This is a genomic window from Hephaestia caeni (assembly GCF_003550065.1).
GTDB classification, from domain to species: Bacteria; Pseudomonadota; Alphaproteobacteria; order Sphingomonadales; family Sphingomonadaceae; genus Sphingomonas; species Sphingomonas caeni_A.
Genome location: NZ_QXDC01000002.1, coordinates 831,533 through 887,181, shown reverse-complemented (window position 1 = coordinate 887,181; position 55,649 = coordinate 831,533). Strand labels below are relative to the sequence as shown.

59 protein-coding genes (1 of these 59 cut by a window edge) are annotated in these 55,649 nt (G+C 62.3%); 35 read left to right on the top strand and 24 right to left on the bottom strand.

Annotated elements, in window-relative coordinates:
- The 5 genes from DFR49_RS04130 to DFR49_RS04110 form a co-directional block, all read right to left on the bottom strand.
- Positions 1-168: the 5' end (the start) of a KpsE/RkpR family capsule polysaccharide export protein gene (locus DFR49_RS04130; RefSeq protein WP_245968225.1), read on the bottom strand. Its footprint begins 1,041 nt before the window's first position; only the first 168 of its 1,209 coding nucleotides appear in the window; the start codon lies at positions 166-168; its stop codon lies beyond the left edge, outside the window.
- Positions 169-229: 61 nt separating this feature from the next.
- Positions 230-1,045 (bottom strand): ABC transporter permease, encoded by an 816-nt coding sequence (locus DFR49_RS04125; protein WP_119034526.1) that lies wholly within the window; start codon positions 1,043-1,045, stop codon positions 230-232.
- Positions 1,039-2,310, bottom strand: coding sequence for a glycosyltransferase family 4 protein (locus DFR49_RS04120; protein ID WP_119034525.1), 1,272 nt, complete (start codon positions 2,308-2,310; stop codon positions 1,039-1,041). Before DFR49_RS04120 ends, DFR49_RS04125 begins: the two co-directional genes overlap by 7 nt.
- Positions 2,307-3,548 (bottom strand): capsule biosynthesis protein, encoded by a 1,242-nt coding sequence (locus tag DFR49_RS04115; protein ID WP_119034524.1) that lies wholly within the window; start codon positions 3,546-3,548, stop codon positions 2,307-2,309. The genes DFR49_RS04120 and DFR49_RS04115 overlap by 4 nt, the downstream gene beginning before the upstream one ends.
- Positions 3,542-5,311 carry a capsular polysaccharide export protein, LipB/KpsS family gene (locus tag DFR49_RS04110; protein WP_119034523.1) on the bottom strand — a complete coding sequence of 590 codons (1,770 nt, stop codon included), beginning with the start codon at positions 5,309-5,311 and terminating at the stop codon, positions 3,542-3,544. The genes DFR49_RS04115 and DFR49_RS04110 overlap by 7 nt, the downstream gene beginning before the upstream one ends.
- Between DFR49_RS04110 and DFR49_RS04105 the strand changes: the two genes are divergently transcribed.
- Positions 5,310-6,119, top strand: coding sequence for a SapC family protein (locus DFR49_RS04105; RefSeq protein WP_119034522.1), 810 nt, complete (start codon positions 5,310-5,312; stop codon positions 6,117-6,119). The genes DFR49_RS04110 and DFR49_RS04105 overlap by 2 nt on opposite strands.
- Positions 6,116-6,700: an OmpH/Skp family outer membrane protein gene (locus tag DFR49_RS04100; protein WP_245968224.1), complete on the top strand. Its 585-nt coding sequence runs from the start codon at positions 6,116-6,118 to the stop codon at positions 6,698-6,700. Before DFR49_RS04105 ends, DFR49_RS04100 begins: the two co-directional genes overlap by 4 nt.
- A 569-nt stretch (positions 6,701-7,269) precedes the next feature.
- On the opposite strand, the gene DFR49_RS04090 is transcribed toward DFR49_RS04100, so the two are convergent.
- Genes DFR49_RS04090 through DFR49_RS04075 form a run of 4 tightly spaced genes read right to left on the bottom strand, consistent with a single transcriptional unit; the run spans position 7,270 to position 10,980 of the window.
- Positions 7,270-8,298 (bottom strand): class I SAM-dependent methyltransferase, encoded by a 1,029-nt coding sequence (locus tag DFR49_RS04090; RefSeq protein ID WP_119034520.1) that lies wholly within the window; start codon positions 8,296-8,298, stop codon positions 7,270-7,272.
- Between the two features lie 10 nt (positions 8,299-8,308).
- Positions 8,309-9,163 carry a 3-deoxy-8-phosphooctulonate synthase gene (kdsA, locus tag DFR49_RS04085; protein ID WP_119034519.1) on the bottom strand — a complete coding sequence of 285 codons (855 nt, stop codon included), beginning with the start codon at positions 9,161-9,163 and terminating at the stop codon, positions 8,309-8,311.
- Between the two features lie 22 nt (positions 9,164-9,185).
- Positions 9,186-9,974 carry a 3-deoxy-manno-octulosonate cytidylyltransferase gene (locus DFR49_RS04080; RefSeq protein ID WP_119034518.1) on the bottom strand — a complete coding sequence of 263 codons (789 nt, stop codon included), beginning with the start codon at positions 9,972-9,974 and terminating at the stop codon, positions 9,186-9,188.
- Position 9,975: 1 nt separating this feature from the next.
- Positions 9,976-10,980 (bottom strand): KpsF/GutQ family sugar-phosphate isomerase, encoded by a 1,005-nt coding sequence (locus DFR49_RS04075; RefSeq protein WP_119034517.1) that lies wholly within the window; start codon positions 10,978-10,980, stop codon positions 9,976-9,978.
- Positions 10,981-11,460: 480 nt separating this feature from the next.
- Here DFR49_RS04075 and DFR49_RS04070 point away from each other — a divergent pair, with 480 nt between their 5' ends.
- Entirely contained in the window at positions 11,461-12,021 is a 561-nt protein-coding gene (locus DFR49_RS04070; protein ID WP_119034516.1) for a lytic transglycosylase domain-containing protein, read from the top strand.
- 5 nt (positions 12,022-12,026) lie between these two features.
- On the opposite strand, the gene DFR49_RS04065 is transcribed toward DFR49_RS04070, so the two are convergent.
- Positions 12,027-12,527, bottom strand: coding sequence for a helix-turn-helix domain-containing protein (locus DFR49_RS04065; RefSeq protein ID WP_281271752.1), 501 nt, complete (start codon positions 12,525-12,527; stop codon positions 12,027-12,029).
- 196 nt (positions 12,528-12,723) lie between these two features.
- Entirely contained in the window at positions 12,724-13,122 is a 399-nt protein-coding gene (locus DFR49_RS04060) for a hypothetical protein (RefSeq protein WP_147373632.1), read from the bottom strand.
- A gap of 344 nt (positions 13,123-13,466) precedes the next feature.
- Here DFR49_RS04060 and DFR49_RS04055 point away from each other — a divergent pair, with 344 nt between their 5' ends.
- From DFR49_RS04055 to DFR49_RS03960, 20 genes are all read left to right on the top strand, one after another.
- Positions 13,467-13,787, top strand: coding sequence for a TrbC/VirB2 family protein (locus tag DFR49_RS04055; RefSeq protein ID WP_119034513.1), 321 nt, complete (start codon positions 13,467-13,469; stop codon positions 13,785-13,787).
- A 61-nt stretch (positions 13,788-13,848) separates the two neighbouring features.
- Positions 13,849-14,139 carry a type IV conjugative transfer system protein TraL gene (traL, locus tag DFR49_RS04050; protein WP_119034512.1) on the top strand — a complete coding sequence of 97 codons (291 nt, stop codon included), beginning with the start codon at positions 13,849-13,851 and terminating at the stop codon, positions 14,137-14,139.
- Between the two features lies 1 nt (position 14,140).
- Positions 14,141-14,707, top strand: coding sequence for a type IV conjugative transfer system protein TraE (locus tag DFR49_RS04045; RefSeq protein ID WP_119034511.1), 567 nt, complete (start codon positions 14,141-14,143; stop codon positions 14,705-14,707).
- Entirely contained in the window at positions 14,707-15,510 is an 804-nt protein-coding gene (locus DFR49_RS04040; RefSeq protein WP_119034510.1) for a type-F conjugative transfer system secretin TraK, read from the top strand. Before DFR49_RS04045 ends, DFR49_RS04040 begins: the two co-directional genes overlap by 1 nt.
- Entirely contained in the window at positions 15,507-16,805 is a 1,299-nt protein-coding gene (locus DFR49_RS04035; RefSeq protein WP_119034509.1) for a TraB/VirB10 family protein, read from the top strand. The genes DFR49_RS04040 and DFR49_RS04035 overlap by 4 nt, the downstream gene beginning before the upstream one ends.
- Positions 16,792-17,664, top strand: a complete 873-nt coding sequence (locus DFR49_RS04030; RefSeq protein ID WP_119034508.1) for a DsbC family protein — start codon at positions 16,792-16,794, stop codon at positions 17,662-17,664. The genes DFR49_RS04035 and DFR49_RS04030 overlap by 14 nt, the downstream gene beginning before the upstream one ends.
- Positions 17,664-18,437, top strand: coding sequence for a TraV family lipoprotein (locus DFR49_RS04025; RefSeq protein ID WP_119034507.1), 774 nt, complete (start codon positions 17,664-17,666; stop codon positions 18,435-18,437). The genes DFR49_RS04030 and DFR49_RS04025 overlap by 1 nt, the downstream gene beginning before the upstream one ends.
- Positions 18,437-21,013: a type IV secretion system protein TraC gene (gene traC / locus DFR49_RS04020; RefSeq protein WP_119034506.1), complete on the top strand. Its 2,577-nt coding sequence runs from the start codon at positions 18,437-18,439 to the stop codon at positions 21,011-21,013. The genes DFR49_RS04025 and traC overlap by 1 nt, the downstream gene beginning before the upstream one ends.
- A gap of 2 nt (positions 21,014-21,015) precedes the next feature.
- Positions 21,016-21,363, top strand: coding sequence for a hypothetical protein (locus DFR49_RS04015; protein WP_119034505.1), 348 nt, complete (start codon positions 21,016-21,018; stop codon positions 21,361-21,363).
- The gene (locus DFR49_RS04010; protein WP_119034504.1) at positions 21,360-21,944 is read left to right on the top strand and encodes a type-F conjugative transfer system protein TrbI; all 585 of its coding nucleotides are present in this window, start codon (positions 21,360-21,362) and stop codon (positions 21,942-21,944) included. Before DFR49_RS04015 ends, DFR49_RS04010 begins: the two co-directional genes overlap by 4 nt.
- Positions 21,928-22,449, top strand: a complete 522-nt coding sequence (locus DFR49_RS04005; RefSeq protein ID WP_119034503.1) for a S26 family signal peptidase — start codon at positions 21,928-21,930, stop codon at positions 22,447-22,449. The genes DFR49_RS04010 and DFR49_RS04005 overlap by 17 nt, the downstream gene beginning before the upstream one ends.
- Positions 22,407-23,093, top strand: coding sequence for a type-F conjugative transfer system protein TraW (traW, locus tag DFR49_RS04000; RefSeq protein WP_425454907.1), 687 nt, complete (start codon positions 22,407-22,409; stop codon positions 23,091-23,093). The genes DFR49_RS04005 and traW overlap by 43 nt, the downstream gene beginning before the upstream one ends.
- A gap of 53 nt (positions 23,094-23,146) precedes the next feature.
- A complete protein-coding gene (locus tag DFR49_RS03995; protein ID WP_425454906.1) occupies positions 23,147-23,368 on the top strand; it encodes a hypothetical protein in 222 nt (73 codons plus the stop codon).
- Positions 23,365-24,384 carry a conjugal transfer pilus assembly protein TraU gene (gene traU, locus DFR49_RS03990; protein ID WP_119034502.1) on the top strand — a complete coding sequence of 340 codons (1,020 nt, stop codon included), beginning with the start codon at positions 23,365-23,367 and terminating at the stop codon, positions 24,382-24,384. Before DFR49_RS03995 ends, traU begins: the two co-directional genes overlap by 4 nt.
- Before the next feature lie 595 nt (positions 24,385-24,979).
- Complete coding sequence (gene ltrA / locus DFR49_RS03985; protein ID WP_119034501.1) at positions 24,980-26,602, top strand: group II intron reverse transcriptase/maturase; 1,623 nt, start codon at positions 24,980-24,982, stop codon at positions 26,600-26,602.
- 10 nt (positions 26,603-26,612) lie between these two features.
- Positions 26,613-27,359, top strand: coding sequence for a type-F conjugative transfer system pilin assembly protein TrbC (gene trbC, locus DFR49_RS03980; protein WP_119034500.1), 747 nt, complete (start codon positions 26,613-26,615; stop codon positions 27,357-27,359).
- Complete coding sequence (locus DFR49_RS03975) at positions 27,356-29,230, top strand: conjugal transfer protein TraN (RefSeq protein ID WP_119034499.1); 1,875 nt, start codon at positions 27,356-27,358, stop codon at positions 29,228-29,230. The genes trbC and DFR49_RS03975 overlap by 4 nt, the downstream gene beginning before the upstream one ends.
- A complete protein-coding gene (locus DFR49_RS03970) occupies positions 29,202-30,119 on the top strand; it encodes a conjugal transfer protein TraF (protein WP_245968223.1) in 918 nt (305 codons plus the stop codon). The genes DFR49_RS03975 and DFR49_RS03970 overlap by 29 nt, the downstream gene beginning before the upstream one ends.
- A 110-nt stretch (positions 30,120-30,229) precedes the next feature.
- Positions 30,230-31,573, top strand: coding sequence for a conjugal transfer protein TraH (locus DFR49_RS03965; RefSeq protein ID WP_425454924.1), 1,344 nt, complete (start codon positions 30,230-30,232; stop codon positions 31,571-31,573).
- A 14-nt stretch (positions 31,574-31,587) separates the two neighbouring features.
- Complete coding sequence (locus DFR49_RS03960; protein WP_119034497.1) at positions 31,588-34,392, top strand: conjugal transfer protein TraG N-terminal domain-containing protein; 2,805 nt, start codon at positions 31,588-31,590, stop codon at positions 34,390-34,392.
- Between the two features lie 9 nt (positions 34,393-34,401).
- Here DFR49_RS03960 and DFR49_RS03955 read toward each other — a convergent pair whose 3' ends face one another.
- The gene (locus DFR49_RS03955) at positions 34,402-34,614 is read right to left on the bottom strand and encodes a hypothetical protein (RefSeq protein ID WP_119034496.1); all 213 of its coding nucleotides are present in this window, start codon (positions 34,612-34,614) and stop codon (positions 34,402-34,404) included.
- A 337-nt stretch (positions 34,615-34,951) separates the two neighbouring features.
- Between DFR49_RS03955 and DFR49_RS03945 the strand changes: the two genes are divergently transcribed.
- Positions 34,952-35,152 (top strand): hypothetical protein, encoded by a 201-nt coding sequence (locus DFR49_RS03945; protein WP_119034495.1) that lies wholly within the window; start codon positions 34,952-34,954, stop codon positions 35,150-35,152.
- A gap of 11 nt (positions 35,153-35,163) precedes the next feature.
- Positions 35,164-35,664 (top strand): DUF2726 domain-containing protein, encoded by a 501-nt coding sequence (locus DFR49_RS03940; protein ID WP_119035254.1) that lies wholly within the window; start codon positions 35,164-35,166, stop codon positions 35,662-35,664.
- 85 nt (positions 35,665-35,749) lie between these two features.
- On the opposite strand, the gene DFR49_RS21620 is transcribed toward DFR49_RS03940, so the two are convergent.
- Positions 35,750-36,283 carry a hypothetical protein gene (locus tag DFR49_RS21620; protein ID WP_147373631.1) on the bottom strand — a complete coding sequence of 178 codons (534 nt, stop codon included), beginning with the start codon at positions 36,281-36,283 and terminating at the stop codon, positions 35,750-35,752.
- A 150-nt stretch (positions 36,284-36,433) separates the two neighbouring features.
- On the opposite strand from DFR49_RS21620, the gene DFR49_RS03930 reads away from it, so the two are divergent.
- A complete protein-coding gene (locus DFR49_RS03930; RefSeq protein ID WP_245968222.1) occupies positions 36,434-36,625 on the top strand; it encodes a helix-turn-helix transcriptional regulator in 192 nt (63 codons plus the stop codon).
- Between the two features lie 181 nt (positions 36,626-36,806).
- On the opposite strand, the gene DFR49_RS03925 is transcribed toward DFR49_RS03930, so the two are convergent.
- Together DFR49_RS03925 and DFR49_RS03920 are read right to left on the bottom strand one after the other, a co-directional pair.
- On the bottom strand, positions 36,807-38,006 hold the full coding sequence (locus DFR49_RS03925; protein WP_119034492.1) for a tyrosine-type recombinase/integrase: 1,200 nt from the start codon (positions 38,004-38,006) through the stop codon (positions 36,807-36,809).
- Positions 38,007-38,090: 84 nt separating this feature from the next.
- A complete protein-coding gene (locus tag DFR49_RS03920) occupies positions 38,091-38,624 on the bottom strand; it encodes a hypothetical protein (RefSeq protein WP_147373630.1) in 534 nt (177 codons plus the stop codon).
- Positions 38,625-38,724: 100 nt separating this feature from the next.
- On the opposite strand from DFR49_RS03920, the gene DFR49_RS22505 reads away from it, so the two are divergent.
- A complete protein-coding gene (locus tag DFR49_RS22505) occupies positions 38,725-39,534 on the top strand; it encodes an OB-fold nucleic acid binding domain-containing protein (protein WP_425454905.1) in 810 nt (269 codons plus the stop codon).
- A gap of 205 nt (positions 39,535-39,739) precedes the next feature.
- Here the strand turns inward: DFR49_RS22505 and DFR49_RS03910 are convergent, their stop codons facing one another.
- The 3 genes from DFR49_RS03910 to DFR49_RS03900 all read right to left on the bottom strand — a co-directional run bounded on the left by DFR49_RS03910 (position 39,740) and on the right by DFR49_RS03900 (position 41,577).
- A complete protein-coding gene (locus DFR49_RS03910) occupies positions 39,740-40,681 on the bottom strand; it encodes a hypothetical protein (RefSeq protein WP_119034490.1) in 942 nt (313 codons plus the stop codon).
- On the bottom strand, positions 40,682-40,984 hold the full coding sequence (locus DFR49_RS03905) for an HU family DNA-binding protein (protein ID WP_119034489.1): 303 nt from the start codon (positions 40,982-40,984) through the stop codon (positions 40,682-40,684). It lies immediately after the preceding gene.
- 362 nt (positions 40,985-41,346) lie between these two features.
- Complete coding sequence (locus DFR49_RS03900; protein WP_211325836.1) at positions 41,347-41,577, bottom strand: helix-turn-helix domain-containing protein; 231 nt, start codon at positions 41,575-41,577, stop codon at positions 41,347-41,349.
- A gap of 422 nt (positions 41,578-41,999) precedes the next feature.
- Here DFR49_RS03900 and DFR49_RS03895 point away from each other — a divergent pair, with 422 nt between their 5' ends.
- The 6 genes from DFR49_RS03895 (at position 42,000) to DFR49_RS03870 (ending at position 50,691) form a co-directional block, all read left to right on the top strand.
- Positions 42,000-42,383, top strand: a complete 384-nt coding sequence (locus DFR49_RS03895) for a response regulator (protein ID WP_119034487.1) — start codon at positions 42,000-42,002, stop codon at positions 42,381-42,383.
- A gap of 202 nt (positions 42,384-42,585) precedes the next feature.
- Complete coding sequence (locus DFR49_RS03890; protein ID WP_119034486.1) at positions 42,586-43,173, top strand: RNA polymerase sigma factor; 588 nt, start codon at positions 42,586-42,588, stop codon at positions 43,171-43,173.
- Positions 43,170-44,222 (top strand): FecR family protein, encoded by a 1,053-nt coding sequence (locus DFR49_RS03885; RefSeq protein WP_119034485.1) that lies wholly within the window; start codon positions 43,170-43,172, stop codon positions 44,220-44,222. Before DFR49_RS03890 ends, DFR49_RS03885 begins: the two co-directional genes overlap by 4 nt.
- 157 nt (positions 44,223-44,379) lie before the next feature.
- Entirely contained in the window at positions 44,380-47,676 is a 3,297-nt protein-coding gene (locus tag DFR49_RS03880; protein WP_170150908.1) for a TonB-dependent receptor, read from the top strand.
- Positions 47,677-47,708: 32 nt separating this feature from the next.
- Positions 47,709-49,289 carry an alkaline phosphatase D family protein gene (locus DFR49_RS03875; RefSeq protein WP_119034483.1) on the top strand — a complete coding sequence of 527 codons (1,581 nt, stop codon included), beginning with the start codon at positions 47,709-47,711 and terminating at the stop codon, positions 49,287-49,289.
- Positions 49,290-49,530: 241 nt separating this feature from the next.
- Entirely contained in the window at positions 49,531-50,691 is a 1,161-nt protein-coding gene (locus tag DFR49_RS03870; protein WP_119034482.1) for a metallophosphoesterase, read from the top strand.
- A gap of 1 nt (position 50,692) precedes the next feature.
- Here the strand turns inward: DFR49_RS03870 and DFR49_RS03865 are convergent, their stop codons facing one another.
- From DFR49_RS03865 to DFR49_RS03855, 3 genes are all read right to left on the bottom strand, one after another.
- Entirely contained in the window at positions 50,693-51,052 is a 360-nt protein-coding gene (locus tag DFR49_RS03865) for a VOC family protein (protein ID WP_119034481.1), read from the bottom strand.
- Positions 51,039-51,602, bottom strand: coding sequence for a 3'-5' exonuclease (locus DFR49_RS03860; protein WP_211325797.1), 564 nt, complete (start codon positions 51,600-51,602; stop codon positions 51,039-51,041). The genes DFR49_RS03865 and DFR49_RS03860 overlap by 14 nt, the downstream gene beginning before the upstream one ends.
- Positions 51,603-51,700: 98 nt before the next feature.
- A complete protein-coding gene (locus tag DFR49_RS03855; RefSeq protein ID WP_119034480.1) occupies positions 51,701-52,078 on the bottom strand; it encodes a PRC-barrel domain-containing protein in 378 nt (125 codons plus the stop codon).
- Positions 52,079-52,442: 364 nt separating this feature from the next.
- Here DFR49_RS03855 and DFR49_RS03850 point away from each other — a divergent pair, with 364 nt between their 5' ends.
- Together DFR49_RS03850 and DFR49_RS03845 are read left to right on the top strand one after the other, a co-directional pair.
- Positions 52,443-52,778, top strand: a complete 336-nt coding sequence (locus DFR49_RS03850; protein WP_119034479.1) for a hypothetical protein — start codon at positions 52,443-52,445, stop codon at positions 52,776-52,778.
- 12 nt (positions 52,779-52,790) lie between these two features.
- Entirely contained in the window at positions 52,791-53,015 is a 225-nt protein-coding gene (locus DFR49_RS03845) for a hypothetical protein (protein ID WP_119034478.1), read from the top strand.
- Between the two features lie 217 nt (positions 53,016-53,232).
- Here DFR49_RS03845 and DFR49_RS03840 read toward each other — a convergent pair whose 3' ends face one another.
- The 3 genes from DFR49_RS03840 to DFR49_RS03830 all read right to left on the bottom strand — a co-directional run bounded on the left by DFR49_RS03840 (position 53,233) and on the right by DFR49_RS03830 (position 55,466).
- A complete protein-coding gene (locus tag DFR49_RS03840; RefSeq protein WP_119034477.1) occupies positions 53,233-54,168 on the bottom strand; it encodes a nucleotidyl transferase AbiEii/AbiGii toxin family protein in 936 nt (311 codons plus the stop codon).
- Between the two features lie 15 nt (positions 54,169-54,183).
- Complete coding sequence (locus DFR49_RS22175) at positions 54,184-54,762, bottom strand: hypothetical protein (RefSeq protein ID WP_119035253.1); 579 nt, start codon at positions 54,760-54,762, stop codon at positions 54,184-54,186.
- Between the two features lie 89 nt (positions 54,763-54,851).
- Positions 54,852-55,466: a hypothetical protein gene (locus DFR49_RS03830; RefSeq protein ID WP_119034476.1), complete on the bottom strand. Its 615-nt coding sequence runs from the start codon at positions 55,464-55,466 to the stop codon at positions 54,852-54,854.
- Positions 55,467-55,649 lie beyond the last annotated feature (183 nt).

Here is a 55,649-nt window from a genome sequence, read left to right as displayed (position 1 = left end):
AACCACGACCCACACGAACGGATGGAGAAGACTCCTCCAGCCCCGTCGGCGCGGCGGTTCGTCGGAGGCGAGTTCGTCATCGTCGACCTCGGCTTGAGGTTGTGCCCATGCTTCCTCGCGTCGAAATGGCGAGAGGAAAGGTGGGTGAAGACGAGCCTCGGATGCCACGGCTTGCTCCTTGTCGTCCGGGGGCTGCGTAAGCGGGGGTGTAGGGTGAGCTGTCATCGTCTCAGTTCAGATGGACGTGCCGGCGAAGAACGCGCAGCAGGAGGAGGCCGAGCACGGTCAGGGCCATGCACCAGCCGATGATGTAGAGCGGATTGAAATAGGGGCTGTCGTAGCTTTTGAAGACGCCGCTATGGACCATCTCGAAGATCTGGTTGATGGGCGACCAACTAAGATATGTCCGGTACGGCTGTGGGATCCATTCAAGCAGGAAGAAGGTGCCCGACAGGGGCATCATGATATAGGTCGCGGGATGAACGAACTTGCTGAAGGCCTTGCTGAAGTGGACGCCGGTGGCGATGCCCATCGACAGCGCGAACGCGAACCAGGTGAGCAGGACGATTGCCGCCATCAACCGCAATGGGCGGGCGGGCAGATCGGCTAGCCCAGCGGCCACGGCCAGGCCATACAAGAGAGCCAGCGCTGCAGAGGTCGCAACCAGCTCAAGCAAGGCACGAGAGAATAGCAGATCGAAGATCGTCACCATTCGGTGAAAGAGCAGCGGTCTGTTCGCTCCGAGCGCGGATTCGGACCGGTTGATGATGGCGCGGAATATGATGAAGACCATGTAGCCGGTGAGTACGAAGGGAATGATCCGGATGCCGGAACCGTGATGCCCTCCGTCATTGCCCGCGTGAATGAGCGCAACGGCCGAGGCGAGCAGCAGCGGTTCGAGCAGCATCCACAAGGACCCGATATTGTCCCGGCCGTATCGGGTGTGGAGCTCGCGTATGATCAACGCGCCGATCACATGGCGCTCGGCATCCAGACCATCTAGCGTACGGGAGCGGAAGTGGCGCGCGGGCCCGGCGTTCAGCATTGGGCGACCTCCTCCGCCAACTCCAGCACGGCTTCCACATGATGCTCCCAGGTAGTTGGTGACCAACCTGACAACCGCGAGATCTGGGCCGCCCGGCGTGGGCTGATATCGCTGGTGTAGGCGAGAATGGCTTCGCGCCACGCAGCACCATCGAGAGGGTCGAGATAGTCTGGAACATCGCCACCGGCCTCGCGATGCGCCGGCAGGTCGCTGGCGATAACCGGCACCTGAGCGGCAAGTGCTTCGGCGACGGGCAAACCGAAGCCTTCGGCGAACGATGGCATGAGGAGCGCGCGTGCGCCGGAAATCAGGTTCCGCAGTTCCCCATCGGGAATACGATCTAGTTCACGGACCGCCCCGCGCAGCATTTCGCAACGGTCGAGCATGTCGATGACGTTCTCGTTTTCCCAGCCTCGTCGTCCGACGATGAGCAGCAAGGGAGATCGTTCGCGACCAAGTCGTTCTACGATTGAACGCCAGACGTTGAGCAGCAAAAGGTGGTTCTTGCGCGGCTCTATCGTGCCGAGGCACAGGAAATACGGGCGTCCTGCTTGCTGGACAGCACTGGGATTTTGGCGTTGCTCGACTCCGAGAGGTGCAACGCGCATGGGCCTCCCGTTCAGAACGGATCCGCAGGTCTGCGACAACGCATTTAGCGTCGCCTGAGAGTTCAGGAGCACGCCATGTGCCTGCATTTCGATGGTGCGGATGCGCTCGCGGTGTCGGACCGCACCGCCAGGACGCGCGAACTCCGGGTGTGTGATCGGAATCAGGTCGTGGACGAGACAAATCAGCTTCGCCCGTTCACGGGTGACCTTGGCCGCCATTCGCTCGGGCCGGTCAAGATGATTGGGCGATGGCTGGATAAGTATACGCGGCCGAGACGCGGGCGGAATGGCGTGGGGCCGTAGGCGCCAGAACCAGCGCGTTGCCTGCCGATGGCGCTCGGTGCGGCTTTCATATACGCCGATGGTCTCCCAGCGGTTGCTGGTATGATCGAGGAATGCACGGACTTCGGCATGGCGCAGTCGGCCATAGAGTCCACTTGGATGGACCGCGGCGAAATTTAGTCGTTCGGGCGCGCGGGCAAGAAGTCCGCGCGCATAGGCCATCTCGACACGATCGACACCGGTCGGGGTTGGATGGAGCAAACGCGCCAACAATCGCGAAATGTCGAGCACGAGTTCGGGCTGCACTCGCGCGGTTCTGAGCAAGTGGGGGTGCGATCCGCCGCCTGCCGGCAGGGTTTGGTCGAACAGCTTCATGCGGCTTCCATCGTGCAGACGGGAAGGCACACAGTCGTTACACCTTCGCCATGAAGGCGCTTGAACGCTTCAGGCAAGAGTAACTCGCGTGCTGCGGAGCTACTGAAACCACCATGGAGGAGACAGCGGGCGACAAGCACGCGGCGGAACGCATCATAGAGGTCGCCGTCGGGCATGGATGGAGCGATCCAGAAATCCTCGAGTGACCCCTGGTGGGTGATGCCAGCGAGATCGTAGATAGCCGTGCCCAGGACAATGACGGGAATGCCCGAGGCAAGCGCCAACGTTCCGGTCGTGCTGTTGACGGTCACGATACCCGCGGCCGCACCGACGATTGTGTAAAGATCTCCATGTTCGATGAAAAAGACGCGCTCAGCGATGTCATGCTCGCGGGCCATTGCCGCCACGATGCGGCGCCAGGCGTGGAGGCCATTATCGAGCGGGTGCTCCTTGATGAGCAGCACGACCTCCTCCGGCGCATGGGCGGCAAAGGATCTCAAAATCGACTGCAGAGCGTCCTGCATGCCTGTGAACGGCGAGTGGATGCGGATCTGGTGGTCGGAATCGAGCTGAAGCGGCAGCAGGAAATAGCGCCTCTGACCGAGGCGGCGGAGGGCGACGGCAGAGCGAAGCCGGGCGACGGGTCGTGTGACCACTCGTGCCGCCCATCCGCAGAACTCAGCGACGATCGGATAGGGCCGGTGTGATCGATAGCCGCGATAGCGCAGCGTCAGAAGTAGGCTGGCGAGGAAGTATCCGAGCGCTTCGGATGCGCGTTGGCGGAAGCTGGGCCGCACTCGCGCGTGGTCAGGGACAGATGGCAGCGCCCGCGCGAGGCTCCTATAGACCTCGGCCGAGCGCGGCAGGCTAGAGTGGCCATTCACGCCGTTCCGTTCGAGCGTGACCCAATCCGGACGAATATAGCCTTCCTCGAAGACATGGACCACGATGCCAACGGCGGCGGCGCAGGCTCTGGCTTCGAGATGGTGCTGCCGACAATCACCAAAGAGGACGATGTCGGTCACCCGTTCGCGGGCGATGACATCTTGAATGTATGTGGGCCATGTCTCGATCGTGCCGGTGAAGTTGTAGGCTCTGCCCTTCCAGTCGAACCAGTCCCCTCCATTAAGGTTGACGCGATGGCAGCGGTGGCCCGCCGCGAACAATTCGCCCGCAAGCTGCGAGAAGAAGGGACCAGGCGGCCCCTGCAGAAAAAGAAAGGAGCGTTCGGTTAGCATGCGTTCACCAATGCCTGCCGCGCGAGGCGGAGATGGCCCTGGAGCATGCGCAGTTTCTGGAGAATGCCGGGTCGGGGCATACAGCCGGTGGAAAGCCGCTGCGCTAGTATTTCGGGCGGGCAGGGCAGACGGGTGACTGGGTCGAGATACCGTGGGTAGAGAATCAGCGTCGCGGCAACGAGTTGCTCAAGCGTGAGTTTGCGCCTTCGTCGCTCGATTGGAGAGGCAAGATCGCGGGTCAGCCCCCAGCCGGCGTAGAAGGGGTGGCCGTGGGTAAATACCTCGCGGCCCCGCAGCAGGGCCTCAAAGCCGGTCTGCGATGACAGCACATGAACGGCATCAACCTGTGCGAGCAATGCATCGATCGGGGCGTGCGGCAGGATCTGGTCGACATAACGCAGGGCTTCAAAGGAAGGGACATGGCCAAGTCGTAGTCCTGCAACCACGTCGGGATGGGGCTTGAAGATGATGAAGGCGTCCGGTTCGACCTCACGTACACGACGCAGCAGGTCGAGCGGGCCTGTTACGGCAGCGCAGCCGAGGCTCACGCTTCGATCGTCGGCGACCTGCCCGGCGACGAGAACCTTCCTGACGCTTGAGGGTAGGTCGGGACCGGTTGAACTCCCGGCCGCATATTTGGTGATACCATGCATGCCGATGAATTCGATGAGCTTCGCGGCGCGAGCGCAGATTTCCGGTCCAAGCTCGTCGTTGGCGAGGAGATGTTCGAGATCGCTGGTCGTACGCGGATCATAGTAGATGCCGGTACGATCGACGACGATGGAGAAGGGAAGGGTGAGCCGAGCTCCGAGCCCGGCTGATCGGATGAACCCGTCTTCGATCTGTATGAGCCGGCCTCCGGATGCGCGTACTTGCTGGCGAACGGCCCATTTCACGCGCGAAGGCCAGATAGCGATGGCCTGTTCTGCCGAGGGACTGACCTTCGATGGCCTTCTTGCAAATTTCGGCACTCTACCAGCCCAGAGGAATTTACCCAGCACCTCGCGCTTCCAAGCGGTTACGCCACAGACGAAAGCAATTTCGCGGTTCCGGTCGATGATGCGACGCCATTCGCCGAGGATTTCGATCCATTTTAAGAGCGTGATGGGCTGTGCAGTCCAAGGGTCAAAATAGTCGAACGACGCTAAGCGAAGGTGGAGCGCATCCAGCAGTGTTTCTCGTGCATATGGCTGCCGATCGTCTGGACGAAGGACCGCGCGACCTGCTGCGGCTGCGAGTAGGGCTATCTCATCGTCGGTGTGCGCGAGGATCGGAGCACCTGCCTCGATCTGCGGCCACGGATCGAGTCTTGTCGGCGTCGCGCCATGCGAGCGTTGGTCACCGATGCAAGCGGATTGCCAGAAGCTGCCTCCTACTCTGGCCTCTGCAATCTTTATCGCGACAGCACCAATGTCGTCGGAGTGCGGCGCCGGCAGGGTAGTGCGTCCACGCTCGCGCAACCGTGGACGCGCGAGCGGTCGTGCACCGGGAAACGGAGGCATTCGCAGGAGCGCAACCCGGCCCACGGCCGGTCGTTCGCCCGACTGCGTCCGGAAATTCACGATGCTCCGATCGTCCAGGATTGCTCGGCCCCCCAGCATGAAGCGCGCCATGGCGCGCGGTGGTGAGACTATGGCGCATGTCGGCGCCCGATTTGCCTGCGGAAAGCCACAGTCACCCACATGCAAGCGTGTCGCTAGGAACGGCGTCGGAAAGCGGTGAACCTGCGCCGCCGCCGTGGAGCGAATCGAGAGAAAAATCATGCCCGAGACCGAAACGAGCTCCCCGCCGGCCCAGCCATTGTTCTACAAGTCTCTGCGGCCACTTGATGCCAGCGCGCATTCGGCTCTGCGCCTCAAGGAAGGCGATTTTTCTTTCACCGCGGAATCGCCCTCGATCCCGATCGTAGTGAGCGAGTTCGCTGAGGCTTCGCGTCATTTTCCAGTCGTTTTCGCCGCGAACGATGCGACGCCGCTGGCCGTTCTCGGGATCGATTTGCGCAATGTTTTCGTCGAGAATGGCCGTTGGGCGAAAGACGTCTACATTCCCGCCTATGCACGCCGGTACCCATTCGGCTTCCTGCGAATCGACGACAGTTCGCGCTTCATTCTCGGTATTGATTTTGGGTGTGAGAGCCTGACGGAAACGGAAGGCGAACCCCTGTTCGAGAAGGGCATGCCCGCTGCGATCACCCAGCGGGCACTCGGCTTTTGCGAAGCCTTCCGCAACGAAGCGGAGGCGACCCACGCGTTCGTTCGGGCGCTTGAAGGCCGCGATCTTCTAGTCGAACGGCGTGCGGACGTTGTTCTCGCCAATGGCCGCAATCTCGCACTGGACGGATTCAAAGTGGTCGATGCCGAACGTTTCGCCATACTTGATGCTCCGACGCTGTCGGAGTGGCATGGTCGTGGCTGGCTCGGGCTTGTCACCTTGCATCTCGCCTCGCTCGACAGGTTCCGAGAACTCTTGGCTCGTCGGTCGGCAACATCCGACGACACACCTCCGCTGACCATCGAGGACAAGCCTCAGGCTCAAGCAGAAGAGCTTCAATCGAACGAAAAGGACTCATGATGTCACGAATCCCGATGATGCTGGCGGCTTTGACTGTTGCCACAATGCCCGTTCCCTCGGTGGCGCAGTCGACCGGGGCGCAGCAAGGACTCGGCGGGCCCGTGATCCCGGGCGTGTGCTTGCTATCGCGCGAGGCGCTGTTTGCGAACGCGGCTGTTGCCAAGGTCGCGACCGCTCGTCTGAGCGAGCTGACTCGAACGGCGCAAGCGGAAATCGATGCGCAGCGCACCCCGCTGGAGGCCGAAGCGAAAGCGCTGCAGGACCTGCCGACCAACGAAGCAAACAATCGCCGACGCACTGCACTCGAAACGAGCTGGACTGCCCTCCAACGTAAGGCTGCGCACAACAGCCGCGAGATGGACGCAACACGGACCAAGGTGATGCAGCGGATTTCCGCTGAAGCGGAGCCGCTGATTTCGCAGGCCTACACCAGCAAGAAATGCGGCCTTCTGCTGGATCGCAGTACGGCGCTGGGCGGCAATTTCACGAACGACTTGACGGCAGAGGTTGCAAGGGGTCTCGATGCGAAGATCCAGACTATCTCCTTCGAGCGCGAGCGACTGCCCGAACAGCAGCCATAAGATATTCTCATCCTCGTGCGTCGGCGAGGCGGCTCCGACCGTGGTTGAGCTTACGGAAAGGCAACGCAGTGTCGGGAAGGAAGTCCAGAGCCTCCTATATCACGGCGGCGCAAGGGCGTGCACGGTTGCGTGGTTGGTGGGGTATGACCTGCGGGCTTACGATGTTCGCGATAGGCTTGGCTCTGGAAACCTACTATCTAGGCGCTCTTCTTGATTGGCATAGCCAGTTATCGCACCCCGACGAGGCTCGCGTCGCCCTAAGAGGGCCGATTAAAGAATGGTGGGTATTACTGGTGTTCCCTAGCATCCTCCCGTTCATGGCGGCGGGCGGAATAATGCTGAACACGGTCATCTGGTTGATCCCTCCCCTGCGCCGAGTTTCGGAAAAGCCAGGAAAAATAGATGTCAGCCTTAGCTTCGGGTCGATGCAGAAGGGTCTCTTTCAAGGGCTTATTTGGACCTGGTGGACGATCCCCTTGGGAGTAGTCGTCGCTTGGCTTATGCCCTAATCGCCTCTGTAGGAACGATAGTTTGGCGCGCGGCGATCAAAGGGACCCTCGGCTGCCAAGTTAAAGTGCTTTCTGGATGATGATCCCGAACGAGGTGCTGACGAACCCGTCGATTGCGAGCTTGAGGTGAAGCGGGTCACCGAGCTGCACCGCTGCATTTTCTCCCGCATCGTGATGCCAGGGCGGCAGATCGATGAACCAGTCCATCGGTTGCGACCCCATGTCGAAATCGAGCTCCTCAACCTTGTGTCCTTGGCTTCGCAGCCGTGTCGAGATCGCTTCGAGGTGGCGTTGCTGGAACAGGACCGTGATCCAGTTGTCCACGGTCGGTCCATCATTCTCGACGTTGAACTCGAGCGTATGAACCGCAAGGCCGCCTGGTCGGAGCGTAGCGAGCGATGCTTCGATGAAGGCCAAACCCTTGCCGATGCTCCCGAGATGCTCGAGCGCGCAGATTGACCAGCAGAAGTCGAACCCGGTAAGGCTGGCAGGGATCGCGTTCATGTCCACATCGCGGTGCGTGACCATACGCGCAAATGTTGCCTCGTCGACAAGATCGGGGTGGTGTCCGCGGCGTTGCGACAGATGCTGACCGGTTTCAAGCCAGCCGCTTGCTTGTGCTTCTCTTACGGAGACGTCCGTGGCGGTTACATGGATCCCAAGCGAGGCCAGATAGCTCGGAAGCGGCTCCGCGCCGCAGCCAAAGCCCAATCCCTTTCTCCCCTGGCTAAGATGGCCGTGCTCGTAGAGCGCCTGCAGAACGTAGCTGAACTCCCAAAGCTTGCGGTGGTAGATGATCGCGGTCTTCAATTCGCCTGCCCAGTGCCCGCACCAGTCGCTCTCGATATCGGCCTGCACGCAGGCCTTCGAGCCCAAGCCGACAGGCGCTGCCTGCGTCTCCGGGCGCGCCGGCAGCGCACTCGCCATCCGCCGCGCGAGATCATAGCCAAACGCCTTCATGTTGAGTTCGAGAATGCGGACATGCTTCACGATGTCGTTGAGCGCATTGAGATTGGGCGCGCCGTCCTCGCGGACCAGTGCGAGCAGCCGGCGTAAAATGCGGGCCTCGATCTTGGACCGCAACGACACGCCTTTCCTCTCAGTCGGCCGCAGGATAGCGGACGAGGCTATCCTTGATCCGCGCGTCAAGTACGATCAGCTCCGCGACCAGCGCATCCAGCCGATCGAGCGGCCATGAATTGGGGCCATCCGACAGGGCTCTGTCCGGGTCGGGGTGCGTTTCCAGGAACAGGCCCGCGACGCCTGCGGCGACAGCTCCACGACAAAGCAACGGAATGTGACGACGTTCGCCGCCCGACTGTGCCCCAAGGCCACCCGGCAATTGCACGCTATGGGTGGCGTCGAAGACAACGGGCGCCCCGGCTTCGGCCATGATTGCAAGGCTGCGCAGGTCCGTGACCAGGTTGTTGTAGCCGAAGCTCACACCCCGCTCGCAAAGCATGAAGCGATCCGGATCATGGCCGGCTTCCACCGCGGCGCTGCGTGCCTTGTCGAGCACATGCGCCATGTCCCAGGGTGCCATGAACTGCCCCTTCTTGAGATTGACGAACCTTCCGGAGGAAGCGACCGCCATGATGAGATCGCTTTGGCGAGCCAGTAGCGCTGGCGTCTGCAGGACGTCGACCACCTCGGCGACGGCCCGAACCTGGCTAGCCTCATGCACATCGGTCAGAACCGCAAGGCCAGTTTCGCGGGTCACACGTGCGAGGATTTCCAGACCCTTGTCGATACCCGGACCGCGATAGGATGAAGCGGACGTTCGGTTCGCCTTGTCGAACGATCCCTTGAAGATAACCAGCATGTTATGGGCGCGGGCGATGTGTACGAGACGGTCCGCGATATGCAGCGCCAATTCGGCCGATTCCAGAACGCACGGACCTGCGATCAGGAACAATGGTTTGTCCTGGCCAATGGGCATTTCGCGCAAGATCATGCGTAGAGGACTTTCCTCGCTGTCACGCGATCCCTCGCAGGCCGAGAGCATGCTCGACATACGGAATGTCCCATGGGTTGTTGATCTCCCACAGACCGCCGGCCGGTTCTTCAATCTCCACCATCCGCACGCGGATACCCTCGTCGAGAAACCGCAGCTGTTCCAGGCCCTCGGCCTGTTCGAGAGGGGTTGGGTCTACCGCTGCGTAGTGCTCCAGGGCGCGGCGCCGGTAGGCATAGAGACCGAGATGTAGGAAGATCGGGCATTCTGCGCCGCCCCCGCCATGCGGAAGAATACGCTTCGAGAAGTAAAGTGCGTCGCCGGCACCGTCAGCGACAACTGTTGTCGCGCCGACCCGCCCCGCAGCTTCATCTGCACGCAACCGAGCAACGGTCTCTGGCGCGCAGCGCACCATCGGTGTCGCTACCATCACTGCTGGATCAGCCGCCATCTCAGCAATTAGTCTTGCGACAGCATAGGGCGGCGTGAGCGGTGCATCGCCCTGCAAGTTGACGATGATCTCGGCGTCGAGCGCTACTTCTCTAACCGCGGCAGCGCAACGCTCGGTCCCGTTGAGGCACATTTCTGAAATTATGGCTGTTTGTACGCCGGCTGCGCTGGCTATCTCGGCAATCCGCGGATCGTCTGTTGCGACTAAGACCCCGCATTGTGCTCCAACCGCTCGCGCCACATCGACGGTTCGAGAAATCAGAGGCCTTTCAATAGCCGTCGCTCCTTTGATCCGTGCGAGCGGTTTGCCTGGGAAACGCGTGGATTCGAACCGCGCTGGTATGATGATTGCCGCCTGCATTCTAGCCTATGCCAAGTCGGAGCAAGTCGTGGATATGAACCAGGCCAACGACGCGGCGCTCGGTCTCCGCATCCATCACGAGAAGCGAGGTGATGCGGGAGTTGGAGAGCATCTCAAGCGCATCGCGCGCGAGCATGCCCTCGAGCAGCACACGCGGATTGCGGGTCATGACTTCGCTGGCCAATGCCTTTCCAAGAGCATCGGCATGACGTCGGATATCGCCATCGGTGATCACACCTTCCAGATTCCCATCGTCATCGACAACGGCGGCGACACCGAACCCCTTGTCGCTGATCGTCCCGATAACTTTGCTCATGGGATCACGCGGTGTGACGATCGGCATTTCAACGCCGCGGTGCATAAATGCCTCGATGGCAACAAGATCGAGACCAAGTCGGCCACCTGGGTGAAAGCGTAGGAGCTCTTCCGCCGTTGTTCCCTTGAGCTTCATAAGGGTGATGGCTAGGGCATCGCCGATTGCCAGCATCATCGAAGTGGAGGTTGTCGGAGCGCTTCCGTAAGGACAAGCTTCGGGTCGGTCTGGGAGAAGGAGACAGACCTCGGCCGCATCCGCAAGCCGGGACGGCAATGACGATGTGATCGCGATAATCGGAATGTCGAACCATCCGGCATATTGGATGATCGTGCCTAGCTCACGAGTGCTTCCGGAATTCGACAGGATGAGCAACGCATCGCCCTTTCTCAGCACGCCGAGGTCGCCATGGACGGCTTCGCCCGCATGAAGGAACAGGGATGGTGTGCCGGTAGCCGATAGGGTCGAGGCGATCTTGCGCGCGATGTGCCCGGACTTGCCAAGCCCGCACACGCATATGCTGCCCTTGATCTGCTGCAGTGTGGCGATCGCGTAGCCGAAAGATGGGCTGAGCTCGTTTCCCAGCGCCCACAGCGCTTCGGCTTCGGCCGCGATGACGGCCCGGCCCATCGCCACCACTCTGTCAGGGCCCGCTGAATAGGCGAGACTCGGAAAAGTCGTGGAGTCGGACATTTATGCTGGTCCCTCGGGGCAGGCCTGGATCGTCCCTCCCGCCTATCGGGTTGACCATCGACTTGTAGCTGTGGCTTTCCGCAGTGTTGTCGAGGCGGCGGGGACCGATGCCCAGTGCCGGCGGAGCGATTGACAAGGCCAAAATTCAGCCACCTCATTGCATCCATGTCAGGTTAGATATGGGATTTCGTCATGGGTCGGATCGGAATAATTGGCATTTTGCTGGCCACGGCAGCTGCAAGTGCAGGAGAAGCGAACGCACGCACGGCAGTCGTAATAGGGCTAACGGGTACCAGCATCCCGCCTGAGGCCGAGCGCGACCCGGGCACTGACACACCGGCCACTTTCAAGGTCCATGATCTTTCGCGACGGTGGGTCGAACATCGAATGCAGAACGAGCTTCTTGAGACTACCCAGCAAGCGCCCGCAAGCCTGCCGTCTGTGCCTCTCGGACCTCCTGCCGTCGTTATACCTGGATGGATGCAGCCAGGCCCCAGCGTAGGGACTTGGAATGCGTCAGCGGCATGCGGATCGGCGACCTACCGGCCTTCCGGGCTACTCGGCTATGCAGGAGAAGCGCGGCGCCGCTCAATCTATGATCAGGTTCACGCCGTCGCTTGCGCCCATGGCCTGGCGACGGATCTCTTTGACGCCCTGATCATTCAGGAGAGCCGTTACCAGCCAAATGCGATCTCGTCGAAACAGGCCTACGGCTATGCTCAGCTGATGCCCGATACGGCCCGCGGGCTCGGTGTTGATCGTTTCGATCCATTCGACAATCTGCGCGGCGGCGCCCGCTATCTGAGGGCGCAGCTCGACCGCTTCGGCGTGGTCGACCTAGCGTTGTCCGCCTACAATGCAGGGCCGGGACGGGTGCGTGACCGGGTTCCGGAGATCGCGGAGACGCGCGACTATGTGGCAAGAGTGCTGCGCAACTGGCAGTGGTTGCGGGGCCTGAGGCCAAGCATTCCTGGTGAACCGCATCTGATGACTCTCGACGCGCCGCCGCCGGGACGCACCGCCGCCATGCTTTCGTTCTGATCGCGTCAGTCCTGCAAGTCAGCAAGGGAAGCGCGACGCGCAGCGGTCTCGCTCATCCCTTTGATAATGCGCTGGATAACGGATCGGCGAAGGACACCAGCCCATTCCAACCGGACCTCTGTGCCGTCGACCCCTTCGACTTCCTCAAGCGAAGTCAGGAGGTGCATCGGCAACTCCCTGAACATTGCGGAGAGCATCGTAATGAGTGTTGCGTAGCGCTCGGAATAGAGCAGATCGGGTTCCCGGATGATTTCCACGCAAATGACGGCCAAGAGTATGTCGATGTCGAGGGCGTCGAGAATTTGCCGAAGTTCATCAAAGCTGATGGGCGTACGGCGCTTCGGATCGCCGTGGAGTAATTTACCGAGCCGCGATTTGTTGATGCCAGTACGCATGGAGAGGCTTCGAATGCTAACTGCATTCTCACGCCTCGCACGCGCAATGAAGGGGATATAGTCCCATTTCTGCCCGCCAGGCGAAGTTCCGCTCACATGAGCTGGCTCCATCCACTCGCCGCCATTTTCGTGCCAAGCCATAAATTGAGCCCCCAAGGATCAACTCGGGACATGTCAGTCAATCACAGGACGAGGGACGAAGCAAGCGAACGGAATCGTTTCCTTCTGATTCTTTGATCAACGCTTCTGCGATTGGGAACACGCCAACGGCACCTCACCAGCCTGATCCGGGGAGTAGGCAGCAACGTCAGCCCGTTGGATTCGCAACCTTTCGGAGCACTTCTGATGCGCGATCGGCCGCAATTGAATCGAGAAGAACAAGCGACAGCGTGTCTTCAACGAGCAATCTCTGTCCCACTTTTTCAGACAACTGCTTCTTGATCGCGATCAGACCAACCGCGTCTTCTCTCGGAAGGCTCAAATAGATCTGAACATCGCCTTTGCTAGGAATTAGCCGCAAATGATCGCGCAAAATTGCGGGATCGTGATCTTCAAGGATCGGCGCGCTGTGAACACGGTCGATGACGAGCTGGGCCAGTGACTGGAAGCGTCCGGTAGCATTTGAATGCACGCGGATCGCTTCAGTGGCGAGCTGGAACAGCGGCGCCGATATGGAGAGGGCATAGCCGCGCGATCGTCCGGTCATCGTCTCGATCCAGTCTACCAATAGCTCCACCGGCTTTACAACTCACCATAACACGAATCGGATTAATGACAGGAAAACCCTGATTCGCCGCGTCCCTAACTTCGGACACCGTGTCCCGGAATTGAAAGCGACTGTCCTTGATTCCGGGACAGAGTGGACGGGAAAGTCGGACGTCCTGTCCCCGGAATAAGGACAGCAAAGCACCTTCACCATAATATTTTTCGCTTCGCACCGGTTATCGGCCCAGGATCGTCGGTCTCCGGTTGTTGTCTCAAGTCTCCATTCGCACCGTTCCTGCGGGTGCCAATTCCGCACCGACCCCGAGATGCGAAAGGGAAGATGAAATGCAACTCGCTCAGCAACGGCGACAGCGCCTCGAGCTCGCTCTGTTCGCCACCATCATGCTCGCAATTATGCTGTTCGCCTTCACCGGCGTGGCTCATGCGGGCGCTGATGCCACTTTCAACACCGCACTGACAAAGTTCACCGACTTCCTGGAGGGCTCCGGCGGGAAGATCATCACCGTCCTGTCGCTCGCTGGCGGGATCGTCGGTCTGGCCTCGGGACGGTTCAGTCTCGGCCAGGTCGCGATCCCGGTGGGCGTCGGCGTGGGCGCCGGCACGGGCATTCCGATCGTCACCTCCACGGTCACCGCGACGGTCTGACAGTCGAACACGGGTTGCCGGCACTTCCCGAGCGGAGGGCCGGCCAACAGGAGGGTGGTGTATGGCGGCCGATACTCACGTCATTCCGGCGCATCTCGATGATCCCGAGCTGATCGGGCTCTGGACGCTGGACGAGTTCCTCGCGATGGTCATTCCCTTCGCGTGGGGCGTTCTGACCCAGCATATCCTTATCGGTCTATTTCTGGCGTTTGCTGGCTGGTGGGGGTTGAGAAAGGCGAAGTCCGGACGCGCGGCCTCCTGGCTGATCCATCTGGCCTATTGGTATCTGCCGACGGGCTTCCTGGGTCTCCGGGCGACACCACCCTCCTACCTTCGGTTGATGGCAGGCTGACATGGAGCTCGGCTACAGCCACGCACAGGGGCAGCGCGTGCTGCGGCAGCGCAACCTACTCGCACTCGCCGTGCTGTTGCTCAGTGCGTTGGTCATCGTGCTGTTCCTGATCGCCTCCGTCCGCGACCGCGAGGTCGTCCTCCAACCTGTTCTGCGCTCGAACCTGACGGTCAGCAGCGCCGGCGTGTCGAAGGACTATCTCGAGATGATTACGCGCGACGTGGCGGTCCTCACGCTGAACCGATCGCCTCGCAATCTAGATTACTGGATGAACGAGGTACTCGAGATCACGCATCCGGGCGCGCAGGGTGCGCTCAAAGGCGAGCTCCTCAAGATCCTCGACGAACAGCGCGGCTCAAGCATCTCGCAGACCTTCACGATCCAGTCGATGAAGGTCGACCCGGAAGCACTGGTCTCCGAAGTGACCGGCGAGCTTCAGACGATCGTCGGCAACCGCGTCATCTCACTCGAGAAGCGGCGCTTCCGCTACACCTGGGACTATACCGGACTCAGCCTCAAGCTGGTCGGCTTCGGCATGGTTTCCGACAAGCCCGAGGAGAAAAGCTGATGGCAGTGTGGGTGATCTGCGCGCTTGCGGCGGGGATTGTGCTTGCCGCGCGCACCTACTGCCTGGCCAGCCGCTGCGTGGGCATCGTGCTTGTGGCGATGGGTGTGAACTTCGCCTTTGCCGGTCCCGCCTGGGCGGACCAGACGGTGATGGCGGCTGATGGATCCAAGGTCGAATGCTCGGCCTCGTCGCGCGACCTCACCCGCATCAGCCTTGTCGAGGACCAGTTCGCATCAGTGTCGAAGGTATCGACCGGCAATCCCAGCGATGATTTCACCGTCGTCAACGAGCCGGTGCGGGGCGATATCTACCTGTCGGTCCCCGAAGGCTATTCGCGACCGTCGCTGTCCTTCTTCGCGACGTCGAAGCGCGGCTACGTGTACAAGCTCGTGTGCCGCATCGCCGGCGAGGACGCCGTCCAGATCTTCATCTCCAATCCGGCGATCGCGAACGAGCGCACCGCCGTGGCCGCGCCCACGCGACCTGAGCCGCGAGAAGAGGCTGCCGCACTTGTCCAGGCGATGTATGGGCAATCGGTCATCGACGGCTACCAGATGCGCCAAGCTGTGCGCAGCCCGGTCAATGTCGGCACGCTCCGAGTCCAGATGATCGCCGAATATCGCGGCGCCGAGCTCAACGGGCGAGTGCTGAGGATCGAAAACCGCGGCCGCGAGCCGGTCGAGCTTGACGCAGCAACCATCGCGCCCGCCAGCGCCGTGGCTGTGTCGGTTGCCGAGCCGCGTCTCGCACCGGGCCAGGTGACCACGGCCTACCTCGTCACGCGGACCGGAGAACGGCCATGAACCTGCGTAATCTCTTCTCGCGCGAACGCCGGCCGCTCGATGCCCAGGATGTTTCGCCAGTCGGCGACGATCTGGTGGGCAACGAGGCGGTGCGCCGCAAGCAGCGCCTGCTCCTGGGCGGCGCCTCGGGTCTTCTGCTGATCGCATCCGCCTTCTGGATCTTCGATGACAGCGAAGCGCCCAAAGCCGGAGCGTCCGGGGCACAGGATGTGAAGATCGCCACCGACGACATGGTCAACCGCAACATGTCCGAGCGCGAATGGATGGCCGCTTCTGAGAACCGCTTCCAGTCCACCGAGAACCAGCTGCGCTCGATGGGCACCCAGCAACAGCGGATCGACCAGCTCGCACAGCAGGTCGCAACGCTTCAGACCCAGAACCAGTCGATGGCGGCTGATGGACAGCGGGTTCTAAGCGCCTACCAACAAGAGAACGAGCAACTGCGCGCGCAGGTAAATGGGCAGCGGGCCGCGCCAGTGCCCGCACCTTCACCGGGTCCTGCTGCTATGTATGGGTCAGGCTCACCCGGCACCTATCAGCAACCCCAAGCGGCCGTAGCCACGGCGCCCGCGCCGGTGTCGCAGGTCAAGGTCGTAGCTTTCGAGACGGGCGGCGCGGTACGGGCTGAGCGCGGCAACACCGTCTATTCCGACAGCCCGGAGTATCTTCCGCCCAACAGCTTCGCCTCGGCTCGCGTGATCGTCGGGGTAGACGCGGGCGCCGGCGTCAGCAGCCAGACCGATCCGCTTCCGGTCGTCCTCCGTATTACCGGTCCGGCACGTTCCGTCGTTCAGAACGGGCGTGTGCTGACCACGCGCATCGAGGGATGCCTCGTCAATGGGGCGGCGCGCGGCGACCTTTCTTCCGAGAAGGTTTATGTGAAGCTGCAGAAGATGACCTGCGAACAGCCGGGCGGCCGCGTCGCGGTTTCGGAGGTCAAGGGGTTCATTGCCTTCGCCGGCAAGACCGGGGTCCGCGGCCGCGTCGTCAGCCGCGAGGGCTCGCTCGTCACCCAGGCGTTTCTTGCCGGGCTCGTGGGCGGGTTCGGCCGTGGATTCAGCGCCAATACCAGCACCATCCTCTCGGGCACCAACATCACCACCGATGGCAAGCGCCAGAGGCTTTCGACCGGTGAGATACTTGAGGGCGGCTTCGGCGAGGGCGTCGCCCAGACCGGCGACATGGTCTCGCAATATCTGATCGAACGGGCCGAGCAATATCAGCCGGTCATCGAGATGCCGACCGGCATCGATGTCGAAATCGTGTTCCTGGAGGGGGCCTATGTCCGCAACTGATACCAAGCGTTTGCTACGGCGCCATTTCCGTCACGCGGGGCTGGTCGCGGGCGCGGTGCTTCTCGCCGGTGCCGGCATCGCATTTGCCAAGGATTTCGCCTGGCCGGACGGGGACCAGGTGGCGGCTCTTCTCAAGGCCCGTCTGCCCAAGACCGAGATAACGAAGGTCGACTGTGCGCGGATCGGCGGCCTTTGCGAAGTCGTTGCCGGCAGCAATCTCTTCTACGTCGATACGTCGGCGCGCTATCTCGTCATCGGGCGTGTGTACGACATGGAATCCCGCCAGGACCTTACCGCGGCGCGGCTTCTCGAACTCAATCCCGCAATGCTACTTGGCGGCGCCGCTCAAGCCAAGAGTTCCGACGGCGAAGACCTCGCAGCCCCCACGGTCGCATCGCCGGCGGCGGCCGCGCGCGATGAACGCATGCGCGCGCGGCCGGACCGCATCTTGTCGTTGGCCTCACTGCCCAAGTCGGGCGCAATCGTCTGGGGAGCAGCATCCGGTCCGACCGTCACTGTCTTCAGCGATTTCTCCTGCCCCTACTGCAAGGCATTGAGCAGCGTGCTCGCTGAGCTAAATGTTCGTGTCGTCGAGCGCCCGATCTCGATCCTTGGAACGCGGGCTCTGAGTGAGCGGGTCTATTGCGCGAAGGATCCTGCGCGCGCGCTACGACGCGCCTATGCGGGCGACACCCTTGAACCTGCAAGCTGCAACACCTCCGGCCTCGATGCAAACGAGCAGTTCGCAACTGCGAACGGCATCGCCGGCACACCCGTCATCGTGCGCAGCGACGGCGCGATGATCGAAGGCTTCCGGCCGAAAGAAGCGCTGGCCGCCTGGCTGAAGGGAGCTCGGTGATGCGGACCCGAAAGATATCCTCTCCGCTTCTGGTCGCGCTGCCGATCCTGGCGCTTGGCCTGCTCGGCGGCTGCTCGATGCTGAACGGCAACGTGAAGGGGAATTTCTCGTGCCGCGCGCCCGACGGCACCTGCGCCCCGACCTCGCGCATCGACGATGCCGCCGTTGCGTTGCTCGTCGGCGAAACGCCGACGGAGGCGAGGTGGCCGGAAGGGCGCTGTACCGGCGGCCGCTGTGGAGCCGCTGGCGGTGCCGTCGCGGCCCGTCCCGTCCATGCCGCTCAGCGCCGCTCCGGCGAGAAGGTGCTGCGCATCATGTTCCCTTCCTACATTGACGATCTAGGACGCCTCCACGAAGCGAGTGCGATCCATACGGTGGTCGAGAGCGGGGACTGGGTTCCCGTTGGTGATGCGCCATCGGTAGCCGCTGGCGACGCCGCGCCCGTATCGCGTGCGCCGGCAGGACTGGCTGGCACGGCTTTGGCCGCCCCGCCGCTCTTGCTGGGCGCCGCACCATCGACCGTCGATCCTGACTTGCCAACGTCCGAACAGGTCGCCGCAGCGCGCGGCCGCAAGGCTGTTTCGGTGGAGCAGATACGGGCGCAGGTCGATGCCGTTCTCGAAAAGCCCAAGGTCGCAAACCCGGGCGGCGCTGCATCGGCCGCAGCCGCACCGGCCGCAGCTGCACCGCCCCCTCCAACGGCCGTGAGTGGCGATACTGGCACGGCTACGGTTCGCACGCCCGGCTTGCCCGGCGCCCCGGAGGAAGACTGATGGCTGAGGCGGGATTCTTCAGCGGGATCGTAGAGCGCGTTCTCGGTGCGCAAGGGCGTCCCGACACACCTACGCCTGGGCTTGGTGTGCCGATGCTCGCCCATTGGCTGCCCTATCGGAGTTTCGACCAAAAGACGTCGCTCTTTTTCAACAGCGGTTCGCGAGGGTTCACGATCGAGGCGGCCCCGCTTGTCGGCGCGGATGAACGCACCGCCGAGATTCTCACCCAGTTCCTCTCGGAGGCCATCCCTGCGCAGTGCTGCGTCCAGATTCTTCATTGGATGTCCCCGCGGATCGGTGACCGGATTTCGCAATGGTTTGTTCCACGCTACAGGGCCCGGGGAATCTACGAGCGTATGGCGCGCCATCGCGCCGATTATCTGAGCGCCGGAGTGTGGCGTTCTCTCTCGGCCGACGCGCCGTTCCATTTGCGCAATCATCGCATCGTCATTTCGGTGAGCGCCCCCGATGCCGCTGGAGTGACTTCGGAAGCGCTGGTGTCGGTTCGCGAAGGTCTTGTCTCCATGCTCCAGTCGATCGACGTGCCGACGCGCGTGTTCGATCCGGTAGCGCTGATCGCCCTCATCGACGACATGACCTCCCCGACCACAGCTGCCGGTGACGATCCCACGACTTATAGCCCGTTCGACCCCATCGCCGATCAGGCAGTGCGGCGCGATATCGAGCTTAAGATCGAGCCCGACCGCCTGCTGCTACGGACCGAACGCTTCCGGCCAACCGGTGCGGATGTCGATGGAGCGCCCGAAATCGGCGAGATCTATCCCGATACGTTTGACCTGCGCTCCTTCTCTGTACGAAATCTGCCGAGCCGCTGGGCGCCATGGGATGTCGCCAGGCTCATCGGCGACCTGTTCACCGACAAGCTTCGAATGCCCTGCCCGGTGGCGACGGTGCTGTGTCTCCAATATCCTGATGAACAGGCGTCGGCGAGCAAGGCGGGCTACAAGTTCATGCGGACCACGAGCCTTGCGGATTCCAAATCGGCCCGCTTCCTGCCGCAGCTGCGCGAGCAATCGCGCGAATGGCAGTATGTCCAGGACGAGCTTCGGCAGGGCCGCAAGCTGGTACGCTGCTTCTATTCGCTCACAACATTCTCGCCCAAGGGGCAGGGAGACGCCCATGAACGGGTGGTGAAGTCCGTTTACCGCGCGGCGGGCTGGGACCTCCACGACGATCGCTATCTGCAGATTATGGGCCTGCTCTGCGCAATGCCGATGACGCTGGGAGGCGGACTGTCGCGCGATCTCGAGCGCATGAAGCGCATGCGCACCATGCTCACGACCACCGCCTGCAATCTCGCGCCGCTGCAGGGCGAATATCTGGGCGGTCCGATCCCACATCTACTTCTGGTGGGGAGGCGCGGTCAGCCCTTCTTCTGGTCGCCGTTCGAGAACGTCGGCAATCATAACGTCGCGGTGTTCGGCAAGTCCGGTTCGGGAAAGTCTGTCGCGCTGCAGGAGCTCTGTGCGTCGCTGTGCGGCGCCGGGGCGAAGGTGGTGGTGATCGACGACGGCCGTTCGTTTGAGCACTCCGCGCGGCTGCAGGGCGGCGCTTTCGTCGAGTTCACCATGGCCTCGGGTTTCTGTCTCAATCCCTTCGCGATGATCGATGCAGGCCGCGCGGAAGAAGATGACGACTATCTGCTCGACTGCATGGCGCTGCTGAAGGCGATTGTGTCGCAGATGGCGCGGCACATGGACCGGCTGAACGACACCGAGCGCGGCTTGATCGATGGCGCGGTCAACCAGATATGGAGCGAGAAGGGCAGGGAAGGCTGCGTCGACGATGTCATAGCTGCGCTCGATGCCACGGGGAACGAACTTGCGCGCGACCTCGGCATCGCCATGCGGCCATTCTCCAGTGCGGGCACCTATGGGCGCTTCTTCAGCGGTGACGTGAGCTTCCGCCTTGAAGCGGATTTCACCGTCTTTGAGCTTTCCGACCTCGCATCGCGCGATGAACTCCGTTCGGTCGTGCTGACCGCCATCATGTTCATGTCCTCGCAGGCGATGCGGCGCATCGACCGCTCGGTGCCCAAGGCGCTGCTGCTCGATGAAGCCTGGCAGATGCTCCGCGGCGGGGCGATGGCCGAGTTCATCGAGACCTACAGCCGGACCTGCCGCAAATATGGCGCGGCGCTCATCACCGCTACCCAGTCATTGAATGACTACTACAAGTCTGACGGGTCAAAAGCTGCGCTCGAGAATAGCGACTGGTTCGTAATCCTTCAGCAGAAACCCGAAACAATCGCCGACTTCAAGAAGCATGATCGTTTCGACATGGACGATCATACGGACGCGCTGCTGCGCTCGCTGAAGCGAAACGGCACCGAATATTCCGAGATCATGATCAAGGGACCCGATACACTGGCGCTGGGCCGGCTTGTGCTCGATCCCTTCTCGGCCGCGGTCTATTCGTCAAGCCCACGCACCTTCGCGGCAATCGAGGCGGGTGTGCGCGAGGGCCTGACGATCGAGGAAGCGATCGAGCGACTACTCGAGCCCGCAAGCGATGGTTCGGAAGCGAGCGGCACGGTTCCGCTCGCGGCAGAATAGACATGCCCATCCCCGAGCGCATCACCCTCTATCGTCCCCGCCGCCGCTTGGTGCTGAACTGGGGAGCGATCGCCTATCACGGTCTTCGGACGATCGGATGGACGGCGACCAACCTGCTCGTCGTACTCGGCTTGTTCGTCTGTTTCCTCGCCCTGCTCGGCAATCTCAGCTTCGACGGTCTTCTTTTGCAGATGAACAATCTGGCGGTGCGATACCTCGAAGCGGATGCCGGGCGGCGCGGATCTTTCCAGTGGCTGTTGGCGGGACTCACAACGGTATTGTTCCTGTTCGTCGGATTACTTCGCTGGCACGCGCTGGTGCCGACAGAGCCGCCAGGAGATGCGTCATGACCGACGCTTCGCGCGAACCCGAACTCGATCTTCCGGCCCCTTCTCACCGGGCAGCGCCGCGCCGCAAGTTCCGGTTCGCAGGCCTGACCTCTTGGCAACTGGCGGGGATTGCCGCCCTCCTGGCCATCGTCGCTTGGGGTATGTGGGTCACGCGAACGCTCCTGACTCCATCGCAGGAACGCATCGTCGCGGTGCGTCTCTCCGGACTTGTCGGAGAATATGTGCAGGCGCAGGCCCGCAGCGCCTCACCGCCCGAACAGGTCGAGCGCGAGATGCGGGCGTTCATGGCATCGCTCGACGATCAAATGGCAAAGCGCGCCGAACGGGGCGAGACGGTGCTCGTCGCGGAAGCCGTACTGACGCGCAATGTTCCCGACGTCACCGACGAGGTGCGGCGCGCCGTCTATACCAGCGGGATCGCTATCCCTCGGCCCGCTCAACTTCCACAAGGGCCAACCGAGCTTGAGGCGAGGCAGGCCGCTGCGGGCCGTCCCGTTGGGCCGGGACCTGCGCAAACGCCAGCAACCGCGATCCCTGTTCCATCGCCCTTTGCGAGTCCGACCGATGCAACCGTCCGGTGAACCCCCTGCCTGGCGCCGCCGCCGCTGGCTGCTGGCTGGTCTGATCCTGATCGGCGGGATAGGCGTCTCCGCGCTTGCCGCCTGGCGCGAAGAGCATGCGCTGCTCATCAATGCCTCGGAATCGCTTCCCAACTGGGCATTCGCCGTCAACCGCAACAAGGCGCCCGCCCGCGGCGACTATCTGTTCTTTGTGCCGCCGCCATCTGATCTGGTGCGGACACATTTCGGCGAGAAGCCGGGGACATTTGGCAAGATCGTCCAGGGGATGCCCGGCGATATTGTCGAGCATCGCGGCGCCGACGTATTGGTCGGCGGTCACGTCGTTGCCAGGATGAAGAAGGTGACGCGTCGCGGCGAGAAGCTCGTCCCCGGCCCGGTGGGACGCATCCCTGAGGGGTGTTATTTCGTTGCGACGCCGCATCCTGACGGCTTCGACAGTCGCTATGCAGCGATCGGTTTCGTATGCCGCCCCCAGATTCTCGGCACCGGCGAGGCAGTGCTGTGAAGTTCCCCGCTGCCCGCATTCTCGCGTCGAGTCTGCTTGTGGCGCTCGGTGCCACAGCGTCCACCCATGCGCGCGACTACGGAACGCAGGCGCAAGCATTTCCCGTGATCGAGCCTGACCTGCTGGCGACGATCGAAGCCCGCCTCGCCAAGCTTCAGTCATCGGGCCAGATCGACGCCCTCAACCAGCAGTTCGCGCGCCGCGTCGAGCAGTCCGTGCGGCGGCCAAAGCCAGTCTTCGGGATAACGCCGGCGACGCGCGAGCGAAGCTGGCAGTTCGATCCGGCGATGGTGGTCGAGCGGGACATCCGTGACCAGAAGGGCAACCTTATCGCGGCCGCCGGGCAGCGCGTGAACCCTCTCGATTTCGTGACAGTGCGCCAGGCGCTCGTCTTCGTCGATGGCGACGATGCCAGACAGATGGCATGGGCGACCGGGCGCTGGAAAGCGATGGATGCCAAGATCATCCTCGTTGCGGGTTCTCCGATCGATGAAATGACCAACCGCAAGCGCCGCTTCTATTTCGACCAGAACGGCGTGCTGACGGAGAGGTTTGGGATTCGCCATACGCCGGCGGTCGTGAGCCAGGCGGGCAAGGTAATGCGGGTGAGCGAGCATGTGCTGCCCCGCGCGGAGGCAAGATGATGCCCCTTTGGCTGGACATGCTCCGCACGCCAATGGCAGCGCCCGAGACAAGGATGCTGCGCCGCAGTCGCCATCTCTGGCAACTGCTTTGCGTTTCCCTTGCGATTTCGATCCTGTGCCTCCGTCCGCTTCGCGCCCTCGCTGGTCCGAGCGCTGGCGTCCTGTGCGCGGCATTGCTGTTTGCCGTGCTTGTCTCGGGCTTCCGCTATTTTCGGGCGAAGAACGCTGCCGATGACGCGTGGCTCGCCGGACGTGGCCGGGAGGGCGAACCGTGAAACCGCTCCGCCTCCTTACCGCTGTCCTCGCTCTGTTCGGTTCGCTGATGCTTCTGCCAGGTCGTGCGGAAGCGGTCGGATGCTCGGGCAAGTTCGTCAATCCCATTACCGACGTCTGCTGGTCGTGCCTGTTCCCGCTGTCGGTCGGCGGGCTCAAGATCTGGCCAAGCGGGCGGCCGGACACGAACAATCCGGCCTCGCCGATCTGCGCCTGCGCCGATCCGCTGCCGCGCATCGGCATTTCGGTCGGTTTTTGGGAGCCGGTCCGCCTCGCGGATGTGACGATGAAGCCATGGTGTTTCGTCAATCTGGGCGGCAAGAAAATCGCGCCCGGATTCGACATTGGTCAGGGAATGCTCGCAGGACCGAGCCAGGTCGGTGGCAAGAGCCAAAACACCGCCAAATGGCATGTTCATTGGTATGTATATCCGCTCCTGTACTGGATGGAAATCCTGACCGACTTTCTGTGCTTCGAGCAGGCCTCCTTCGACATCGCCTACATGACTGAGATCGATCCGCTTTGGCAGGACGATACGCTGACCGCGCTTATCAATCCCGAGGCGGTCGTATTCGCCAATCCGCTTGCGGTCGCCGCCTGTGCAGGAGATTGTGTCGCCGGGACCGTCGGGCTGCCGCTCGACCCCCTCTTCTGGTGCGCGGGCTGCCAGGGCACGATGTACCCGCTCAACGGCAACATCCCCTCACATATCGGCCACGTACAGTCGTCGCGGCTCGCGCTATCCCGCTTCGCATACAAGATGCACCGGATGGGTCTTGCCTGGGGCACGATGGGTTCGCAGGGCCTGTGCAAGAAATATCTCATGCCGATCATGCGGAAGCAGCAATATCGCTTCCAGATGACCAACCCGACTACGACGGTCTCGGGACGCTATGCCTGTTCACCGATCGGGGCGTCGACCATGCCGCCAGATGCCGGAAGAGCCTACCCCGCCGCGGGCGAGGACATGGGCTATCTCGTCTGGCGCAAACGCAATTGCTGCGTGCGAGCGCCGTGACGGCGCAGAAAGGAAATATGTATGTAAAACAACATCATATCCTTTCGATCGTCTTGCTGACGATTGACCGGTGGCTGCGATGCCACCCCACTCGGCGGAAGGAGCCGGGTCGGAAGGGGGTCTCCAAGGTTTTCCGCGTTCCGGCGGACGGCCTCAAAGCAGGAGACCTTAACTGTACCGGATGCGGCCCGTCAGCCGCAGGTCGGGCTACCACAGGGCCTATGGTGAGATAAAAGCGAATGACGTGTCTGAAGCCTCTTTATTTACAGTTGAACTCCCGATCACCTGACGGGGTGGGGAGATCGCGGTGCGAACCGGTTGGTTTGGCATGCTGCCTTCTGGTGAATTCTCGCAGAGTATTCGTGTGCGGATCGTCCTTTCTTGTCCGCATGCCTGAGCCGCAAGGGGTTAAGCGTCGCACCTACGGGTCCAAGGTCGATCGTCGGAACACGGGAACCATCATCGTCCGCCTGCTTCGGAGCAGGCTATCCGCGGAGACCGGGGATGGGCGCTGGTGGGGCGGAGCCTGCGTAGTAGTCCGAGGGCGGGAAAGCCGTCCACATGGCGAAGGCGGGCAGGAAGTCGGTGTGCTTTCATGACGGAGGAACTATCAGTGGACTCTGATAATCAAGCCCCTCAGGTTTGGCTCCTCAGCGTTCAGCGAAAGCTATACCAGTGGAGTCGGGAAAACCTCGAGACACCATATCGTGATTTGTGGAATTGGGTAACCGATCCCCGCAATCTGTACATGGCTTGGAAGACGATTGCCGGTAATCGCGGCAAACGGACGCCGGGAGTCGACGGGGCGACCGTAGAGAAAATTGCAACCGGCAAAGGGATCGGCCTTTTCCTTCACGAGCTCCGAGAGGAGCTCCGGTCGGGCGATTATCGTCCGTCTCCTGCACGAAGGAAGTGGATCCCCAAGCCCGGCAAACCGGGGAAGTTCCGACCCCTCGGTATCCCTACGGTCAAGGATCGCGTGGTGCAGTGCGCGGTCAAACAAGTACTGGAGCCGATCTTCGAGGCCCGGTTCTGGCCTGTCTCATACGGGTTTCGGCCCGGGCGGGGTAGTCAGGCCTGCCTCGAACATATCCGTGTGACCATCCAGTCGCGGGGCAAACCTGCGGCCGATGGCTACCGACATGATGCGCCGTACCAATGGGTCATCGAAGGTGACATTGAGGCCTGCTTCGACAACATCGGTCATCACCCTCTGATGGGCCGCGTTCGCCACGGCGTCGCGGACCGCAAGGTGAACCGGTTGATCGTACAGTTTCTCAAGGCGGGGGTACTGGAGGACGTCACGTACAGTCCGACAGACACCGGCACACCGCAAGGTGGGGTACTTTCGCCGTTGCTGGCCAACATCGCGCTTGGCGTGATCGAGGAACGGTATCGGCAATGGGTACGCCGCCCAGAAGACCCAAAGCTGAAATCCGATGGGATCAAGCTGGCGGCCATCAAGCGCGACAAGGATCGGAGGGCCGGTCGAACGGTCTTCTACCCTGTCCGCTATGCCGATGATTTCCTGATTTTCGTGTCAGGAACGGAAGCTGACGCTCTTGCCGAAAAGCAGGCGCTGGCCACTTACCTGCACGAAACCATGGGTCTGACGCTGTCGCCCGAGAAGACGCGCGTCACTGCGCTGACCGAGGGCTGTCGGTTCTTGGGATGCCGTGTGAGGCTCAAGTGGGACAAGCGGTTCGGGCTTCATGCCCGCATCGAAATCCCCCGCGAGCCGATAAACGGTTTCCGGATACGGATAAATCAACTGGCTCGTCGGCAGACGCTCCGGCGTTCGCTCACAGCCATGCTTCAGGAACTCAATCCATACCTTCGGGGGTGGTCCGCATATTACCGCTACTGCGTAGGGTCCAAACGCATCTTCGCCAGTCTCGACTGGCATGTGCGTCAACGTCTCTGGCTGTGGCTGCGGGCCAAGCATGCGGGTGTACCCGGAAGGAAGATCGCATCATCGCGTAGGCCGAGTGTCGCCCATCCGGGCACCAAGGTCTGGGCGGAAGGCGGCACGGAGCAATTCTTGATGAGCTACGTGCCCGTCCGACGGTTCGATCTGAAATGGATGAGAAAACCCGAGTTCGCCAAGACTTCTGGAGAGCCGGATGCACAACGAAAGGTGCAAGTCCGGTTCGGGGAGCAGGCGTGGGAGACGGGCGGTGGAGACACCGCACCGCGCCCACGTCTGACTCTACTTTAGGGAGGGAACGATGCGTGTCATTCTCATCGCATCGATCGTTCTGGCAGGGCTCGCCGGCGGCGCGGCGCTGCTGGCGCAGACGACGGACGAACTCGACATCCAGGCGATCAAGGCCCGGGCGGCCGCCATGGCTGCTGATGCCGAGACCTTCGTCGCGCACGTAAAGGATCGTGGCGACGCGCTGCGGGAAGAGGCGTCGTCGGCGGCCGATGGGGGCCACGAGAACCTGAAGCGGCTTTCGGCCGCCGATCTGCCAGCGGGTCCCAAGGGCGTCGTCGATTTCGACGAACTGGTTGCCGGCGCCGTCGGCAATCTCAACGCACCGCGCGGGCAGGCACCGCAGTTCATCGCGTTCGCTAGCCTGTCGATGCCCGAGGAGTCCCTGAAACGGATGATCGCCGACGTCTCGCGCGCGGGCGGTGTCGTGGTATTCCGCGGCTTTCCGGACAATTCCATGAAAGCGTTCCAGACCGCGATCGCGCGCCTTGTAGAGGATAGGGCGGACCACGCGAGCATCGGGATCGATCCGCGCTTGTTTCGCGCGTTCGAGGTCCAAGCCGTGCCGACCTACGTCGCGGTCGGCTCCGATTTCGACCTTTGCGAAGGCTTCCGCTGCAAGAGCGTCGTTCCTCCGAACGATCGCCTGACCGGAAATGTCACGGCTGAATATGCCTTGGCATCGTTCGCCGATGGGGGCGGGCCCGGCGCCAAGGTGGCGGCCGTCGCGCTCGGCAATCTCCGGAAGACACTGCCGTGAGGCCGAGCCTCGCCATACTGGCGGTGGCCATCCTGGCGACGTTGAGTCCTGCCTTGGCTCAGGAGACGACGGCCGATGCACGGGCGGAGGGCAAGGCGATGGCTGAAGCTTTCCGTCAGGATGGCACTCTGGTTCCGGACACGGATAGCCAAGCCTTCGAGGTGCCGGGCTACCATGGCAATACGCTGCCGCAGTCGTCCTATTTCGACGATCCCGACAAAATGGTCTCGGATGCTTCGGCGCAGACCTCCTCTAACGAAGGCTATACAACTGTCATCGAGGGCGACCGCGTTCGCCCAAAGTTTGATGCCGCCGAAATCAAGGCCGACATCGCGCGCGGACGTGCGATCGAGGAGGACCCAGAGGCCTATCTCGATGGCGAGGAGATCAGTGGGGGCCAGGGAAGCTGCATTCCGCTGCCGCCAGGCCACCTGGCAGAAGGCTGGTATGAAGCCAGCTGCAATGTCGGCAGTCAGCTCAACGAGCAAGCCCGCTCCTGCACGATCCCTCTGAACGTCACTGTCCAGAAGCGTGAAACCTACACATACTGGGCGGGGCGGATGAGCACGATGCCTGCGGATGGTGGTGTCTATCCCGCCCGGGCAGCGTTCGATGACGAGGTCGCGAGCGGGATCTGCCAGGAAACGCGCGCGATCGACTATTGCAGCAATTTCGGGCCGTTCGGCTTCACTCCGGCACCATCGTGTCCGTCGCTCGGCCACACGGCATATGAGCTAAAATGTACCGCGCCGGCACAGGGCATCACGCCCGGCTATTATCATCCCGGAATCGTCCTCGCGACCGGAGAATACTGGCTATCGAAGGACGGGGAGGCCTCGACCGTCACAGCGACGCGTAACGAGGCAGCCTGCGCGCCCTTCGCCGGTGATGCGATGTGTGTCCAGCAGGAGGAAATCTGCACCTCGAGCGATCCTGTGACGCGCATCGTTGACGGCGTTGCCGTCACGCAACCATGCTGGGCGTGGAACCGGAGCTATCTTTGTCACACTAAGTCTACCGGCAATGACTGCCCGTCACTTGAGGCGAATGCCCAATGCACCTTCCTGCGCGAGGAGTGCCTCGACGATGACGAAGACTCCCCCGGCTGCGAGGTGCGTGAGCGGATCTACCGATGTCCGGTGCCGGGGTCAGGCGGCGACGCCGATGATAAGCAATATATTTGCGGCGACGATGTCTATTGCCTCAACGGCGAGTGCGAGACGATCGAACGCGAGGCGTCGACTGAGCTCAAGGATGCCTTGGTAGCGCTTCATGCCATCGGGCAGGCGGGCGAAGAGTTCAACCCGGATGAGCTGACCGTATTCAGCGGCGATCGTGAAACCTGCCACAAGCCGGTGTTCGGCCTGATCAACTGCTGCGCTGGCAAAGTGTCTGGCCTGCTCACCGTCGGCGCCGGTGCGGCCGCGCTTGCCGGCGGTCCGGCGGCGATCGCAGCGATCGCTACGCCGTTCCTCACCCTATTCGCCTGCTCTACTCAGGAGAAGATGCTCGACATCAAGGATCGCATGGGATTCTGCCACAAGGTCGGGACCTACTGCTCGTCGAGTTTTCTCGGCATCTGCAAGACCAAGCGAACGACTTATTGCTGCTTCGAAAGCAAGCTGTCCCGGATTCTGCAGGAACAGGGCCGCATCCAGCTCGGCAAGCCTTGGGGGGCGCCGAAGAACGAGCAATGCCGCGGATTCTCGATCCACGAGTTCGCGGGCCTCGATCTGTCGAAGATGGATTTCACCGAGGTCTACGCCGAGTTCATCGACGCGGCAAAGCTGCCCGATGAGGTTCAAACGATGTCCGACATTCAGAAGAAGATAGAGGAATACTATGCCCGATCCGCTCCTGGCGGCGGCTGATCAGCCCCGCCCTTTGCCGCTGCGGACACCCGGTGCTCGCCGGCGCCGGGAGCCTGTATCCCGAAGTCACGGTAGTTCATATCGGCGCGTTCCCTCCTTGCTGGTGGCCTTGGCGGTTGCGGTCACCGCGCTGGCTTGTGGTCCCTCGTTCGCCGCGGATGAGGAGGGAGCAGGGCAGTCTGCCGGTGACCCTTTCTATTGCGGCGAGCGCCGCCTCGGCACCTGGTTCTATTGCGATCCGGCACGCCGACCGCCCCCGGACAAAACACAGGTTCCGACCGTCCCCGCTGCCGAGCAACTCGCAGCAGTGAGGGCGACCCTCGATGAGCTCAAGGCACGCGCGATCCTCCATCCCAGCGAAGAGAACGTCATCGCCTATGTGCGTTTTCAGCGTGAACAGCTCGATCGCGCCTCGACCTTCTCCGACGTCTGGCAGCGGGCGATCTGGCAGCACCCCGATATGGACTACACCCTGCAGCGCCCGGTCTCGACCTTGGGCAAGCGGCTGTGGATCGACAATCGCAAGGCGGACAGGGACGCGGTGCTGACTCGTCTCGGCGAGCGCTACGGCCTGTTCTATTTCTACGCGCAGAGCTGCGCCGCCTGTGATGTAGCTGGCCCGATCCTGCGCTCGGTGGCCGACAGTCATCGCCTGACCGTGATGGCTGTGTCGATGGATGGCGGCCCATCAAAGGATTTTCCCAACTACCTCGTCGACAGCGGCCAGCGCGAGCGCATGGGGATTCCCGGTCGAGAGACGCCGGCGCTCGTTCTGTACGATACCGTGACGAAGCGGACGCTGCCCGTGGGTTACGGCATCTTGTCGGCCGACGAGATCATGGACCGCATCTTCACCCTCACCAACACCACAGTCGGGAGTGATTTCTGATGCGACGCCCTCTTCGATCGGCAATCCGCGCCGCTTCTTCGGCGATCGCTCTGATCGCTACGCTCAACCTGTCAGTCGTGCAGCCCGCGCAAGCCGGTGTGGCCAGTGAGATGAACGCCTTCTTCAACGACGCCGGCGGTGCGGCCAATATCACCGGACCAAGCGCGTTCGAGGGCCAGTCGGCGGGTTATTATTCTCTCGGCAATTTGTGGACGCGCTTTCCCCAGAAATCGGTCTCGCCTTTCAATCTCCAGCTCCCGTCGGCGCGCGCAGGATGCGGCGGAATCGACCTGTTCTCGGGGAGTTTCTCCTTCATCAACACCGCCGAAATCGTCGCTATGCTCAAGGCCACCGCCAACAACGCCTTGGGCTTTGCATTCAAGCTGGCGATCGACTCGATCAGCCCGGAGATCGGCAAAGTGATGGATGAGTTCGCGCAGAAGGCGCAGCTCTTAAACCAGATGAATATCAGCTCCTGCGAGACGGCGCAGGCACTGGTCGGCGGCTTATGGCCCCAAATGGACACAACACGCGCCACAATCTGTGAGGCCGTCGGTAACAGCCAAGGCATTTTCTCGGACTGGGCGGCCGCCCGGCAGAATTGCAACAACGGAAACCGCCGGGATTCAACGATCGCTGCGAACAGTGATCCAGCGATGAAGGATCAACTGGTCGGCGAGCCCCACAATTACACTTGGGAAGCGCTACGTAAGTCCAACAAGTTCGGCGCGTTCGACAAGGAATTCAGCGAATATATCATGACGTTGGTCGGCACAGTCGTAACCCGTCCCTCCACCGATCCAAGCGTCGGAGGGCAGGTCACAATGGTCGGGCCTGCCGAAGAGGCCGTGGTCACCGCTCTTCTCGATGGCACAGCCGGGGGCGCAGCGGTCAACATCCTGCGCTGCGACGAAGAGACGCTATGTCTCAATATAACGACTCAATCGCTCACCATCCCGGAAAGCGCCGCGCTGCGGCCGCGGATCGCATCGATGATCAAGGATATCGCTGCGAAGATCCGCACGGACGTCGCGATCGATGCGGCCGAGAAGCAACTCCTCAACATGTCGAGCATTCCGCTGTTCAAGATCCTCGCGGTGCAGTCAGCGGCGCGCTACACGCTCACGGACGGCGAGATCCAGACGCTCGCCGAGATCGTCTCGGTCGACATATTGAACGCTATGATCGACAACATGCTCGATCGCGTCGAACAGGCCAAAATCCACTATCAGACCTTCGACCAGGAAACCGCCGCGCAATGGCGCCAGCAGATCGCGGCGACCCGTCAGAAATTCCAGCAACGCGGCGTGCGCCTCGATCAGAAGCTGCAGGTCACCATGCAGATCATCGACCGTTCGATCATGCTGGAATCGACGCTCCAGAACACGATGACGCCGGGTATGTCGGCCGCGCTCAATTTCTCGCGGGGTCTCAGCGCGCAGGGCCTTCAGTAGGGGGAAGGCTGACCATGCTCGAAGTCTTCACGATCGGCGGCGGCGAGTACATCGTCAACACCTTCAATGCGGTCGCGGCCTGGGCAGGCGGAGGGGGCTACCGGTCGATGCTGCGCGTCGTCATGGTGATGGGCCTGATCTATTCTCTTCTAGTGGTGGCGTTCAGCCTCGACTGGCGTGCCTGGTTGAACTGGTTCTTGCAAGCGACGGCGATCTACATGTGCCTGATGGTGCCGACCGTCAGCATCAAGGTGACGGATCATCTCAACCCCTCGCTCGCGCCCGCTACGGTCGACAATGTGCCGATCGGGCTCGGCGTTATCGCGAGCTTTACGAGCCAGGTCGGGGATTATCTCACGAAAACTGCCGAGACTGTGTTCGTTATGCCCGCAGCGCTCAACTACACGACCAACGGCATGGTCTATGGCTCCCGCCTGTTCGATGCCACGCGAAACCTGCGCATTCGCGATGCCGAATTCGCCACCAACCTTGAGGAGCATTTCAAGGCCTGCGTCTTCTACGACGTGATGCTCGGTTTCAAGTCGATGACCGACCTTGCCAATGCACCGGACCTTTGGGCGGCCATCGGTCCCGGATCGCCGGCGCGTTCCCAGATTTGGATCACGCGTATATCCGGCGGCGGTGTCGAGAGCCATATCCGGACATGCAGCGACGCCTATTCCGCCCTCGATGCGCAGTGGACGCCGATGATCGAGGCCAACCTGCCGATCTGGGGAAAAGAGCTCTATCCTCGCCTGAGCAATGCCCTGGCGGCCCAGAAGCTGCGCGACGACGTGCCGGTGGTCAATCAGGCTTTCACCGGCACCGGGGGAGGCCATGTCGGGATCTTGCGCCAGAACACCGCGATCAACGCCTTCATGCAAGCGCGCAACTCGATGTCCGGCGGAACCGGCGCAGCCGCGATCGATACTTTCGCGATGACACGTGCCGACATCCAGGCACGCAATACCTATGGTTCGATCGCGCAGCAGGCCATGAGCTGGGTGCCGGTTCTAAACGTCGTGCTGACCGTCGTGTTTTTCGCGATGTTCCCGGTGATCTTTCCTCTGTTCCTCATGCCTAGGACGGGCGTGCCGACGCTGAAAGGCTACACGGCCGGCTTCTTCTACCTCGCTGCGTGGGGACCGCTCTATGTGGTCCTCCACATGATCATCATGGGTAGGGCGACCGGCTCGGCAGTAGCGATGGCGCCCGGCGGTGTAACACTGTCAACCTTCGCCGGCATCGGCGCCGTGAACGAGGAGACGGCAACGATCGCAGGCTTCCTCTTGATGAGCGTGCCCTTCCTTGCCGCCGGAATGGCGCGCGGCGCCATGGGGATCGCGAGCCACTCGATGGCGATGTTGGCGCCGGCCCAGAACGCCGCTGAAGCGGCCGCGCTCGAGCAGACCACGGGCAATTATTCCTACGGCAATGTCAGCTACGGCAACACCTCGGCCAATATGCGCCAATCCGATCAATGGTCGACGGCGCCGAGCTATCTGGCCGGGCAATCGCGGATGGATTTCCGCACGGACAACGGCACGATTATCTCGAACTATGGCACTGGCCAGGATGTAATCGACACGACAGGCGCGATTTCGCGGCTCGCCTTTACGCCGACAATGTCGACAAACAGCGTCGCAGAAATGCGGCAGGTCGCCTCCGAGGCACACCGGCAGGCCGAAGCCTATCGTAACAGCGCCACCTCGCTCCTGACGGCTACCGATCGCGACGCATCCGTTCACACGCGCTCCAGCGAAACGACCTCGGGCGTCGAGAGCGCCAGCGGCTCCCAATCGGCCACATCTGTCGACCGGTTCGATCGTCGGACCGCCAATACATCGGAAGGGATCGAGCAATCGAATTCCGATACCGATAGGTTCTCCGTTACGGACAATCGCGGGCGCCAAGCCATAGTGCAGCAATCGGTTGAAGGCTCGGTCGGCACCGGCCTTGGCCGTCGCGGGCGCGCTGGTGGTAGCGGTGGCGGTGGTCCCCTGTCTGGCTCGTTGGGGGCGAGCACCTCAGCGCGCGGAACGCAGCAGTCGGATTTGAGCCACTCTACGAACCGGAATATCTCCAGCGAAGATCGTAGTGCTTCGTCAAGCAGTTTCCGCGACGACCACGCGAGCGGCTCCAGCGCCAGCGAGTCCGCCGGCACCTACGAACGCTCGGGCAGCTTCAGTCGTTCGTCTGTTACGGACTCAAGCGCGAGGATTTCCGAAGAAAGCCTTGCTCTTGCTCAGTCCTACCAACGGTCGGCTGAAAAGCTCGACGAGATCGCGCAGTCCCTGTCCCGGGACGCAAGCTATGCGGAGTCACATGGGCTCAATCTCAGCGAGAACCTGAGCCAGGATTTGGCCCAATGGTACCGCGCGGAGCAGGCACGCAACCCAGCGATCAATGTTCCCGACCTCTGGGCCACGGATTTGTCAGCGCATGATCGCGCGACGCGCAACGCCATGATCGAAAGGTGGATGGACGATCGTCTTGATACCATTCGCGAGGAGATCCGCTCGGAAATTCATGAGCCCAATCTCGTATCCGTTCAGCGTCCTGATGTTGCGTCCGAAAACGATGTGCGCGGCCACTACACACCTTCAGGCGGTAGCCGGCGCCCCTCGGGTCCGGGCAGCGGAAACGACCCTGGCGCGGCCGGAGCGATCATCGATCAGGGTCGAGTGGAAATCGATCAAGGCCGCGCCGCGGCGCAGACGGGAAGGGCGGTGAACAGGCAAGGAGGCTCGCGTGCGCGGTCGGAAGTAACGGACAGTCAGAATGTCGGCTTCTTCAACGACCCTAAACTGCGCGACTGAATGACGCGATCAAATGATCGTCGAGACAAACGCAAAAAAGGCGAGGATGCTGGCAACAAAAACAACCGTCAAAACTACTTGCCACTTCGTGGAGGCAGGATCCGCTACGTCTGCGGGATCGTCCCCAGGAAGGTACTCAGTCCAGTCGATCTTCGAAGCGTGGACGGCACCAGCCGGCGAGTCTTTAGTAGCGTTGTAAGTGTCCCAATCGAACTGGCTCATCGAACCAACCTCCTGCCCTGAACATAGCACGAACGAGGACAATCACAAAAGCAAATACAGGTCATGGCGACATGAGGTTCAAGGCGGAGGGGAGAATTATGGATCGGAAGAGATCAGAAATTGAGAAGCTGCTGGAGGATCCAGCGACTAGCTTCTGGCTCAAGGCCGCGCTGCGCGCCGCGCTAACGCGAGATCCAATCGATGCCGAGCGGGATGCCAGCACGCTCTACCTCGTGCTGCGCTGCCGCGCTGAGCAAGCGTTGAAAAGTGACCTTGCGACCGCTCGGCCTCGTCGGGGCCGCTAGCGTGTTGCCCTTGGTAAGCGAAGGAGACGAAGATGGGATGGGAATTCGAACAAGCCGGGAAGTTCGGCAGCGAGAAGGCGGCCGACGATTATGCCCGTCGCAACAACCTTGATCCAAGCGATGTCCAAATCACCCGGAAGGGCGGCGAGATTGAACTCAACATTCGCAGATCCGCAGTCGACGGTCGCAGCCTTCGCGACCGTGGAGAGGGCCGTCGGGATGGTTGGGGCTGAACGAGGCCGCCATGCACACAACGGAAACGCTTCAATCGCTCCTGCCCATCCTGGGCCTTGCTGTCTCGGCGGCGGTCATACTCTCGCTCTTGCGCGGGTTGACGGGTGGCCTGGGCCCGCCCGCCCCGGTGGCGAAGCCGTTCATGACCAAGCGAGAACGGGCGATGCTGGCGGCCATTGAGCAGATCCTGCCAATGTATCGCATCCATGCCCAGGTTGCGATGGGCGCGTTGCTCAGAATCCCTTCCCGGCCAGGCCGACGCTCGACGCCTGCAGACCGCAATGCTTTCTCTCAGAAGATCGTCGACTTTGTAGTTGAGGACCCGGCCACCGGCGCGGTCGTGGCTCTAATCGAGGTCGACGACGGCTCACACCGGTTCGACAGGGACCGCAAGCGAGACGAGATGACCGCGGGCGCGGGGTATCGCACGCTACGCGTGCCGGCGACGGCAAGGCCGGCCGTGCCCGAGATCCTCAGATTTGTGGGCGTTCTTAGAGAGGAACGGGGATGACCGGGTAACCAGCGCGGATCGACCGCGAGAAGGATCATCTGACTGCGAGTTGGGCGTCTTTTCGATCCCAGCAATCAACATCGGATCAGTGCTTTCGCTGACCTTCCAAGGCGGAAAAAGTGGACGGAGCCTGGCTAGTCACTATGCCATCGAGTGCCATTTGCAGATGTGCCGCAGAGTGCGAATTGCCGCCCTTCTGAAACAGAATTGCAAGTGCTTCCAGCATCAGCATGACCGCGCGAGAGCGCTCAGGATCGGCCGAACCCATGAGTGACCGGAGCCCTCTTGTGAGGTCCATCTGTTCTCTACCAGATGCTTCTTCCGCCTGTCGTAGCCGTTGCTCGACTATGTGATCGATAGTCGCAGCAGAAAGCGCGACACTACGCAGCGTTTCGTTCGCCCGTACAGTTCCGGCGCGAGGGGGTCCATCAGGCGCTACGGTCGCATCTCTTGCCAAGATTTCGAAGGCACTACGCAAGGGCAGCTCTGCCTCCGAATCCAGGCCGTTGATGAGCTGTATGGCGTCGTGCACTGCCTCAGCAGCTACGCCATATAAGAAAGCAGGGCTCTCTTCATCGTCGCTTGCCAATGTGCCCTGCACAGGAGGAGCCTTTTCCATATTGTCTCCACTTACTCGCTTCGGAACGCCGCGTGATTTGGCCGCTGCCCCTGCTGGTGGATAACATGTTCCGCTACGATTCGGAACGATAGTTCCTAGAATGATCGTTCCGATGCTGGTTCCCGTCTCAGCATGGAACTCCGGGAGATCATGGCGAGGAATCTGCGTCGGTTACGTCATGAAGAAAAGCTGACGCAGGAGGATCTCGCGGACCGGGCCGGCCTCAGTTCCCGCTACATCGGGGCGATCGAACGTGCGGATGTTTCCGCGAGCATCGATGTCGTTGGCAGGATTGCGAAAGCCATTGGTGTCGATGTGGTCGAACTGTTCAAACAGCCATAACCCCTGGCAAAGCTACGAAGATGATGAGACCAGAACGCGATCGGAGCAGTTACGCGCCGCGCGTGCCGGCGCGGGCACGGACCCGCAGCTCACGCTCACTTCCCCCGAATTCGAGGACGTCACTGTTCTCCAGATGGTCGTCCCGAGTTGAAACCGACTACGAAGCGCGCCGCCAGGACACTCAGCCGCGGAGGCGTGAAAGGACCCGCGCCGCGACATTGCTTCGCACCGCAAGCTTTCTGCCATAACGGAGCGCAGTGGTAGGTGAACTCCAACGGAGCGCCTGAGCGATACCGACTCCATCCTCGCCGGCAGCAAACAGATCTTGCGTGAGGCCGACCCGCAATGAGTGTGTAGACAAGGCTTGTATCGCGTCGTGCATTTTGCCGGCCGGCAGCTTCACCAGTCCCTTGTCATAGGCGGCGAGCGCCACACGGCGATAGATGCCGTTGACGCCTTGCCGGGTCAGAGGCGCTGTTCCGATGGAATAGGTCGTTCGCGCGAGGGCAGTTTCCGGTTCCGCTTCTCGCGCGCGCCGCCGGTCGACCCCGACCCTGCGGAACAGCGGGCCTTCCTCGACGCCGATTGCTTCCAACCACGCCCCGACCCGTCGCATGGTCTCGGCCGACAGCCAGGCCCAAGCGCCTTCCTGCTCCTGGTCGGTCTTGGAGAAGGGGATGAACAGCGTCGCAGAGCCATCGTCCTGCGGATCGATATGCCTGGCTTCCACCATGGTGAGTTCGCTTACCCGCAGGCCGGCATCATAGCCGAGCGAGAGCAGGGCTGCGTCCCGCAATCCCTGCAGGTCGCCACCGCAGGCTTCGAGCAGCGCGGCGAGCGTGAACCCCTTGGGAGCGTATGGCTCTAGCGCCTTGCCCAGTCGCAAGGGGGCTGCCTGGCGCTGCAGGGCACCCCGGCGCCGACGAACGGCCTTGAGAGCCGCCCGCACCATTGGCGCGTCGGTGGGCGGGGCATCTCCGGCTAGCCCCATCATGCGGTGGACCGAACCGAGGCTCGCGATACGCCGGGCGAGAGTCGCGGGCTTTTTCCCCTTGGCGTCGAGCGCGTTCACATAGCGGACCATATCCTCTGGATCGGCCGGTAGCGGTGACCGGCCTTCCTCGGCGCACCATTGGCGCCAGCAATCGAGATCCGCTGCGATCGCTGCTTTTGACGCATCGGCCATCGCCGCCAGAGTCGTCTCGAGACCGAGCTGACTGATCGGCGGTAGATCGGTCGGAACGATTCCGCCGATCGTGCGCAGCAGCCGCATATCGACGGTTTCGGCGTTCGCTTTCCGCGATCGTGTCGGCAGAGCAGTGTCATCCGTCCTGACGACAATGATTTCAGCGGCGGACAAGCTGGCGGGTTTCTCGGTCATCGCTTGCTATGACGCCCTGCGCTGGGAATTGCGACCATGCGGCACAAAGCGCGGCACATCTGTGCCGCGTGCAGGGAAGGGCGCTCAGACATCATGGATTTTGGGGATGCGCGCCTGGACAGCAGCGCAGAAACGATCGCGTGCTTCGTCCCAGACCGCCTTTGCCGCATAGCCGACCATCAGAAGCCAGAAGGTGAAGAACGCGGCCGCTTGCGCATTGTCGTCATGCGGCCCGGCATGGAGGCTGCTGACCACAATGCGAATCTTGTCGAACATGTCGGCCAGTCCGAACAGCAGCCCCAGACCGATCAGAAAGAGCCACGGCCCTGCGAGATGACGCGATCGCAGGATGACCTTGGCAATGCCACCCACCGCGATCGATCCCAGGAAGGTCGCACCCGCCAAGACATAGAGCAGCCACCGGCCCACGGGCGTCAGGACAAGCGCGCCGTCGACGTTAGCGCCGGTGGTCTGCGTAAGGATCACGAACAGCGTGATCGGGATCGCGATCAACGCCCACATGCTCATGGTATAGCCCAGCGCGACCAGCGCCTGCGCGCCAAGGCGCCGCAAGCGCGGTCCGCACCACAGACGGAATGCTCTAAAGGATCGTGTCATGTTCACCCCCCTCTTCTTCCCTATACTTACCATAACATCCCATTATGGTAAGTGACAAAATGAAGCGGGAAGGGCGGTTTTGGGCATTTTTTGCCACTCGATGAGAAAGCAGATTATTGCCGCTTCGCAGTGCAACGCGAGCGGCTCGATCGTTATCGCCGCGGACGGCCGCGAGGTGGTCGAGGATTATCGCATGACCCAGCTATCGCTGCGCGGCCAGCCCGTAAGCTTCCTACGGAGCCAGCTCGACGCCATGAAGATGGTGCGCTGCGCCGATCTTCCCATCATCCGCGATGGCCGCAATGTCGAGGTCGCCGGCGTCATCCTCGTGCGCCAGCGGCCCGGCTCGGCCAAAGGCGTGCTGTTCGTGACCATCGAGGACGAAACGGGCATCGCCAATGGCATTCTCTGGCCCGACAGGTTCGAGATCTATCGCCGGCAGGTCATGTCGGCTTCCATGATCGCCATGCGCGGCCGGCTCCAGAAGGAGGTGATCCACATCATCTGCGACCGCATCACCGACCACGACGCCATGCTACGCTCGATCACGCGGATGGACTTCGCGGTGGCGCCGGGACGCGGCGAGGGGGTGAAAATTGGCGGCGGTCCCGATCCGCGAGGGTCCACATGGGCGCCGCGCGGACCGGGCCTGCACCTCGTTGTTGTGTTGGCTACGCGACCTAGTAGCCCGCCTTCGCGCACAGCGCCTCGAGCTGGCGCACCTTGGGATGATCGGCGCCATGCTGGCGCCGATAGGTCGGCCGGTCCGCGCATACCTTGCGCTGGAACGCCGGCGTTCCCGGCGCCGGGGAGGCTTCCTCTCGGGATGCCTGCCGCTCCGCTGCGCGCTTCGCCTCCGCCTCGATCCTTGATCGATAGAAAATCCCTTCCGCCGCTTGGCCCGGACTGATCACCGGAGCAATGTCCTGGGCGGTGGTGGGCAAGGCGAACATGGCCGCGCATAGCGCAAATATGAGAATCCGGGTCATCGCGATCTCCTGCCACCGCTTACCGCGCGGAAGTCGCCCAACTATGACGGTAGCGGTTCCATCGACGCGAAGCGTGTCGCGGACGGGACGAGCCGCGCCGTTCGGAACACGTGGGCCATCCTGGATCTACCAATCAGCGACGTCGTTGTTCGCTATTTCGCCGACTTTTCGATATTTATGCCATTTCAGGAAGCGCACGATCGCGCGCGCCTGCCTCCGCGGCGGTTCCCTCCTGAGCTCGGGATCGGCCATCGTATCGGCCAGCTCGCCAATGAGTGCCGAGCAGTCGAGCTTGGCCCGATACTGGTCGAACAGGGCGCAGAACAGCTCGCCATATTGCGCCTGCGCGTGCAGCGTCGCCCGATAAAGGACAATGCTGCCGATCAATGCGAATCCCGCGAGTGTCAACAATGGGCCAGCTCCCGGCAGGACCGTCGGCGCCCAATCCGGCAGCCACGCCCGCAATATCGCATAGATGAGGCACGCCGGTACTGCGAGCGCCGCAAGGACGGCCCCATAGAGCGCGCTGTCCACGATGGCCTGCCTGTCATCCAGCTCGCCACGGAGATCCTTGTCGACGGCAACCCACAGGCGATACCAACCAAATACGCCGTCTATGCCGTATTTGCGGTCCGGATAGGTTTCCGACGCGGTGATCAGGTTGCCCAGCCGCGTGGGATAAACGGCCTCGAAACTACCAGCTGCGTTCAGCGGAAACTCGCGCAGCTTGAGACTCAGTTCGAGGCGCTCCGGCGAACCCGACGCCAGCGCGCTCCGCTTTGCTGTTAGGCGCGCAAGCTGCTTCTGTTCGAGCTCGAGACCCAATTTCCGCAATCGACCCGGCCAATAGCGCCGGCCTTCCGCCAACATGTAGATCGGCATGTCGCAGAGCAGGACGAGCCATCCCAGCAGAAGTATGCTGACCGGCAGCATTGCGCTATCCGCCACCGCCAGCCCGAGCGCTCCGCGCACTTCGACAAGAAGCGGCCAAAGGATCGCAGAGAGCATCGTTCCCGGCAGAACCAGGCGCAGGATGAACTTGGTAGCGAAATCGAACGGCAGCTTCATCTATTCGTCGTCGTCCGTGCCGCCGCCATGCGGACCGGCCATGAGCCGCAATGTCTTGCCCGCCTTGAAGCGCACCGACCGGCCCGGTCGCACGTCAATGGACTCGCCGGTGCGCGGGTTCCGGCCGACGCGCGCCGTCCGACGCGCCACGCTGAACGTGCCGAAGCCGACGAGGCGGACCTCCTCGCCTCTGTTCAACGCGCCGGTCACGGATTCCAGGACCGCGTCGACGGCCTTTGACGCATCCTCCCGGCTTAGGCCGGTCGACTGAACGACCTGCGCGACGAGATCCTTCTTGTTCAAGCTGGCCCCCTATACTTACGGCACCGATAAATGAGCCTAAGTCAAATCACCGAGAAATGCCACGCTGAGCCACAAGTGTGACCGTTTTGGCATGCTGGCACTCAAGCCGCCGACGGGATGGACTCCGGCCACCTGGAGGCAGGAGAGATCGCCTTCCCCGTTCCAGCATTGCAGGATCGGCCTTCCATAGTGGTCCGTGTCGAGCTGGCGACACATCACCCTGCCCTGTGCGACCAAGGCGCGCAGGTTATCGCGGCTATTATGGTAAGTGAGAAAATCGCGCGGGGAGAGGTTTTGGGTGTTTTGCCGAGGTCGCTGCTCAGCCCGGAGCACAACGGCTCTGATGTCAGTCAAGCGAGCATTTATGGGTCAGGCGAAGCTGCGCCGTCCTCGGCCGACCTATCGGGCTGCAACAACAGGAGATCCGCGCTCACGTTCAGCCCACGCGCTATCCGCTCGATATTGTCGATGGATACGTTGCGCTCACCCCGCTCGACGCCGCCGAAATACGTCCTGTCCATCTCGATGTCGTAGGCAAAGTCCTGCTGACTCATGCCGAGCGCCTTCCGGTAGCGGCGGACATTTGCCGCCACGATGCCACGTAAAATTCCGGGAGAAGTGCGTTTCACCCTTCATAAATCGCCCGCAAGATGGTTATAAGGCGACGGGTTTTAAGTATCATTTTATCCGCTACGGCGAGAATCGTGTGTCGGTCGGAGATAACGATATGTGCGCGCATGAATAGCCTTCTGCCTGTCGACCGATCGCTCGATCGTCCTGAATTCCCGTTTGGGTCTCGCGGGTTAAACCTTGGGGCGTCAGCCGGCCTGCAAGTCGTCCTTGGTCCCCTTCTGGACCGCCCTGTGGCGCTTTCTCCTCTCCAGCGGAAAGCTTCCCGGCGGTTCGAGCCCGCCAGCTACAACAAAAAACCGCTGGCGGGGAGGGCGGGGTCCAGGACCCCGCCCTCATCGTTTCGATGCCGAAAGGTCAATGCGTAAATGGGAGTAAATGGGACATGAGGGCGCAATCGGAAGAAATCCCCTATGACGTCGCTGCGGTGCTTGTCGTCGAGGATGAGGCGCTCGTGCGTGCTATGGCGGCCGATATTCTTATGGACGCGGGCTATCGCACCTTTGAGGCGAGCGATGCACCCGACGCGCTGGCAATCCTTGAAGGTCGGAGCGACATCGGCGCAGTGTTCACCGACATTGAGATGCCGGGAATGACGGGTCTCGCTCTAGCCGCGACGATCCGGGATCGCTGGCCGCGGGTCTCCGTCCTCATAACCTCGGGCCGGCTGCGTCCAAGCGCTGGCGAGATGCCGACCGGAGCAGACTTTATCGCAAAGCCTTATCGTCCCGACGAACTTGTCGCGGCACTGGGCAGCATGCTTTTTTAGGCCGATTGGTCGCCGCCGAACCAGGGAACAGCAGGCCCACATCGACGCCGGTTTCCCGATTGCTTTATGGATCCCGCGGGACCGCTGTCACATTACGGTATCATACCCCTCATAGGGAGCGAGGCCTGCACTCATAGGGTCAGGCTCGGACACGCGACCTTCGCAAGACGGGCAATCCCGCCATGGCGAAGCGCGATCGAGAATGGATGGAGCACATCAAGGCGATGGCACGCTTGCGGCTCCGCACCCCGATAGCGTGGCCGCCTCCAGTTCTCCCCAGCGGCTCTCCCTCGAGATTCTTTATCGGGCTCATTTCCGAGACCTGGCACGCTATATCGGCAGGCGCTTCGGCTCTGGTCCCCCAGAGCCAGAGGAAGTTGCCCAAGCGGCATTCACCAGACTGGCGGCCGCGGACAATTTCGCGAGCCTCGATGACCCGCGGGGCTATCTCTATTCGATCGCGTGCAATCTGGTGATCGACCATCAGCGCAGGCAGGGTCATCGCAACGCGATCCATCGCGATTTGTCCTATCTCGACGAATATTTGCTGTCAGAATCCTCGCCCGAACGCGTCCTGCTTGCCAAAGAGCGATTTGCGATTTTCGAGGAGGCGCTTCGGGCAATGCCGAAGATGAGGCGGCGCATATTCCTTCTCGTGCGTGCGGAGGGCCATGCGCCGCGAGATGTCGCTCGCCAGTTCGGTATGTCGGATGCCGCGATCTACAAGCATGTGCAGCGCGCCCTGGAAGATTGCGCGTATGCATTCGAGAAGGCGGAACGGCGAGGGTGAGCGGCAAAGATCGGAAGCAAAATGGGCTTGGTGTCGACCGCGCGACTGTTGCTGCGTGGCCGGACCAGGTTCATCATACGAAGATGGAAGGTGAAAAGGACGAGCCCCCGGAATCTTGGCTGAACGAAAGCGGGGCGCCACGTCGGCATATGAAGTTCGCGTGGCGGGAAGCGACCCGTCTCCCGGAGCACCCCGACTATGCCGATCTGCTGGGCACCCCGACGTTTCGCGAGCGCTTTGTGGAAATCTGGCATCGGCTGAGCGAGGCGCGGCTGCCTGCTATCTCCGCACCCCGTGTGGGATTGGCTTGCGTTGTAGCGGTGCTCATTTTCTCCGGCGTCTGGATCTTGCGACCGGGCGGTCCCGACTACGTCACCCAAGTCGCCGAGGTGCGGGAAGTTCCCTTGGTCGACGGGAGTGTCGTCACGCTCGGCGCGCGCTCGGCCCTCGATGTGGCCTTCACGAACCGCGAGCGGCAGGTTCGCCTGGCAAAAGGCGAAGCCTTCTTCGCGGTCTCTCACGACCCGGAACGCCCATTCATCGTGCTTGCAGGCGGCAGGCGCATTCGGGTCGTCGGCACCAAATTCAACGTCAAATATGACGGCAATCGCGTACGGGTTTCGGTCCTGGAAGGGGTGGTCAACGTCTCGCGCGGGTCCGCCGCGTCCGACCGATCGTCAGGCGCAGATCGAAGTGCTGCCACGCCAACGGTGAGAGTCGTCGGGGGGCAGCAGCTCATGGTGCCTGCGACGGGGCCGTTCGCCCGTCCCCAGTCCTTGCACGGCGCGGAGCCGGGTGCATGGCGAAAAGGCCGCCTCGACTATCAGGACGCCCCTCTCGCCGAGATCGTCTCGGACGCGGCGCGGTACTATCCGCATGCGATCAGGATCTCGTCGCCTTCGCTCGCGAGCGAGCGCCTGACGACGTCTTTCCGCACCACCCAGATCGACCAGATGCTGGAGACACTGCCGAACACATTGCCGATCATCGTCCGGCGGGATGAGGACGGCACGGTTAGATTGGAGCGCAACGCCAGCGCCGGCGAATAGTCATCACGCGTTTTTTTGCGTGTGCGAAGTTTTCTCTGTCCAGTTTCCGAACCCCGCGCGTCCGGTCGCCCGGGTGTGCATCCAAGGACGCTGTCATCATAGCGGACGGTCGATGGATGCACCCCCTGATGTGCAGCGAACAAGGGGGACTGGTTCCGTGAAGAAGATCGTCGGTTTTGCGTTGATGGGTATGGTGTCGTTGCCGGCGTTGATGGCGGGAGGGCCGGCATTCGCACAGGAGGCGGAAGCCCGGCGCGACTTCGATATCCCGGCGCAACCGCTCGCCTCGGCGCTCGTCGAGTTCTCGCGGCAAGGCGATGTGGTGGTGACGGCCCAAGCGCAACTCACGCGCGGCCGAACTTCGCGAGCTGTCCGGGGAACGTATACGCCGCGGGAAGTGCTGCAGACGCTGCTGGCTGGCTCAGGCTTGCGTTTTCAAGCAAGCTCGAATGGCGCCTACACCGTCGTCCAAGCCACGCGGCCGAGCAATCAGGTCGGCACCGGGAGCATCAGCGGTCAGGTGATCGATCCTGCGACTGGAGACTATAAGCGCGACGCGATCATCCGCATCGTCACGGCCGATGGCGAGCGGCGAACGGTCACGTCGGAAGAAGGCGGTGAGTACCGGATCGTCGATGTCCCGACCGGCATCGCCACCCTAACGGTCAGCTTCACCGGCTATGCCGAACAGAGTGCGACTGTCGACGTGGCGGCTGGCGAGACCGTAAGACGCGATTTTGCGTTGTCAGTGCCGGGAGCCGCGCAGGCAGGCGCCGAGATCGTCGTGACGGGCGTGCGCGAAGGCGACGCCCGGGCGATCATGGCTCAGCGCCGCTCGATGAACATCACCAACAATCTGTCGTCGGAATCGTTCGGGGAGGTGTCGGAAGGCAATATCGGCGAATTCCTGAAGTTCATGCCGGGCGTTGCGACGCAGAACCAGGGCGGCGCCGACGACACGGTACGCTATGTGAGCCTGCGAGGCTTGCCGCCGGAATATACGTCCGTCACCATCAACGGCATCAGCGTTGCCGGGGCTGACGCCAATGAAGGGGCGGCGAGTTCGCGTGCCTTCAGCTTCGAGCAAGCGTCGCTGAGCAGCATCGACTCCATCGAGATTTCCAAGACGATCAGCGCCGACGTCGACGCCAACGCGCCCGCTGGAACGATCAACCTGCGGACCAAGCGCGCCTTCGATCGCAAGGGACGGCGCATCATCCTGTCGCTCAACGCCACAACCCAGTCGGACCTGTGGGACAGCCGCCGCGCGGGACCGAAAGAAATGGGCGGCAAGGGGCGCTTCCGTCCCGGTGGCTCGATCGAATATTCCGATGTCTTCCTCGATGGCCGTTTGGGCGTGCTGGCCAGCGCCAGCCTGTCGCGCACGCATACGGAGCTGGAGACGGTACAGAACGGCTGGAACTATGTTCCGACCGCTGCGAGCCCCGATCCCCTCGCCTCCGCGTCGCTTCTGGGGCGCGTGACCGCCCAGGAGGTGTCGAGATTTTCGACCAACGTCACGGTCGATTTCAAGGCGAGCGATGCCCTCACGCTATCTCTCATGTCGATCTACAACCGCTCCTACAATCTGTCGGATCAACGGACCTTCACTTTCACGAGCGGCGCGCGGGCGCGGGGTCTCGCCGGCAACCCTGCGTTCGACTTCACGACGCAGCAGCTCAACACGGCGAACACATTGACCGCGGGCTCGAACACCATTGCGAAGAAGGGCCGCGGCCTGACGCTGGTGCCGAGTTTCGAGTTCCGGCAGGACCGGGTCACGCTCGACGGCAACTTCGCCTATACCAACTCGCGCAGCAGCTATGATCCGCTCGGTGAGGAAGGCGCAGTCTTCAACCTCGCCAACGCGCCAACCTCGCGGGGCAATTTTTCCGCTCAGCGCAGCGAGAGCTATCAGGCGGCCGACTGGATGATCAATCAGGTGAGCGGCCCGGATTGGAGCGATCCGGCAAGCTTCAACGTGTCGTCGCTTATCCTCAATACCCAGGACGGACGATCGGCGGACGTCGAACGGCTGGGTGGCGCGCTGAACCTGACCTACGAGGCGCCGTTCGCATTTGCCCCCGTGACCTTCAAGACGGGAGTCAAGCTCCAGCGCAGCACCTTTGACTATGAGAACCAGCGCGAAGCTCATCGCTACCAATATGTGGGACCGCTCGGCACCGCCGAGTTCCTGTCCCGGATACAGAGCGGCACGCCGCTCTCGTTCAACAATTCGGGCTTTAGCTATCTCTCGCTGTCGGGGTCGCCCAACCTCTACATGCCCAGCAACTACCTTCTCGGCCAGCTCTTCCGCGAGAATCCGGACCATTTCGCGCACACGATGACGGCTGCAAATTACTACAACGCTCTCATCGCCAACAGCCGGCATTTCGAAGAGGACACGAACGCGGCCTACGCCATGGCGACCTCGCCGCTCGCCGACTGGCTTACGTTGCGCGCCGGCCTGCGCTGGGAACAGACGAGGACGCGGTCACTCGAGCCCGACCCGCTATCCGCCGCCGAGATGGCAGCGGCCGGCTACACGGTGTCTCCGACCACCGGACAGGCGACGACAGTCGAAGGAATCCAGTATCAATATGAATCCCGCCCGCGGGTCGCCCGCAAGGGCAGCTACGACTATTTCTTCCCCAGCGCCTCGGCCAAAATCTCGGTCTTCCGCAATACCGATCTCCAGTTCGGTTACAGCCGCACTATCCGCAGGCCCGAGGTCAATGTCCTGGCCGGCGTCTGGGCGGTCAATGAAACGACGCAAACCGTGACGGCGCCCAACCCGGGCCTGACGCCCGAGATTTCGGACAATTTCTCAGTCAGGGTCGCACAATATTTTGAGCCTGTGGGCCTCATCGCGGTCAACTATTTCCGCAACAAGCTCAAGGGTGCGTTCCAGGTCCAGGAAATGACCGCGCAGGAATTCGGCTATACCGGCACGGAATATGCCGACTATCTGTTCCGCACGACGACCACCGTCGGCGATGGCACGATCAACATCCAGGGTATCGAGCTCGAGTTCAACTATTCGCTTGAGCGCCTCTTGCCCGCACCGTTCGATGGCCTGACGCTTCGCGGGTCGTACACCTACACTCACCCGGAGGAACCGATCTCGCTTACGCCAGAGAATATGGTGACGCTTGCGCTTGCGTACAGGACGGGTCCCGTTCGGCTCTATCTCAACACCGTCTGGACTGACGATCGGCCCGGAACGCTCTCGAGCGGCACCTACGACCGAGCGCGCTGGGACGTCAACCTCTCCGGCAGCTACCAGATCATGCGGGGATTCCAGGCCTATTTTGCGGTGCGCAACCTGCTCAACAAGCCCATGTATCGCATGGCGCCGGGCGTGGAGAATGCCTTCGGCTCCGCACCTGATCATGTTGCCAACTACAACCACGCGGGCGTCAACGGCACCATCGGTCTTCGCGCGACCTTCTGATCGCCCTGCCCTATCTTCTCTACAGGTGCTTCATGTCGACCTTTGATCGCCGAGCCGTCCTCAAGTCCGCAGGCGGGCTTGCACTGTTTGCCGGACTCGACCCGTTCGCGCGGGCGTGGGCCGCCCCGAAATTCGCCGACGATCCCTTCGCCCTCGGCGTCGCGTCGGGCGATCCCTGGCCGGATGGTTTCGTCATCTGGACCCGCCTCGCGCCCAGACCTCTGGAGCCGCATGCCGGCATGCCGGCCCTTGGCGTGCCGGTACGGTGGGAAGTGGCAGAGGACGAACGGTTCGCGCGCATCGTCCGTGTCGGCGAGGCGATCGCCCGCCCGGAGCTGGCGCACAGCGTCCATATCGAAGTCGCGGGTCTGCAAGCGGGGCGGCCCTATTGGTATCGCTTCCTCGTCGAAGGCGCGGAGGCAAGTCCGGTCGGCAGGGTTAGAACCGCGCCTGCCGCCGGTACGCTGCCGGACCGCGTGCGCCTCGGTCTTGCCGGCTGCCAATCCTATCCGCAGGGCTGGTACGACGCCTGGCGCCATCTGAGCCAGGAGCCGGATCTCGACGCCGTTTTCCACTATGGCGACTATATCTACGAAGGTGGGCAAGCCAGTTCCTACGTCATCAAGGACAGTGCTGGCCGGGTGGTCGATCGCACTCATGCGAGCGACGAGATTTACAGCCTGGACGATTATCGAGGTCGTTATGCCCAATATAAGGCCGACCCAGATCTCAAAGCCGCCCATCATGCCGCCGCGTTCATCACGTCGTTCGACGATCATGAAGTGGACAACAACTGGGCAGCCGTCGCCGATCAGGACGGGACCACGCCCGAGCTTTTCCTCCTGCGCCGCTTTGCCGCCATGCAGGCCTGGTATGAGCATATGCCCGTGCGCAAGGCACAGTTCCCGCGCCCGGACGGCCTGACCATGTATCGTCGTCTCGACTATGGCCGGCTGCTGCGTATGCATGTGCTCGATACGCGCAGCTATCGCAGCGACCAGCTTTGCGAGACGCCTGAAGAGCAGGCCTGCCGGCGGGAGGATGGACCGGATTCGACCATCCTGGGTGCGGCGCAGGAGGCCTGGCTCGGCGACGGGCTTCGCAACGATGCCTGCTGGAACCTGATCGCCCAGCAGGTGCGCGTTATGCCGCTCGTGCGGCGCAGGCCGGACGGCAGCCCGGCACCTGTCGCCGCGGATTCCTGGGACGGCTATCCCGTAGCTCGCGCCCGCCTTGTGCAGACGATCAGGGAGCGCAATCTGACGAATGTCGTCATCGCCACGGGCGATGCCCACATCCACAACGTCGGGGTCGTCCCCGTGCGGGACGAAGAATTGGACGGGCCAGCGGCCGCAACGGAATTCCTCGGCACGTCGATTTCTTCCGGCGGTGATGGAGTGGCGGACAGCGCGGCCAGACAGGCCTATCTTCGCTACAATCCCCATTTCGAGCTCATGAACCAGCAGCGCGGCTATCAGATCTTCGATATCGCACCAGCGGAATGGCGCACCGACTTGAAGGTCATGGACCAGGTGCAAGCACCCGGAGGGCGGCTTAGCACCCTCGCGCGCTTCGCTGTAACTCCCGACACGCCCCGACTGCACATGGTATAACCCGGTTGGCGGCACGGTGCTGGAAGTGCCTGGTCAATGGCAGATGCTCCGCCAGCACTCCGGTCGTACCGATATTTCGGGACACGGCCTTGAACGATGATCGCACGGAGACACGTTTCACATCCACCGTAACCTGCAACGATGCTGCCAAGTAGTATGCTCATTGGCGCGACCTCTCCGCCGTCACGACTAAGTCACGGCGATAGGCGATGCACGTCGTCCTATAGCGCAAGGAAATGACATGCTTCTGCTCAGCCGCCGCTTGTTCGCCATCTTTGCCGGCGCGACCCTGCTCGCGGCCGCCCTGCCGGCCTCGGCCGAGATTTTCACTGTGGCGGTCGTGCCCGACACGCAGAACTACGCCGACGCCACTCTCCCGCAGCCGCGCGGCGAGGACACATTCGTCCAACAGATGCGGTATCTGGTGGACACTCGCGATGAGAAGAACCTAGCCTTCGTCACCTTCGTCGGCGACATCGTGCAGCATGGCGACGGCCGGTTTCGTCAGCAGATCGGAACCGACGCCACGCCACGCTACCGCTATTGGGACACCCGCGCCGAATGGGACATCGCCAATCGGGCGATCTCGGTGCTCGGCCATTCCGGGATTCCCTTCGGCATGTCGCCCGGCAATCACGACTATGACAATTATAGCTGGTGGCTGGACGGGAACGGTCCCGGCGCCGGCCGGCCCCTCTCCGGCGGAAGGGTATGGGATCTCTATTTCGGGCCGCAATCTCGCTATTTCGCGGGCCGCTCCTGGTATGGCGGCGCGTTCAACCAGGGGCTGAACAGTTACCAGTTCTTCACCGGCGCTGGACGGCGCTTCCTGCACCTGTCGCTTGAGATGCAGCCGACGCCTGCGGCGCTCGAATGGGCGCAAGGGGTGATCGACGCCCATCCCGGCCTACCCATCATCGTCACCACGCACGAATGGCTCCTGCCTGCCGCCACCGGCCGAACCGAACGCTCCAATGGCTATCAAAGTTACTTCGCTGGAACCGACCACCTCCCTCCTGACGAGGTCTGGAATCGCTTCATCCGCCGGAACGCCCAAATCTTCCTGATTCTGTCAGGCCACAACTGGACACCGACCGTCGACGGCGTGTCGCAAGGGGAGAATCTGCGGGTCGACCGCAACGACGCCGGCCATCCGGTCTATCAGATGCTCCAGGACTATCAGGGCAACACAGTCGGCCCCGACGGCACACCCGGCTCAGCCAATGGAGGGGCCGGCTGGCTGCGCTTCATCGCGTTCGACACCGAGCGGCGCAAGATGCACTTCTACACCTATTCGCCGCTGCTCAGCCGCTATGCCGGCCGGGACGGGGAACGCACATTCGGGGCGGAACCGCGCTATTCGGACTTCGAGCTGGATTTCCCGCCTCAACTGCTCCGATAGGCTAGGCCGGTGGAAAGCGCCGGGAGGGCGGCGTCGCCAGCGTGACGAGGTTGCCGTCAGGATCGCGGACCTGCGCCAACGTCGAATAGTCGCCCTCGATGTCGTCCCCGAGCACGATACCCAGGCCTCGCAGCCTGTCGCGCTCGGCGGCGACATCGTCGACATAGAGGAACATCACGCCCCTGCCGGCGATCTCGTCGCTGTCCGAAAGCATCAGGCCTCCCGCATTGGAAAGCTCCCACTGCACGAGCGTCGCCATCGGCCGATGATCCGGCCCTCGGCCGAGCAGCGCTGAATACCAGGCTTCGGCCGCCGCGAGGTCGGCGGTCAGCAATGAGGTGTAGATCTTATGCGGCTTCATTCATTTCTCTCCGGACCTGATCGTTCGACCAGGCGAATAGTGGGCGATCCGGCGCCGGTGACGCACCCAGTTCCCATAGCAGCGCGGCCAGCCACCGGGCGTCCTCGCCGGCACGGTGCTTGCCGAATGGCCGTGCATCGACACGCGCCTGCGCGGCCAGAATTGTATCGCTCGCAAGGCCCAGCTCATCCAGAATCTCGCGCAGCGGTCTGAACGGGATCGGGCATGGCCGCGCGGCGGCCTCGAACAGCGTCTCCAGCCAATACCCGTCGATCGGACTGTCGGCGATCAGGGCCGCGCCGTCGAGCGCCTCTGCCAGTTCGGCCGCGACCTGCCCCACGGGCAAGCCGTCGCACCAGACTCGCGCCTGCGATAGGCCATGAATGCGCTCGGCCTCCTTCGTCCAAGTCCAGCCGGACCAGTGCGGATGCGGACGGATCAGCCAGGAGCGGCTCGTGTCACCGTCCTCAGAGATACCGATCTCTATCGGGTAGGACCGGCCATGGCGCGGCAGGCAGGAGGCTTCGAAATCGATCGCGATCAAACGCATGACAGTGGCGAACCGAGATGGGGGGAAAACCCGGCGGCGCAGTCTGGCTGCGCCACCGGTCGAGCAGATGCTCCCGATGAGTTTGGAAGCAGCGTCGGTCAGATGCCGGGATAGGTCAGCCCGTAATGGCCATAGACCTGTTCACCATAGGCGCGGTCGTAGCGCGGTTCCTCATCGCTGTAGCGCGGCGCGGCCTCAAGCGTCTCCTTGTCGAGATCGACCACATAGCCGCCCTGCTCGGTGTCATAGGTGAGCAAGTCCCACGGCAGCGGATAGTAATCCGCGCCGAGACCGAACAGACCGCCAAACTGGAGCACGGCGTATTCGACCTCGCCCGAGACCTTGTCGACCATGAAGTTGTAGATGCTGCCGAGCTTCTCGCCCTCGTCGTTGTAGACGGTGGTGCCCTCAACCTTGTTGGAGGCGATCAGCCGGTCGGTTTCATCGGTGGCGATAGCGTTATCGGTGTCAGTCATCAGGAGTCTCCTGCTTCGAGTCGTCCCCCCGCCGACCCACAGGTGGTATCCACAGGCTTCAATGGCGTGACAGGAGCGACCAGACGCCCCGCCAATCCGGTAAGCGACAGACCGGGCGTCGAGGTGCTGCCGGACACAGGCGAGTCCCGTCGCCCAAGCGGCGTCGAGAAGCACTGCCAATTGGGCACCGCACGATCGAGCGGTTGGCGGCGTCCACGCCCAGACTGCGCCGCAGCGCCAGACAATCAGCAGACTGATGCGCAGGGTCTTGCCTAGTGGCAGCAATCTGTCGCAACCACCTTGGTTATGTTCCTTATTTGTTCCATAGCTGCGCGCTTGCGAATCGACAATGAGGAACCGGCGTATGAGCGTGACGATCCGCGGCGAGAACCGCAGCAGACTGAGGGTGATGGGCGACATCGAGGCCGAACTGGCAGTGCCAGCTGACGCAGCCGGACGGTGCTGGCTATCGTTTTCCGACGGTACGCTGGTCGAGGCCGCCTATGGAGATGATGATGCCTGCCGTTTCGCAGTCAGCCAGGAAGGCGCCGCCATCACCCGGATTCAACGAGACGGCGACTGCGACACTCTCCGTCTCGACTGGCGCATGGAATGGGTGACGGTGGCGGCTGCCGCCAATGCGGCCCGTGCGGCGCCGCCAGGAGATTGTCTGCCGCTCATCCCCGGCCTGCTCGGCTGACGGGTCGCCATCATGCCGGAACGCAAGATCGCCAAGCTCGAACGGCTGAAGATTTCCGATGACATCACGGCCAGATTCTTCATCCGGCCGGGAAGTCGCAGCCGGCCCTGGACTTGGTTCGAGGCCGACGAGGTTCCACCATTCGAGGAGGAGATCGGCTGGTTTGAGTTGGAGCGGGAACGCGGGCACGGCTGGAAAGTCGTGCGTCAGGTGCCGAAGCCGGCCTGGGAGCGATAGGGTTATCAAGAATTCGGTACGAGCTCCCATTGCGCCACCGTATCTATCGGCCGATGTTCCGGTTCGCGATCGAGCAAGCTGGAATATCAGGCTCCGGGCGGCCGCGAGGTCCACAGTGAGCAACGACGTGTAGATCTTGTGCAGCTTCAAGGAGAGCCACGACATCGCCGTCCGCTCTGTTCATGCATAACAAGGTCGGCCTCGCCTGCAGTCCGCCCTAAAGCCGCGCGGCATGCTCGCCAATCTTCGCGAGGATGTCGCTGAAGGCTGGCTGTCCGCGATAATAGAGCGCGCGGGTCGTTTCATATGCCCGTTGAAACACCTCCCGGGTTGCCGGGTCTTCGAGTTGAAAGGCCGCGTTTTCGGCGATATTCTTGTTGTCGGCCGCCGGAAACCGAGCATCCTTGTGGGCGGTATAATCCGGCGAGCCAATGAACGCCTGGACGCCAGGGTCCGCCAACAAGCAATAGACGTCGTAGTAGTGGCGCAGGAAATTCTGCGGCATACTGCCATCTTCGACATGTTTGCGGTACTTCGTCGAAATCGTCTGCAGCTTCTCGACCAGCGTGTATCCGGGTTCGTAGCAGGGCACGTCGACAGCGCGGTTGTCGGTCAGTCCGCTCAGGCCAGATGCAACGGCCCTGTCGTAAGCCCATGAACTGATCAGGCAGGGCCGGTTTGGCGCGACCTGATCGAAGCCCGCTTCGAGCAAAATGCCCGTTTTGACGCCCTCAGGCAGCGCGTAGGCACTGGGGTAGTGGAGACGAATCCCGGCGCTGCGCATCCGGCTGTCGTCGAATGCATTGTCGCGTTCCGCGCCTTCGAAGCCGGCGATCGCCAGCTTCGGCACCAGGCCATCGTAGAAAGCCCGCCGCGCATCGACATGGACCGGCTTGTTCTGGTTCCTGCCCGTCGGCAGGTCACCGTCCGGGTGGATCAGAAGGTCGAGATCTTCCGAAAAGCGATGAATCAGACCGTAGCCTTTGGACAGCGAGGTGCCGCCCTTGAGCTCGAAGGCAAAGCCCAGCTGCTGCAATCCCCACAGGCCATGCATGATCCAATAGTCCTTTTCGACCAGACCGGGATCGATGGCCTGCTCGCGCGCAACCACCGCGAGGAGGTCGGAAAAGTCCTTGCTGTCGTGCAGGAGCATGGCGGCCGCAGCAATCTAGGCCGGTTGCAGCACGGGCGCGAGGAGCCGTTCGGCGCGGGCCGAACCGTACTCCTTCACCGCACGGGCAAGTTGCCCACGATCCATCTCCGCAGCCTTGGCCAGCGCGCGGGGAAGGATCACCGCCTTGTCCTCGGGCAGCCTGTCGATGTTGTGCAGGAGGTCGACAAGCAGGACTTCCTTGGACAGCCGCCTGGGTACCGACGGCCGCATCCGGAAATCGTACGTCCGGCCATCCAGTTTGAACCGGCCATGTCGCTTGCGGTTATAGACCACGGGCTCGTTGTGGAGCTGGGTCGTGCCCACGCCAAGCCCGTTGAATGCGTTTGGAGAGACGAGCAGGAACCGATCGTCGCCAAGAAATGTCTCGACGAGCTTTTCGGGCTTCGCGGGCGCGACGCCGAACCGGGTTCTACGCGGCGTCATGTAGACGCCCGCCCACACCTTCTCGAGCCGGCCCTCCCCGATAAGCTGGCGAACATGGCGATCGACCGCGTTCGACCAGCGCGCCAGATCCTTGCGGCGGTAAACCTGGCCTGGACGCAGGTGGCGCTTGAGTTGCGCAAGAGCGGACATGCTTCCCGTTTCCATGCCTTGGCAGATAGGCTTCCGGCCCAGAACTTGCAACTAATCTCATTAAAAATTCATGCAGCGAAGTTGCGATCCTACCGCGCCGCCGCCGCTCGAGGCTGACCGTGCGCGCCCCGTACATAGGGTTGCCGCCGGTTTTCGCTGGTGGCGATGCTCGGTTGAAGCGCAGCTCGGACTTCGTCCGTGACCGTATAGACCGCATGGCGCTGCGCGCCGCGGTTCTCATGGTCCACGAAAAAGCCTTGGTAATGCCGCCTGATCAGGCCGGCCTTCACCAACTCCGACACCGCCCGGCTAATCGCGGTCATGCCGGTTTCGCGGATACGCTCACCAAGGTGCGCCTCGACCAGGCGATCGGCATCTGTCCGATCGCCTGGCAGTTCTCCCCGAGTAGCAAGTTCCGCCCGGATCTTCTCGATGGTGGCGCGGCGCTGGTGATGTCGCGCGCCGCTCGGCGCGATCGTCGCGGCCAACCATTCCCGGATCGGCACCAGGGTCTCGCCTTCACGAACCAGAGGTCCAGCCTCTCCATTCGGTCGGGCAACCCGGGCGATGAGATCGAGCACCATGAAGGTGTAGCGCGGCCGTGTCGAATGCTCTGCTATCATGCGGACGATATCCGGCAGGCCTGCCGCGCGCGCTGGCGCCGGGGTTGGGATAGATGGCGCAAAGAGATCGGGCTGGAGCATGGAACGAATCAAGCACAAAGTACGACTCTTGTGAATCCCCCAATCGCTCATAGAAACGACGAAACAGCGTTTTGCCACTCGTGTCACTTTACCTCGGAGCGCTTGGTAAAGTGACACAGCCGTCATCCGACACTTGGTCGATCTGTGGTTGTTGCGAGATGACCGGACCCGGTAGAATCCTGG

Bases quoted from the DNA above. Each gene is read 5' to 3' on its own strand.
- DFR49_RS04125 (WP_119034526.1), bottom strand. From the start codon at position 1,045: ATGCTGAACGCCGGGCCCGCGCGCCACTTCCGCTCCCGTACGCTAGAT.
- DFR49_RS04120 (WP_119034525.1), bottom strand. From the start codon at position 2,310: ATGAAGCTGTTCGACCAAACCCTGCCGGCAGGCGGCGGATCGCACCCC.
- DFR49_RS04115 (WP_119034524.1), bottom strand. From the start codon at position 3,548: ATGCTAACCGAACGCTCCTTTCTTTTTCTGCAGGGGCCGCCTGGTCCC.
- DFR49_RS04105 (WP_119034522.1), top strand. From the start codon at position 5,310: ATGCCCGAGACCGAAACGAGCTCCCCGCCGGCCCAGCCATTGTTCTAC.
- DFR49_RS04110 (WP_119034523.1), bottom strand. From the start codon at position 5,311: ATGATTTTTCTCTCGATTCGCTCCACGGCGGCGGCGCAGGTTCACCGC.
- DFR49_RS04100 (WP_245968224.1), top strand. From the start codon at position 6,116: ATGATGTCACGAATCCCGATGATGCTGGCGGCTTTGACTGTTGCCACA.
- kdsA (WP_119034519.1), bottom strand. From the start codon at position 9,163: ATGATCTTGCGCGAAATGCCCATTGGCCAGGACAAACCATTGTTCCTG.
- DFR49_RS04080 (WP_119034518.1), bottom strand. From the start codon at position 9,974: ATGCAGGCGGCAATCATCATACCAGCGCGGTTCGAATCCACGCGTTTC.
- DFR49_RS04075 (WP_119034517.1), bottom strand. From the start codon at position 10,980: ATGTCCGACTCCACGACTTTTCCGAGTCTCGCCTATTCAGCGGGCCCT.
- DFR49_RS04070 (WP_119034516.1), top strand. From the start codon at position 11,461: ATGCAGCCAGGCCCCAGCGTAGGGACTTGGAATGCGTCAGCGGCATGC.
- DFR49_RS04065 (WP_281271752.1), bottom strand. From the start codon at position 12,527: ATGGAGCCAGCTCATGTGAGCGGAACTTCGCCTGGCGGGCAGAAATGG.
- DFR49_RS04060 (WP_147373632.1), bottom strand. From the start codon at position 13,122: ATGACCGGACGATCGCGCGGCTATGCCCTCTCCATATCGGCGCCGCTG.
- DFR49_RS04055 (WP_119034513.1), top strand. From the start codon at position 13,467: ATGCAACTCGCTCAGCAACGGCGACAGCGCCTCGAGCTCGCTCTGTTC.
- traL (WP_119034512.1), top strand. From the start codon at position 13,849: ATGGCGGCCGATACTCACGTCATTCCGGCGCATCTCGATGATCCCGAG.
- DFR49_RS04045 (WP_119034511.1), top strand. From the start codon at position 14,141: ATGGAGCTCGGCTACAGCCACGCACAGGGGCAGCGCGTGCTGCGGCAG.
- DFR49_RS04040 (WP_119034510.1), top strand. From the start codon at position 14,707: ATGGCAGTGTGGGTGATCTGCGCGCTTGCGGCGGGGATTGTGCTTGCC.
- DFR49_RS04035 (WP_119034509.1), top strand. From the start codon at position 15,507: ATGAACCTGCGTAATCTCTTCTCGCGCGAACGCCGGCCGCTCGATGCC.
- DFR49_RS04030 (WP_119034508.1), top strand. From the start codon at position 16,792: ATGTCCGCAACTGATACCAAGCGTTTGCTACGGCGCCATTTCCGTCAC.
- DFR49_RS04025 (WP_119034507.1), top strand. From the start codon at position 17,664: ATGCGGACCCGAAAGATATCCTCTCCGCTTCTGGTCGCGCTGCCGATC.
- traC (WP_119034506.1), top strand. From the start codon at position 18,437: ATGGCTGAGGCGGGATTCTTCAGCGGGATCGTAGAGCGCGTTCTCGGT.
- DFR49_RS04015 (WP_119034505.1), top strand. From the start codon at position 21,016: ATGCCCATCCCCGAGCGCATCACCCTCTATCGTCCCCGCCGCCGCTTG.
- DFR49_RS04010 (WP_119034504.1), top strand. From the start codon at position 21,360: ATGACCGACGCTTCGCGCGAACCCGAACTCGATCTTCCGGCCCCTTCT.
- DFR49_RS04005 (WP_119034503.1), top strand. From the start codon at position 21,928: ATGCAACCGTCCGGTGAACCCCCTGCCTGGCGCCGCCGCCGCTGGCTG.
- traW (WP_425454907.1), top strand. From the start codon at position 22,407: ATGCCGCCCCCAGATTCTCGGCACCGGCGAGGCAGTGCTGTGAAGTTC.
- DFR49_RS03995 (WP_425454906.1), top strand. From the start codon at position 23,147: ATGCTGCGCCGCAGTCGCCATCTCTGGCAACTGCTTTGCGTTTCCCTT.
- ltrA (WP_119034501.1), top strand. From the start codon at position 24,980: ATGACGGAGGAACTATCAGTGGACTCTGATAATCAAGCCCCTCAGGTT.
- trbC (WP_119034500.1), top strand. From the start codon at position 26,613: ATGCGTGTCATTCTCATCGCATCGATCGTTCTGGCAGGGCTCGCCGGC.
- DFR49_RS03970 (WP_245968223.1), top strand. From the start codon at position 29,202: ATGCCCGATCCGCTCCTGGCGGCGGCTGATCAGCCCCGCCCTTTGCCG.
- DFR49_RS03965 (WP_425454924.1), top strand. From the start codon at position 30,230: ATGAACGCCTTCTTCAACGACGCCGGCGGTGCGGCCAATATCACCGGA.
- DFR49_RS03960 (WP_119034497.1), top strand. From the start codon at position 31,588: ATGCTCGAAGTCTTCACGATCGGCGGCGGCGAGTACATCGTCAACACC.
- DFR49_RS03955 (WP_119034496.1), bottom strand. From the start codon at position 34,614: ATGAGCCAGTTCGATTGGGACACTTACAACGCTACTAAAGACTCGCCG.
- DFR49_RS03945 (WP_119034495.1), top strand. From the start codon at position 34,952: ATGGGATGGGAATTCGAACAAGCCGGGAAGTTCGGCAGCGAGAAGGCG.
- DFR49_RS03940 (WP_119035254.1), top strand. From the start codon at position 35,164: ATGCACACAACGGAAACGCTTCAATCGCTCCTGCCCATCCTGGGCCTT.
- DFR49_RS21620 (WP_147373631.1), bottom strand. From the start codon at position 36,283: ATGGAAAAGGCTCCTCCTGTGCAGGGCACATTGGCAAGCGACGATGAA.
- DFR49_RS03930 (WP_245968222.1), top strand. From the start codon at position 36,434: ATGGCGAGGAATCTGCGTCGGTTACGTCATGAAGAAAAGCTGACGCAG.
- DFR49_RS03925 (WP_119034492.1), bottom strand. From the start codon at position 38,006: ATGACCGAGAAACCCGCCAGCTTGTCCGCCGCTGAAATCATTGTCGTC.
- DFR49_RS03920 (WP_147373630.1), bottom strand. From the start codon at position 38,624: ATGACACGATCCTTTAGAGCATTCCGTCTGTGGTGCGGACCGCGCTTG.
- DFR49_RS22505 (WP_425454905.1), top strand. From the start codon at position 38,725: ATGAGAAAGCAGATTATTGCCGCTTCGCAGTGCAACGCGAGCGGCTCG.
- DFR49_RS03910 (WP_119034490.1), bottom strand. From the start codon at position 40,681: ATGAAGCTGCCGTTCGATTTCGCTACCAAGTTCATCCTGCGCCTGGTT.
- DFR49_RS03895 (WP_119034487.1), top strand. From the start codon at position 42,000: ATGAGGGCGCAATCGGAAGAAATCCCCTATGACGTCGCTGCGGTGCTT.
- DFR49_RS03890 (WP_119034486.1), top strand. From the start codon at position 42,586: ATGGATGGAGCACATCAAGGCGATGGCACGCTTGCGGCTCCGCACCCC.
- DFR49_RS03875 (WP_119034483.1), top strand. From the start codon at position 47,709: ATGTCGACCTTTGATCGCCGAGCCGTCCTCAAGTCCGCAGGCGGGCTT.
- DFR49_RS03870 (WP_119034482.1), top strand. From the start codon at position 49,531: ATGCTTCTGCTCAGCCGCCGCTTGTTCGCCATCTTTGCCGGCGCGACC.
- DFR49_RS03865 (WP_119034481.1), bottom strand. From the start codon at position 51,052: ATGAAGCCGCATAAGATCTACACCTCATTGCTGACCGCCGACCTCGCG.
- DFR49_RS03860 (WP_211325797.1), bottom strand. From the start codon at position 51,602: ATGCGTTTGATCGCGATCGATTTCGAAGCCTCCTGCCTGCCGCGCCAT.
- DFR49_RS03855 (WP_119034480.1), bottom strand. From the start codon at position 52,078: ATGACTGACACCGATAACGCTATCGCCACCGATGAAACCGACCGGCTG.
- DFR49_RS03850 (WP_119034479.1), top strand. From the start codon at position 52,443: ATGAGCGTGACGATCCGCGGCGAGAACCGCAGCAGACTGAGGGTGATG.
- DFR49_RS03845 (WP_119034478.1), top strand. From the start codon at position 52,791: ATGCCGGAACGCAAGATCGCCAAGCTCGAACGGCTGAAGATTTCCGAT.
- DFR49_RS03840 (WP_119034477.1), bottom strand. From the start codon at position 54,168: ATGCTCCTGCACGACAGCAAGGACTTTTCCGACCTCCTCGCGGTGGTT.
- DFR49_RS22175 (WP_119035253.1), bottom strand. From the start codon at position 54,762: ATGTCCGCTCTTGCGCAACTCAAGCGCCACCTGCGTCCAGGCCAGGTT.
- DFR49_RS03830 (WP_119034476.1), bottom strand. From the start codon at position 55,466: ATGCTCCAGCCCGATCTCTTTGCGCCATCTATCCCAACCCCGGCGCCA.